This is a genomic window from Nocardia sp. NPDC058666 (genome assembly GCF_042714895.1).
In the GTDB taxonomy this organism is placed as follows: Bacteria; Actinomycetota; Actinomycetes; order Mycobacteriales; family Mycobacteriaceae; genus Nocardia.
On the sequence record NZ_JBHXRY010000001.1, the window covers coordinates 196976 to 254646 of the forward strand.

Below are 57671 nucleotides of genomic sequence, written 5' to 3' on the forward strand. Positions count from 1 at the left end.
CGCGCCGGTCCGGTGACGACAAGATCCTCGATCCACCTCCCGGCAGGGCGTCTACGTCCTGTTGCCAGCGGTGCCATGTCCCTTGCGACACACCCCAGCTGGGTCCGGGCGCAACACAGATATCGACCTCGATGGTCGAGGTCGGATTTGCGTATACCTCGAGGGGAACAATGAGCTTGAACCGCACCAACCGCGTGCGTCGCGGCGCCTACAGCGCCGGCGCAGTGGCCGTGACGATCGGCCTGCTGTCGGCCGGTGCTGCCAACGCGGACACCTTCGTACCGCTGCCGGACGGCCAGAAGATGGGCCCCGGAGTCACTGTGAGCCGCACCGGCGAGCACGCCATCATCTCCCCGTCGCTGGCCGCCAACGGCGCCGGCCGTGTCGTGTGGGTGTCGGGCAATGCCCGTGCCGACGTGACGGCTACGCCGAAGGGCGAGGTCGGGCCGAACAATGGGGCGTCGAACCGTCCCGGCTCCAACAATTCGTCGACGCACGGTGCGTCGCAGCTGAATACGGGTTACCTCGTCGGATGCCAGGTGAGCATTGGCGATGACGCTGTCAGCGCTGGGCTGTCGGGTGGGGTGTCGACGGGTGGTGTGAGCGCGGGCGGATCGATCGGTCTGAACCTCGGACCGGGTCAGGTCGCCTTCGTGCAGATCGACGCCAAAGACATTCTGAAGCCGGGCGTCTACTCGGTCGAGTACCAGGATGCCGAGATCCAGATCCAGGGGTGCGCGGGCTACGCACAGGCGCGCTCGTACACGGTGGTCGAGATCATCGGTGACCACTACTCCAAGACCACGCTGTACGGTGCACCGTTCAGCATCGGCTGATCGTGCGTCCGGAATCGAAACTCTTTCTCTTTCACACGAATTAACCCTCGAGGGGTCACTGTGATGATCAACCGTAAGAGCATGGCGCGCGCAGCCGGTTTCACGGCAGCGGCGACCGTGGCGTTGGGTTTGCTTTCCACGGGTGCGGCAAACGCCGACACCTTCGTTCCGCTGCCGGGCGGCCACATCAGCAAGACGCTGTCCGACGGCTCCGTGGTCGATATCAGCCTGGTCGGTGAGTCGGCCAACATCAATCCGTCGATGGGTGCCACTCCCGCTCACCGCAATGCGTGGGTTTCGGGCAGCGCACAAGTGTCGGTCTCGGGCGGTGGGAGCGGAAAGATCTTCCCGGGCTACACCGTGGGCTGCCAGGTCAATATCGCCGGCGGCGGCGTCACCGGCAAGGCCGAGGGCTCCCAGGCACCGCCGAAGGAAGGGGTCACTCCTCCGGCAGAAGGTGGCGTCAGCACCGGCGGTGAACTGTCGTTGGGCCCCGGCCAGTCGAAGTCCTTCTACGTCCTCGACCTGGAAATGGCCGACGACTTCGGCAACGAAACCCACAAGACCCGTAACGCTTTCAAGGGCGGTTCGGGCTCGGTGACCTGGGCCGACGAAACCATCGGCCTGTCCGGCTGCGGCGGCTACGCCCAGGCCCGCGCCTTCGTCAGCGTCGAGGTCGAAACCGACAACGTCATGAGCTGGGTGACCCTGTGGGGCGCCCCGTTCAGTCTCGGCTGACCCGATAGCACTACAGGACAACACGATCGGGGTTCGCTCTCGGAGCGGGCCCCGATTTGTCACGGCGCACAACCCGCCGATAACCCAGCGCGACAGTCGTTTCAACGAGTTCATCAATGGAACACCACCGTCAACGCGGTACGCAGCGACGCACCGGCCACGGCGGTCGCGTACTCGGTATCCAACGCGAGCAACACCACCCGCTCGGCCCCACGCCGATCACCCGTCGCGGTGACGAGCACGACCGCCGCATCGGTGGCCAACGTCCGCGCCGGCTTCGTCGCCCCCGGCCCGCCCGCGTCCTCGACCCCGACCACATCCACCCGATCGCCCGCCCGCAGAACATCGGCCACCGCCGCGTCAGCCAGTCGAATCGGCACGATCCGCGCATCGGCACTGCCCGCGGCAGCCGCGGCCAGACGTGGCCCGACGATACGCAGATCGGTGAAAGTCTCCCCGGCGTGCATGGCCCCGGTCAGCGTCGCCCCGAGCAGGGGAGCGGTCTCGCGCATGGATCCTGTTGGCAGCGAACGAGATTCGTGTTGATCCACCCGTAGGTCGTCGGCGGTGAGCAGCCGCCCCGGCGCGAGATCGCGAGCCGCGACGACCACCGCGACCCTGGCACCGCCGGGATCACCACGCACGAACAACACCACCGCGGCAACGGCCAGCACGGCGGCGGCGATGCGTCGCGCGAGCAGCGCATCGGCCCAGGCCGGACGATTACCGAGGACGAAGCGCCAGGAACTGCCACGTCCCAGATCGGCAAGACTGCGAGTCATGCCGAAAGCGTAGAACTGTCGGCGCGCGGAAAAGCCGCGAAAAACCCCGCCTGTGGATAACTACAGGCCTGTGGATAACTGTGAAAAAGTCAGCTGGCGGCGGCCGGAGCAGAGCTGCTCGGCGTGCTCGACGACGAATTCCCGCTTCCGGCAGATCCGTTGGAACCACTGGAACCGTTGGTGCTGCTGCTGCCGCCATCGGTCGAAGTCTTCGCCGGTTCACTCGCGGTGGACGCGCCACCACGGCTGTCGGTGCGGTAGAAGCCGCTGCCCTTGAACACGATGCCGACCGAGTTGAACAGCTTGCGCAGCTTCCCGGAGCACTGCGGGCATTCCGTCAGGGTGTCGTCGGAGAAGGACTGAACGATGTCGAAGCGGTTGTCACACTCGGTGCACGCGTACGAATAAGTTGGCACAGGATCCTCCGCAAGTCTCTCGTCGATCTAGCACTCTACCGCCGACACTGCCAACGTCGCGAATCGCCGTTTCATTCCGGCGAAACGGGCAGGTCGCGTCCCAGCTGTTCCAGGCCGCCACTGGGCGTGAGCACCCAACCCATTCGCCGATCGTGCGGTTCTTCGGGAAGCCGGTCGACCAGTTCATTATCGCGCACAACCGCGATCAGTCGAACGTCCGCACGTGCGGCGCCCAGGGTCCGGTCGTAATACCCCGCGCCGCGCCCGAGCCGCACCCCGCGCCGATCCACCGCCAGCGCCGGAACCAAGATCGTCACCGCCTCGGCGACCACCGCGGGCGGTAAGGTCTCGGTCGCCGGCTCGAGCAGTCCGTACCGGGCCTTGCGCAACGAATCCGCACCCTCGTACCGCGCCCAGCTCAGCGGCCCCGGCTCGCCGGTGACCGGCAGCAACACCGTGGCGCCGCGTTCGCGCAGCGCGTCCAGCATCCGCAGATCGCCGGGTTCCCCGCGAACCGGGACATAGGCGCACACGACCTCGTCGGCAGTGGCCAGACCGCTCGCCGCGCGGGCGAGCGCGGCCGCGTCGACGGCGTGTTCAGCGGGGTCGACTTGTGCCCGAGTGGCCAGGATCTCGCCGCGCCACGCATATTTGGTGCGCTCACCGGGCATCTCCACAGCGACCACCATAGTCTGCACTAGGCACGCAGCGGTCCGACGTCGCGAACGCACGGCCGCAGCATCGGCGCGACGTCGCCTCTAAGCTCTTGCCGACGCCGGATCGTCGCGAGGCACGATCGGACGGCACCGAATGGATAGGGTATGCGCATGACAGACAAGACTTCCGGTTTCCGCACTGCGGTGGTACCCGCGGCCGGACTCGGGACGAGGTTTCTGCCTGCCACCAAAACGGTGCCCAAGGAATTGCTGCCCGTGGTCGACACCCCCGGTATCGAACTGGTCGCCGCGGAGGCCGCCGATTGCGGCGCCGACCGCCTGGTGATCGTGACCTCGCCGGGCAAGGACGGCGTCGTCGCGCACTTCGTCGAGGACCTGGTGTTGGAGAGCACGCTCGAGGAGCGCGGCAAGTTCGCGCTGCTGGAGAAGGTGCGCAAGGCGCCGGGCCTGCTCAACGTGACGTCGGTCGTGCAGGAGGAGCCGCTGGGTCTGGGCCACGCGGTCGCCCAGGCCGAAGCCGTCCTCGACGACGACGAGCTGGCCATCGCGGTGCTGCTGCCCGACGATCTGGTGCTTCCGTGCGGCGTGCTCGACACGATGAGCCGGGTGCGTCGCGAGCGCGGCGGTTCGGTGCTGTGTGCCATCGACGTGCCGAAGTCGCAGGTCAGCGCCTATGGCGTGTTCGATGTCGAGGAATGTGCCGAGGGCGCGGAAGCCGATGTGCTGCGGGTGAAGGGCATGGTCGAGAAGCCCGACCTCGCCGACGCGCCGTCGACCCTGGCCGCGGCCGGGCGCTACCTGCTGGACCGGGTCATCTTCGACGCGCTGCGCCGGATCACCCCGGGCGCGGGCGGCGAACTGCAGCTCACCGACGCGATCGCGCTGCTGATCGAGGAAGGTCACCCGGTGCACGTGGTGGTCCACCGTGGGTCGCGCCACGACTTGGGCAACCCGGGCGGTTATCTTCGAGCTGCTGTGGATTTCGCCCTCGAGCGGGAGGAATACGGCCCGCAATTGCGCGAGTGGCTGAACTTCCGGCTCAGTCCCGCGTGGGATCCGCAGTCGCCCGTCGCCTAAATGCGGTAGGTACGCCGCCGCCATAGATTCAGGAGCTCGATGCGCTCGGTTGAGGATCAGCTGATCAAGGTCACCGCCGCCGCGGTCGCACCCCGGCCGGTCCGGGTGGCGATTTCGGAAGCCCAGGGCTTGCTGTGTGCGGAGGACGTGGTCACCGAACGCCCGCTGCCCGGTTTCGACCAGGCCGCCATCGACGGGTACGCGGTGCGCAGCGTCGACGTGACCGCCGCGGGCACCGATGTGCGCGACGAGGAGGGCGAGCTGATCGACCTCACCCTGCCGGTGGTCGGCGAGGTGGTGGCCGGTTCGCGCCAGCCCATTCGCCTGCAGCCGCGGCAGACCGTGCGAGTCGATACCGGTGCGCCCATGCCGACCCTGGCCGACGCGGTGTTGCCGGTGGAGTTCACCGACGGCGGCCGGGCCAGGATCAAGGTTTTCGAGCCGGTGCGCTCCGGCGATTACGTGCGCCGGGTCGGTGACGACGTGCAGCCCGGTGACGTGGCCGTGCGCGCGGGCACCATCATCGGCGCGGCTCAGGTGGGTTTGCTGGCCGCGGTCGGTCAGGACAAGGTTTTGGTCCATCCGCGCCCGCGCCTGTCGGTGATCTCGATCGGCGGCGAACTCATCGACATCGACCGCACGCCGGGCCCCGGCCAGGTCTACGACGTGAATTCCTACGCACTGGCCGCCGCGGCACGCGACGCGGGCGCCGACGTGAACCGGGTCGGCATCGTCAGCGCCGATCCGCGTCGGCTGCGCGATGTGGTCGAAGGGCAACTGGTGCGCTCGGAGGTCGTGGTGATCGCGGGCGCGGTCGGCGGCTGGGCGTCGGATCAGATCCGGGAGGCGCTGGACGGACTCGGTGAGCTGGAAGTGGACCGGGTCGCGATGCACCCGGGTTCGGTGCAGGGTTTCGGTCGACTGGGCCGCGACGAGGTGCCCACGTTCCTGCTGCCCTCCAACCCCGTGAGCGCGCTGGTGGTGTTCGAGGTGATGGTGCGTCCGCTGATCCGGATCGCACTGGGTCGTCGGCAGCCGATGCGTCGAATTGTCACCGCCCGCACCATTACCGGCATCACCTCGATGCCCGGCCGCAAGGGCTACCTGCGCGCGCAACTGCTGCGCGACGAGGCGACCGGCGAGTACCTGGTGCAGCCGCTGGGCAACGGCAACGGCGGCTCCTCGCACCTGCTGGTGACGTTGGCCGAGGCGAACAGCCTGATCGTGGTGGAGCCCGACGACACCGACTTCCGCACCGGTGACGAAGTGCAAGTCGCGTTCCTGGCGCAGCGCGGCTGAACAATGGAGTCCATGAACGTTTTCCGGGCCGGACAGCATCCCGGCTGGCCGGCTCGTCTGGGCCCGGTCCAGGTGGCGGGTGGTCGAGTTACCTTGCGGCCGGTGCGTTTTCGCGATGCCGCCGCGTGGAGCCGGATCCGGCTGCGCGACCGCGACCACCTCGAGCCGTGGGAGCCGACCGGGCGCGGCAGCTGGGAGGCGCGCAATCACGCGTCGAACTGGCCGTCGCTGTGGACCAGTTTGAAGGCCGAAGCCCGCCGCGGGGCGATGATCCCGCTGGTCATCGAGGTCGACGGGCAGTTCAGCGGGCAGCTGACCATCGGCAATATCGTGCGCGGCGCGCTGCGTTCGGGCTGGATCGGGTACTGGGTGGCCAAGGATCTGGGCGGTCAGGGTGTGGCCACGGCCGCGCTCGCGCTGGGTCTTGACCACTGCTTCGGGCCGGTCGGCCTGCATCGCGTGGAGGCGACCGTGCGGCCGGAAAACCTTGCCAGCCAAGCGGTTCTGCGCAATGTCGGCTTCCGTGAGGAAGGTCTGATGCAGCGTTATCTCGATGTCGACGGTGCGTGGCGCGATCATATGCTGGTCGGACTCACCGTCGAAGAAGTGCTGGGCACCGTGGTTGATCGCCTCGTCAGGGAAGGTCGAGCGGCGCTGCCGTGAAAATTCTGTTACTCATGTGGCAGGTGTGTTCGGCGCGCCTGCCACATGAGCGCGCGTGCCCGAATTAACCTACGGACGTCAGTGGTGCGTCCACAGATAGCCAACACGTAGGTGGGGACGGGAGGTGATGACCGCGATGCCGAACTCGATCCTGTGGATCGGACTGGTAGTGCTGTGGGTTTTCGTCCTGTTCCCGATCATGGCGGACCGTCATCCCCGCATCCGCCGCACCACCGATGCCGCGCTCGCCACCCGCGTGCTGCACCGTGGCGGGGCCGAAGGACGGATCCGCATCGGCGCGGCGGGCGGTCACGACAGTGACCCCAACTATCGACCCCGTGTGCTGCGCAAGCGCTCCCACCGTACTGATTCGGAGGATCGGATGACATCCGAAGAACCTGTTACCGAAGACGACGACGAAAAGATCACCCCCGCAGTCGAACTCGAAGCTGCCGAGACCGTAGGCATCGAGAATCCCGCCGAGCCGGTGGATCTCGACGACGACGCGACCGAAGATGATGTGGTGGAACCGGTTTCGGCTCAGGTCGAGGACGAACCGCCTGTCGCCGCGCGCATCCCGGCCGCGCCGCCGGCACGCCTGGACGACCTGGTGGTCGACGACGCCGAATACGACGACGACGGCGAGGACTTCATTCCCTCGCGTCGCGGTCGCGGCGGCTACGACCCCGAGGCCGACGCGATCGCCCGCGCCGCCCGCTACAGCTTCCGTCAGCGCGCGGTCATGGGCTTGATCGTGGCGATGATCCTGTTCGCCACGTTCGGCCTGCTGCTCAACGCGATGTTCTGGTGGGCCTGTGGCCTGTCGGCCGCCGTCCTGGTGGGCTACCTGGCCTACCTGCGCAAGCAGGTCCACGTGGAGGAGGAGATCCGTCGCAGGCGCGCGGCCCGCCTGCACCGCGGTAAGCGTCCCGAAGCCACGGAAGCGGCCCCCGAGGCCGCCACCACCCAGCGCACCATGGACCGCGACACCGCACGCGCCCTGCGTCGCCGCTCCACCCTGCTGGACACCGACGACGAGGACCCGAGGTTCGAGTACCTCGTAATCTTCGACCCCGCCACTTCTCGCGCCCTGCGCAACCGGGTCGAAGACCTCGGCCACGCCGTCGGCGAGTAACTGGTGAAACCACGCAAATCCGCAGGTCACAGTACCGATTCGGTATCCGGGCGCAACCCCTGATACAGTGTCACAGCGCGGTTCACCAGAGCCGCACGGGGCTATAGCGCAGTTGGTAGCGCGTCTCGTTCGCATCGAGAAGGTCAGGGGTTCGATTCCCCTTAGCTCCACATCACGACGCCGCTCGACCACCCCGGTCGGGCGGCGTTCGTCGTATCGCTCCGAGGCCATGGGCCCGAGACGATCCGGGGCCTGTGCCCTGTCCTAACGGCAGGTGAATAAGCGCTTGCGCGCAAGGGGTATTTACGTTGCGACGTGATATGTGTCGGATTACAGAGTGAAATATTCATTCTTCACATATGCATGTGCGGCTGCCCATTGTTTCGGGGGCACGCGCGGTGACGAACTCGGGTTTAGTGGCGGCGTTACCGATTCCGGCAGAGTTGTTCATCACATTTCGTGCCCTTGCAATTCTTAGCGCAGGTCAAAGTGGTGATGACCACTGCGTCACGTTGATTTACAGCCATCAGCTATTGGTGTGAAGTTTATTTGCGGACCCGCTGGGTAGGCACTAACGTTTTGATAAAGATGAATTATCCGAGCAGGACCACGAGCGCTCGCGCTCGACAAGTTCGCTGCCGGGGAGGAATCGGTTCACCAGCGAACAGATGACGACGCACCTTCGGGAGGGGGTCGTCGCTCGGGTCTGTCGGAAAGCATCAGGGGCAGTTCATGACAGCGGTCGTAGAGGTTCGTACCGAGCCCGAAAGCATTCCGAATACCCACCCGACGTTCGCCTTTCGCGCAGTCGCGTTGATCGCCGCGATCGCCGGGATCATGTTCACGGCGACGGCGGCGCGTTACGACTACTTCGGCGACGAGCTCTACTTCCTTTCCGCCGGCAGGCGCCTGGACTTCACCTATGCCGACCAGGGCGTGATCGTGCCCATGTTCGCCTGGATCGCCGACCAGCTCGCGCCCGGATCGGTGACCGCGCTGCGGTTCCCGTCGGTGTTGATGTGCGTGGGCGCGATCGTGGTGGCGGCGCTGATCGCCTACGAACTGCGCGGCAACCACCGGGTGCAGATGCTGGCCGCGGCCGCGTACGCGCTGTCGGGGCTGGCAGCCAATCAAGTTGTGCTGAGCACGTTCTCGTTCGACGCCACCCTCACCGCCGTGATCACCTGGCTGTTCATCCGCTGGGTGCGCACCCGCCAGGACTGGCTGATCATCGCGGCGGGTCTGGTCGCCGCTCTGGACATGCAGGTGAAGTGGATGATCCCGATCGTGTGGGCGTGCCTGGGCCTCGCGGTCATCGTGTGCGGTCCGCGCGAAGTGCTGCGCCGCCCCGCGCTGTGGGCGGCCACCGGCATCCTCGCCTCGTCGCTGATCCCGATTCTGTACTGGCAGTCCCAGCACAACTGGCCGCAGCTGGCCATGGGCTCGGTCATCGGCGCGGAGCAGGACGCCACCGGTTACGGCCCCATCGGCTTCCTGCCGCAGTTCCCGATTCTGGCCGGCATCATGGGCACCCTGCTGCTGGCGATCGGCATGTGGGCGGCGTTCAAACAGGAATCGCTGCGCCCCTACCGATTCCTGCCGGTGGCGCTGCTGATCATGACCGCGGTCGTCATGATCACCCACGGCCGGCCCTATTACCCCGGCGGCCTGTTCCCGGCCATCTTCGCGTTCGGTGCCGTCGGCCTGTGGCAGTACGACCGCAAACGGTGGATGAACCTCGCGCTGGTGCCGATCGCCGCGGCCTCGGTGCTGACGACCGTGGTCACGCTCACCGTGATTCCGCTGTCGCCCAGCTGGCGTACCCAGTCGGAGAACGCGCTCGATCTCGGACTCAAGACGGCGTTCTTCGGAAACACCAACTGGGCGTTGATGGTCGACGCGGTCAACGACGGCTACGCCACGCTGACGCCGGCCGAGAAGGCGAACGCCGTCATCCTCGCGCAGGGCTACCCGCAGGCAGGCGCGGTCGAGCAGTTCGGCCGTCAGTACGGCCTGCCCGCCACCTTCAGCCCCAGCCGCGGCTTCGGCTTCTTCGGCCCGCCGCCGGACTCCGCGACCACGGTGGTCTACGTCGGCCTCGACACCGCCGAACCCGACCTGCGCTCCCGTTTCACCGAGGTGCAGCGCGTGGTGCACCTCGACGACCCCATGGGCACGCCCGGCATCGACCGCATGACCGCGGTCTGGGTCTGCAAGGGTCCCAAGCAGCCGTGGTCGACCGCGTGGGACACCATGACCACCCTGTACTTCGACCTGGGCCTGTGGCGAGACCCCAACACCACCACCCGCCCCACCCGCTGAGCGACAACAGAACGGCCCGGTCATCGACCGGGCCGTTCTGTTATGCGCGGAGAACTACGGTCAGTGCTTGACCAGCTCTGGTGCATCCGATTCGTCCACCGGCGCGGCGTGCGGATCGACCGCCGCGCGGTTGGGCAGCAACACGGCCATGGCGATCACGATCAGCGCCAGGCCTGCGATGATCATGAAGGACAGGCGCATGCCGTCGAGGGTGGCGACCGCGACCGGGGTGCCCTCGTCGATGAGCGAGGTGCTGCGCGCGGACATCACGGTGACCACCAGGGCGGTGCCGAACGCGGCGGCCACCTGCTGGATGGTGCCCAGCATCGAGCTGCCGTGCGAGTACAGGTGCATCGGCAGCGCGCCGAGACCCAGGGTGAACACCGGGGTGAAGGCCGCGGCCAGCGACACCATCAGCACGATGTGCAGGCCGAGCAGTTGCCAGTACGGCATGGTCATCGAGATCTGGGTGAACCCGGCCAGCGAGGCGGCGATACCGATCGAGCCGGAGATCACCAGTATGCGGCCACCGAACTTGTCGAACAGCTTGCCCACGGTGGGTCCGAGCAGACCCATCGCCAGGCCACCGGGCATCACCAGCAGGCCGGTCTGGAACGCGGACAGCCCGCGCAGATTCTGCAGGTACAGCGGCAGCAGGATCATCGAACCCATCATCGCCAGGAACGCCAGCGACATCAGCACCAGTGCCTTGGTGTAGGTGCCCTGCAACAGCACCCGCAGGTCCAGCAGCGGAGTTCCGTTGCGCTGCAACCACACCTGACGCAGTGCGAACGCCGCGATCAGCGCGATGCCGCCCGCGGTGATCAGCGCCGCGACGGTGTAGCTGTCACCGTGGAACTTGCTCAGGCCGAACACCAGTCCGCCGAAGCCAAGGCCCGCCAGTGCCACGCTGGGCAGGTCGAGCTCGCTGGGCTGCGGTTCGCCGACGTTGTCCAGCTGGCGCAGACCCAGCCAGGTCACCAGGCCGGTGATCGGCAGCATCATCACGAACAGCAGGCGCCACGCGTGCGGGCCTTCGATCTGCAGGATCAGGCCGGACACGACCGGGCCCATGGCGGGCGCGACCGAGATGGCCAGGGTGACGTTGCCCATCACGCGACCGCGGTCCCGTTCGGCCACCACGGTCATCAGGGTGGTCATCAGCAGCGGCATCATCACCGCGGTGCCACCGGCCTGGATGATCCGGCCGATCAGCAACACCGCGAAGGTCGGTGCGAGGGCGCAGATGACGGTGCCCGCGATGAACACGCCCATGGCGGTGGCATAGGCCTGGCGGGTGGTGACCCGTTGCAGGAACCAGCCGGTGGTGGGGATGATCGCGGCCATCGTCAGCATGAACGCGGTGGAGACCCACTGCGCGGCGACCTCGGTGACCTGGAAGTAGTCCATCAGCGCCGGGATGGCGTTGATCATGATGGTCTCGTTGAGGATGACCACGAAGGTCGCCAGGACCAGCACGCGGATGACGATCGGTGTCTTGCCCTTCGTCATCGGTGGGGATATATCGGCTGGCATCGGTGGTACCTCCGGGAAGCGTGGTGGATTCGGCAGGGCGTTGCGTGGCCCGATGCCGAGTCGACTGCGTCGGCGGCATCACACGAGAAAAGACGGTTTCCGTCGGTCCAACTCATCGGGCGCGGTCGAGTATTCCGGGTGGGTACGACACAAATCACCTGGTTTTCCCGGTTCGCACCGGTAGATGCAGGGTGAAAGAACCAGGTCACAGCGCTATCGAAACGAATCACACACCCGATGGTGAGCCTGGTCACTGCCCGATCCCGACTGATGACTGGTCGCGTGTTTCGGGATACATCGCCTCGTTCGAGGGGTACAACGGGAGGGTGACTGCATCGAGAACGTGGCTTGCTGTGGTGTGCGCGATCGTGGCTGTGCTCGGCGGTTCCGTCCAGGCAACGGCTGATCCGGGGGCGTATGTGGCGGGGGAGGCGCCGCTGGGCGGCCGGGCCGCGCAGATAGACGTGTACTCGCCCGCGATGGGACGGGTGATCCAGAACAAGGTCATCAAGGCCGCCGGAGCCGGTGCGCCCACGCTGTATCTGCTCACCGGGGCGGGCGGCGGGGCCGACGGGATCTCCTGGTGGGACAACACCGACGTGCGCAATTTCTTCGCCGACAAGTTCGTCAATGTCGTGATGCCGGTCGGCGGCGCGTTCACGCTGTACACCGACTGGATCTCCGATGATCCCGCGATCGGTCGGGTGCGGTGGGAAACGTATCTGACCCAGGAATTGCCGCAGGTGATCGATGGCGCGCTCGACGCCAGCGGCCGCAATGCGATCGCGGGTGTGTCGATGAGCGCGTCGTCGGCGCTGGACCTGGCGATCCAGAGCGGGTCGCGGTTTTCCGCGGTCGCCGCGCTGAGCGGTTGCCCGTGGGCGTCGGATCCGTTGGGGATCGCGATGGCCAGCGCCCAGGCGGTGCGTGGTGGCGGAAACCCGGGGAACATGTGGGGCATTCCGGGCGGCCCCGGCTGGCAGGAACACGACGTGTTCGCCAACGCGGGCCGCCTGGCGGGCAAGACCGTGTTCCTGTCCGCGGCGACCGGTTTCCCCGGCCCCGCCGACCGCGGCCTGCCAATGCCCCCGATCGAAACCCTGGCGGGGGCGTGCACGGCCGCGTTCGCCGGGCGCCTCGGCCAACTGGGCATCCCCGCCATCCACGTGCACCGGCCGACCGGCTCGCACACCTGGGGCCAGTTCGAGGCCGACCTGCACGAGGCCTGGCCGCACCTGGCCGCCGCGATCGGCTGACCCGCCGCTACGCCCGCGCCGGCACGACCGTGGGCGTAGCGCCGATCTCGTTGTCGCGCTTGCGCGTTCGATACCACCACTGCAACCCGCCGACGCCGATCAGCGCCAGCAGCGCCGCGGTGAGGCTGATGGACAGGCCCGGTGGACGCCAGGTCACCGTGAGCTGCGCGTTCTTGGTGCCGGGCGGAATGTCGACCGCGACGAAGGTCCCCGCGACGGCCCTGATCGGGATCTCGTCGTCGCCCAGCGTGGCGGTGTAACCCGGCCAGGCCAAGCGCGACAACACGATTCGACCGCCGGTGCCCGAGGACACGGTGGCGCGATTGGTCAGTCCCGCTTCGGGCATGACGGTGGCGTGCACGCCGGATTCGTGGGCGATCAGGTCGCCGGGGGAGGGCAGCGGGTTCACCCGTTCCAGCACCGAGATCTGATGTTCGTGCCCGGGGTAGCGGACGAAGCGCCACCCGGCGGGAGCCGGATCTTTGTCCGCGTGCGGATACTGACTGCGTTGCAGCACAACACGATCCAGCCGCATCAGATCGACAATCGGTGTGTCGGTGGAAGGTTCGACCGCGAAGGCCCGCCGGTACGCGTCCGGACACGTCCCGCCATCCCACGCCATGCACAGCATTCCCGCGAAAGCCGCATGTCCGACGGGCGTGTATCCGTTCACATACTGCAGCCCGAGGTTCTTGGCGTAGCTTCCCAGGGCGATGGAACCGTAAGTTCCTGCGAGGGTGCGTTCTTCGTTGCGGACCATGATCCGATCCGCCAATTGCAGTGTGCGCCCGTCGAAGTCGGGGAACGCCGCGGTCATCTCCGACCGCCGTTCGGGAAATCCGTAGGACAGCGGCGTCATCGGCGCCGCCGCCACCTGGGCGAACGCGATCGGGAACGTCGCGCAGATCGTCAACGCGGCCGCGGCGGCGGTCCCGCGCGTGCGCGCCAGCCACACCACCGCGGCACCGAGTCCGACCACCACGAACACCGCGAGCGCGTGCCGCTCGACGAGTTCGGGTGCGGCGGAGAACGATCGGAGGAACAGCAACCCGATCAACGCCCCCGCCGCCGCGTACCGCCGACGCGACCAGGCGAAGTCCCCGTAGCGACTGATCAGCACACACACCAGCACGAGCGCCGCGATCGCCACCATCGGCAACACCCGCGCGGGCCACCGCAGCGGTCCGATCGCGCCCGGCCCCGCCGTCCACATCAGCGTCGCCACCGCGAACAGCGCGATCCCACTCCACTGCGCGGCGTGACGCGCCGCGGCCTTCCAGTCGATGAACGCCAGCGCCGGAATCACGAACCACGCGATGTAGACCATCGGCAGCGGCTGCACATGCCCCCACCAGCCCGTGAACGCCGGCACCGTGCTGGGCAGGCTCGCGTTCAGCGATTCCGACCACGGCACGGTCAGGAAGGGATCGTTGTGGATGGTGGACACGTCACCGCGCCAGGTGGCCTGCGAGGACAGCAGGATCGGCAGATTCGCGATCATCGACGCCGACACGGCAAGTCCCGCCGCCGCCAGCATCCGCAACACCGACGCCCACGTGCGCTGATACAGATACTCGCCCGCGGCCACGGCGGCGATCATCAACCCGGATTCGACTGCGGGAAAGGCATATTGGATGGTCAGTGCCAGGTACAGGAACACGAACATCGGAATCGGCCCGGTGCGTCCGCGCGCGTAGAGCACCGCGCTGGCCCAAGCGTTCACCAGCCACGCGGTGCCGGTCTGCGAGGTGAACCAGCTGGCGGTGTCGAAGAACAGGAACCAGCCGCTGAACGGAAACGCCACGCCCGCCACCGCCGCCCACGGCGCCCGCGCACCGTAGGCCAGGCAGATGCGGAACACGCCGATCGCGGCGATCGCGGAGAACACGAATTTCACCGCGGTCGCGTACAGCGCGAGATTGTCGAACGAGGGCGCGAGCAGGTACACCAGCAGCTGCGCGGGGTTGTAGAGCCCGGCTTCCTCGAGGCTGTAGTTGCCCGCCATCCATTCCCACGGCACCATCGCCGGGAACCGCCCCGCGCGCAGTTCGTTGCCTAGCAGCTGCCACATCGGCACGTATTGCGCCTCGGTGTCATCGGTATAGAAATGTCGCGAATCCCCGAGCAATACCGCCAGATAGCCGACCGCCACGGCGGCAACGACAATGCCTGCCCACTGCATCACTTGTTTTCGCGGTCCGAGCTCCGCGCGTACCCACACGATCGCGGGAGCATACGGGTTCGAGGTGAATCGGGCAGTAACAATGGCTATCCCGCACACAAAGGTGGACGTTTGTCCAGCTCAGATGTGGTTAGGGTGGGGTTTGATAGCATGGCGCAACCGAGCAGGACCCTTCGAGAGAGTCATCAATTGCAGTTCGAAATCGTCGAGCGGGACCAGACCTGGGTGGCCGGTCTCCCGGTCCGCAGTCCCAAACGCGCGCTCGGTGAGCTGCGCGACCGAGACCTCGAAGCGGCCTGGTCGGCGGTCCTGCATCAGGACCTGGGCGGGCCGCTGGCCAGCGCGTACACCGACTACACCGGTGAGCTGAGCACCTACAACACCCAGATCGTGGGCTACCAGTGCGATTCGCTGGACCAGGTCACGCGCGGACACCTGGCGGTGCGCCTGCCGCGCGGCACCTACGCGCGCTTCTCCTCGGTGGGTAACTTCCCCCAGGTGATGACCGACCTGTGGACCCAGATCGCCTACGCCGAGGAGCACAACCAGATCAAGCGCACCTTCACCGGCGATTTCGAGTGCTACCCGCACGCCTACAAGATCGACCTGTACCTGGCGGTCGACGCGCGATGACCTATTCGATCGTGGTGCGTGGCGCCGCGCTGTACGGCGGCCTGGTGGTGCCCCGCGTGCACCCCAGTTTCAAGGTGAGCAACAGCGACCTGATCGAGTTCCTCAAAGGCAGGCTGCGCGAGCGCCCGGTCGGCGGCGAACCGCTGCAGACCGTGTACGTCCCCGACCCCGCGGGCAACTGGAACGCACTGGTCGCCCGCGAATTCACCGACCCCGAGCAGGTGCCGGTCGGCGATCTCATGCTGCGCGTACCCAAGGGCATCTACGCTCGGTTCGCACCCAACGGCGACTATCACGACCCGGTCGAAGATGTGTGGGCGCAGGTCGACGATGCGACGGCGTCGGCGGAGATCTCGCGCGCTTACCGCGAGGAGATCGAGGTCTGGCACGGGCCGGACGCGGTGGAGTTGTTCGTGTCGATCACTGTCGATAACTGAGAGTTAGCCGAATTCGAACCGATCGGTTTGGACTCCATCAAATCGCTCTCTATGGCACGCTCTGACCTGCGGTTATTTCAACTGGCTCAGAAGGTTATCGAGAAATTAGCCACTCATATGGTGCAATCCTTCCGAATGACGGATACTGCGTAGGAAATCTTTGGCTGGTCGATGACGCAGACGCGCGTGTGTAGGTAACGGAGTTCTATGAGGCTGTCGGCTCACACCGACTCGGATCACCGGGTGTCAGGTGCGAATGCGGGCGGGTTGCGGTACTTCGACAGCAGTTCGGGATGTCGAGTGCAGCTCTGTTCCCCCGATGACGATCAAGGGCTGTGGCAGCAGTACCTGGCGGGTGCGCTGGATGGTTACCGGCACTACGGCGTGCAGGACGCGCTCGATGTCGAAACGCTCGCCGACGGGTGCTCCACGACCGCGTTCCTGGTCGCGATCGACCCGGACGGTGCGGTGGTGGCCGGTGTGCGCGCACATGGACCACACACGGACGCCGACGAGATCGCCGGTTTCCAGCCGTGGCTGGGCACGCCCGGCGAGGCCGCGTTGCGCTCGTCGATCGAATCCCGGCTGCCCGGCGGGGTGATCGAAGCCAAGGGCGGCTGGTCCACGCGCTCGGCGCCGCGCAGGCCCGAACTCGGCGCCCTGGTCGCCCGTGGCGTGGTGCACCTGGCCTGGGCTTTGGACGTGCGCTTCAGCATGGGCGTGAGCCCCCTGCATCACCTGCAGTCCTATCAATCCACCGGCGCCCGACAGGATCGCGGCATCCCCGCGGTGTCTTACCCGGACGAGCGGTACACCACCGTGCCCGTGTGGTGGGACCTGTCCGATCTGCGCACGGCCACGCGAACGCAGGCAGACCTCATCGCCGCCGACCGAGCGCAACTACTCGGCGCGCGGCCATGAGCGCGAATATGGCCGACGCCAACGCCTTTCGACCGACGATGCTCGACGAACGGATCCCCGCCGACGCGGCACAACTGACCCGACTGCGCGCGAGCCCCGATATCTCGGTCATCGACTTACGTCCAGCCCTGCGTGCGGAACTGGGACGACTGGAAGCCGCGCCCGACGCCGATCCCGCCGACGACCGATGGGTGCACTACCCGTGGCGGTCATCGCTGGTCGCCATCGTCGGGGCGCGCGCGTTCCACGCGATCCGCCACGACCGCAACCGCAACAAGCTCACCATCGACGAGCAATACCAGCTGCGCGGCCAGTCGATCGGCGTCATCGGACAGAGCGCCGGCCACGAAATCGCTTATATGGCAGCGTTGGAAGGCGCATGCGGGCTGCTGCGGATTGCCGACTTCGACACCGTCGAGTTGTCGAATCTGAATCGCATTCCCGGCGGGCTGTTCGACATCGGGCTGAACAAATGCGTCGTCACCGCCCGACGGATCGCCGAACTCGACCCGTACCTACCCGTGGAGATCTTCCCCGCGGGCGTCGACGAGTCGTGTGTCGACGAGTTCCTGCGCGGGCTGTCGGTGGTGGTGGAGGTGTGCGACTCCCTCGACGTGAAACTCGCCGTGCGCGAGGCCGCGCGGCGGCACCGCATCCCGGTGCTGATGGAGACCAACGATCGCGGCCTGTTCGACGTCGAGCGTTTCGATCTCGAACCCGACCGACCGCCTTTCCACGGCCTGCTCGGCGCGGCCACCGGGTCGGACCTGCGCGGATTGTCGAACGCGGACAAGGTCCCGCACGTGATGCGGATCCTGGACCCCACGCAGCTGTCGGCACGGCTGGCCGCCAGCCTCACCGAGATCGGCGAGACGGTGACCACCTGGCCCCAACTCGGCAGCGATATCGGGCTGGGCGCGGCGATCGTGGCTACCGCGGTGCGCCGCATCGGCCTGGGGCAACGGCTGCCGTCCGGGCGGGTGCGCGTGGATCTGGAGCAGCACCTGGCACAGTTGCGCGAACCCGAGCTCGATGCGCGGGTACCCGCGAGTCCGGTGATGGAGCTCGACCCGCCGCGCACGCCGATCGCGCGCATCGTGCACGCCATCGAACGCGCACCGTCGGGCGGCAACGCGCAGCCGTGGGTGGTGCGGGTCGACGACGCCGCCGTGCATCTGGCCGTGGATCCAGCCCGCACGTCCGGGATGGACACCGGCTGGCGTGGCAGCGCGGTCGCGTTGGGCGCCGCGCTCTACAACGCCCGCGTAGCCGCCGCGGCGCAGGGTTTGCTGGGCCGACACGAGATCGTGTCCGGTGGCCCCGCGCCCGTTTCAGCGGTGCTGCATCTGGGCACGGCCACCGACCCAGACCTGGCAGCGGACTACCCGGCCATGCTCGCGCGCGCCACCAACAGGCATCTGGGCGACGGCCGCTCGATATCGCCGAACGTGCTGGGCACACTCGCCGCGTGCGCCGAATCCGAGGGGGCGGTCCTGCGCGGTGTCGTCGACCGTGCCGACATCGACGAAGCGGCACAACTGCTCGCCGAATCCGACCGCGTGCGCTACCTGACACCACGCCTGCACACCGAGATGTTCGCCGAGTTACGTTGGCCCACAGACGATCTGCGCACCGGACTCGACATCCGAAGCCTGGAACTGGCCCCCGACGAACAAGCCAAAATGCGCATCGGTGCGCGCGCGGACGCGATGGCGTACCTGCGCGAATGGTCGGGTGGTACGGCGCTGGGCGACTACACCTACCAGCGGGTTCGCTCCAGTTCCGCGGTGATCGCGGTGTCCTGCGCGACCGGCGTCGACGCGGATCTACGCGACTACGTGCGCGGCGGCTCGGCCGTGGAACGGGTGTGGATTGCCGCGCAGAAGCTGGGCCTGGCCGTGCAACCCGTTTCGCCGGTTTTCCTCTACCTGTGTGACGACAACGATTTGCGCAACGTATCCGTGGGATTCACGGATACACTTGCCTCGATCCACAAACGGTTCTGCGCGCTGATGGGAATCCCCGGGCACGAGACGGTCGCGGCAGTATTGCGACTGGCCTACGCTCCCGCTCCCACCGTACGCAGTGCCAGGCTCCCGATACTCGGATCAGGGAACTGACACCACAGTTAGCACGATCGGAGAAACGGTGCCTGCGCGAAACCTCGACTCATTGGTGACGCAGGTCGCCTCGGAGTTGATGGGCGTCGACGCCACGACCATGGTCGCCGCCAGCGAGCGCGTCCTGGCCAGACTGGTCGACTACTTCGACGTGGATTTCGCCTACCTTCGGCACACCGTGCGTGAGCGGCGCCAGTCGGTGCTGATCGCGGAATGGCCGCGACGACCGTACGTGCCAGAGCCCGACCCGTTGCGGGTCATCGACTTCGCCACCGCCGATTCGCTGTTTCTCGCCAGCGAGAACGCTGTCGAACCGATCATCGTCACCCGCGGCGACCAATACCCCGACTACCAGGAGATGATCCGGCAGACCACCGGCATGCCGTCGATGGTCACCGCGTGTGTTCCGCTGGTCTCGCGCGGTGTGTCCACCGGCGCCTTGGGTTTCGTGCGGCGCGGTGACCGGGACTGGGCCGACCGCGAGGTCAACGTGCTCAAAGCTATCGCCGCCCTGTTCGCCCAGCTGCAGGCCAGAGTCGAAGCGGAAGACCAGCTGCGCTACATCGCCTCGCACGATGACCTCACGGGGCTTGCGAACCGGCGCGCACTGCTCGAGCACATGGACGAACGGCTCGCACCGGGCAACAAGGGGCCGGTCGCGACCTTCTTCCTCGACCTGGACCGCCTCAAAGCACTCAACGACTTCCTCGGCCACAACGCCGGCGACAACTTCATCCGCACCCTCGCGCAGCGGTTGCGCGAGAACTTCGAACCCGAGGACATGCTCGCGCGCCTGGGCGGCGACGAGTTCGTCATCGTCCCGGCCAAGACCATGGACGCGGTGGCCGCGGAACTGGAAGCGGCCAGGATCCAGGAGTTGGTCGGGCGCCGGGTCTCGGTCGGGCAGGAATCGGTCAGTCGCGGGGTCAGTGTCGGTGTCGCGCTGGGCATTCCGGGCGAGACCACGGTGTCGGACGTGCTGCGCCGCGCCGACCACGCGTTGCTGTCGGCGAAATCCGGTGGCGGCAACGGGATCGCGGTGTTCACCGACGCCATGCGCGTGCAGTTCGAACTGCAGGACGACGTCGAAGTGAACCTGCGCGGCGCGGTGTCCGACGGTTCGATGGTGTTGCACTATCAGCCCGAAGTCGACCTGCGCACCGGGCGCATCGTGGCACTGGAAGCGCTGGTGCGCTGGCAACATCCCACGCGCGGACTGCTGCCGCCGGGCGCGTTCGTCGCCGTGGCCGAGGCCACCAATCTCGCGGGCGAACTCGGAAGGTGGGTAATCCGTTCGGCCTGTTCACAATTCGCCGATTGGCGCAAGCGTGGGTTGGCGGCCAATGTGGTGATCCGGATCAATGTGTCGCCGGTGCAGTTGGTCAGCGCGGACTTCGTCGAGCGCATCGAAGACATCCTGCACCAATACGAGATCGACGGCAGCTCGGTGTGTTTGGAGATCACCGAACATGTCGTGGTCCAAGATCTGGTGCGAACCAGGCTCACCCTGCGCGGCCTCAAACGCATGGGCGTGCAGATCGCCATCGACGACTTCGGCACCGGCTACAGCTCGCTATCGCATCTCAAGGCCCTGCCCGTGGACGCGGTGAAGATCGACCGCGGCTTCGTGCAGCGGCTCGGCGACAGCGACGACGACCTGGCGATCGTGAAGTCGATCATCGGGCTGGCCGGGTCGTTCGGGCTCGGTGTGGTCGGCGAGGGTGTGGAGACGCCGATGGCAGCCAGAACCCTTGTGGGCCTTGGCTGTTACCGCGCGCAGGGATTCCTCATCGCCCGGCCGATGCCCAGCGAAGAAGTCGAAGTGCACCTGCGCGAAGGCCGAATCCCGCTCGACCTCGACCTGCCGCGGGCGGGCCGGGGCGTGGCGTCGAGCTGAACCGGCGATGCTGTCGCGCGATTGGTTACTGGTGGAAACCCTGGTCGAGGGGGATGTGTCGACCGTGGTCGCGGCGGGCGCGCACCCGCGGCACTGGTCAGGGCTCGGGTCACTGCGTCGCATTCTCGGTCCGGCGCTGGCGACGAGCGCGGTGCAAGCAGTGCAGCAGTGCCGCTCGGGTGAATCGCAGCGAGTGGTCTCCGGCGACACAGTTGTTGTGGCCGAACCGGTTTCGTGTGCGTTCGGCGGAGTCCACGGGGTGCAGCTGTGGGCGGGGCCGGCAGATGCTCCGATCCCGCCGCGACGGCGCGTTGCCGCATGGGATTGGGAAGCCGACACCGAACTCGCCCATCATGGACCAGGTTTGGAAGAACTCGTCTTCGCCCGCAGCCCAGACCAGGTGCAGGTGATCCGCACCCCGCCCGAAGCATTCGGCGCGATGACGCGCTTCGACGGCCGCCTTGACTATTTCGCGATGGTCGCCCGCCTGCACGAGGGCGGCCAGTGGCAGGGCGAGGTCGACATGGTCGGCGACGACGACCAGGTCCGGCACTTCCAGATGATCACCAGAGCCCGTCCCGCCCACCGCCGGATCAGCGCCTTGATGCACGCGATTCCCGAACTCGACACGGCCAAGCCCGCCACCGACCCCGACGTGGCCATGCTGCGCGCGGTCTCGCAACGCAGCGGCGTCGGCGTCGGCATCATCGAGTTGACCAGCGCTTTGATCTACGAATGGGCCGGTCCGCCGCCGCCCCCGCTGGACCGCTGGCTGGTGCAGCGCCCGGTCATCGACCCTGATGATCTGTCCGCCCTGCGCGCGGCCTGCCGCGAGCTGGACCCGGGCACGGTCGCCCGGCTGAAGCTGCGCGTCCAGTTCGCGGACGGCGAGCCGATAACGGCGCAGGCCGAACTGGTTGCCATGAGCACCGGCCACGGCTTGCTGCGAGTCTGGTCGGAGTAGTCGCCTCTTTCGCCGCTGTTCACCCCCCGTTCGGCGGGCATGACCCGTAGGTAACCCGCGCGGCGAGACGATCGGCAGTGTGCGCATCGTGCAGCTAGCCAATTTCTATGGCCCGCGATCGGGTGGGCTGCGCACTGCCCTGCACCACCTCGGTGAGGGATATGTGGCGGCAGGCCACGAAGTGGTGCTGATCGTGCCGGGGGCGCGTCGTTCGGAGGAAGTACTGCCGACGGGCGCGCTGCGAATCACCTTGCCCGCGTTGGGGATTCCGTGGACCGGCGGATACCGCGCCGCTGATCCGCGGCGGGTGGCCGATGTGCTGTCGGGCCTGTCCCCGGATGTGCTCGAGGTGTCGGACCGGCTCACCCTGCGCGGCTTCGGTCGATGGGCGGGGCGACGCGGGGTGGCCAGTGTGATGATCTCGCACGAACGTCTCGACCGACTCCTCGGCCAGTTCCTGCCCGGCCCCGCCGCCCGCCGCTGCGCCGACGTCGCCAACCGACGCACCGCCCACGACTACGACATGGTCGTGTGCACAACCGATTTCGCGCGCGAGGAGTTCCTCCGCATCGGCGCGCCGAACGTAGAACTGGTCCCGCTGGGTGTCGACCTCGACCTGTTCAGCCCCCGCCGCCGCGACCTAGGTCTACGCGCCGACCTGGGCGTCGAAGGACACCCCCTGCTGGTGCACTGCGGCCGATTATCGGTGGAAAAACGCGTCGACCGCAGCATCGAAGCAGTCGCGGCCCTACACCGCGCCGGCGTGCCCGCCCGCCTGGTCATCGCAGGCGACGGCCCCCGGCGAGAATCCCTGGAACGCCGAGCCCGCACCCTGTCACCGCTGCCCGGCGGCCAACCCGCCGTCCACTTCACCGGCTTCATCAACGAACGCGCCATGGTAGCCAAACTCCTTGCCACCGCAGACGTTTCACTGGCCCCCGGCCCCCACGAAACCTTCGGCCTAGCCGCCCTCGAAGCCCTGGCCGCAGGCACCCCCGTAGTAGCCAGCCGCTCCTCAGCCCTAGCTGACATAGTCACCACCGACTGCGGAGCCATCTCAGCCGACCGCCCCCGAGCCTTCGCCCAAGCCGTAACCAACGTCCTGGCCATGCCAACCCCCACCCGCCGCCGAGCCGCCCGAACCCGAGCCGAACAATTCGGCTGGCCCCGCGCAGTAGCAGGCATGCTCGCCGTCCTAGCCCGCTGACTGGACGTGTGATCACCACGCTCTCAGCGAGGGATTTCGGACAAATCGCCGCGCTGAGAGCGTGGTGATCGACTGTCCAGGTGGGGCAGGGTCTCTGCGGTAGCCTGCCAGCGGCGGATCATCGCGCGGCATTCGCGACGTTGTGTCGCTCACGAGGGGGATTTTATGACGGCAGACGGGAAGTCGCCGCAAGCTGCGGGGCGGATCGTGCCCATCGCGGCAGCGGTTTCAGCGCTCGCTGTGTCCATTGTCGCCGGACTATGTGTCGTCGGCATCGCTGTGGCCCTCGCAGGTCTAGAGCATCAGGTGAAACCGAGCGAGCGATCTACCGATTGGATTGTGGCCCTGGCCCTGGTCGCCGCGTCTCCCGCGATCGTCATGGCGCTCGGCGCAATCCTGATGCTCCGCCGACAGGTCGCCGGACGCGTCATCGTCTCAACGATCGCAGCACTCGCAACGGCACTCATTGCTTTGATCGCCATGGGTCACGTGGTCGACGGCAACCTGCAGTCCGCGCTGGAGGCCGCAGTCGTCGCAGCAGCCCCAGCGATAGTGCTGCTCCTCGCGACAACCACAGCATCGAAGGACTGGACCGGACGCCTACAAATCCGGCCGAGGTAGTACCCCGAAGCCCCCGTTGTCGATGCCAGCGGCCATCTCATCGCTGGACGGTTGATCACCACGCTCTCAGCGTGGGATTTCGGACAAATCACCGCGCTGAGAGCGTGGTGATCGACTGTCCAGCTCAGGTGGGGGTTACTTCCAGGCGGCCAGCAGGGTGGTCGCTTCGGCGCCCAGTGTCCGTTGGAGGAATGGGCCGAAGCTGATGCGGGCTATGCCGAGGTCGGCTAGGTGGGACTTGGTGGGGGTGGTGGGTTGGGCTATGGCGTTGATCGGGAGGGGGAGTTCGGTGGCGAGGCGGCGTAGGTCGGCGTCGGGGTGGCGGCCTACCGGGTAGAGGACGTCGGCGCCTGCTTCGGCGGCCAGGGTGAGGCGGGCGATGGCGCGGTCGACGCGGTCGGAGTCTTCGCCGTCTTGGCGCAGGAACAGGTCGGTGCGGGCGTTGATCACTACGTGCACGCCTGCCGCGTCGGCGGCTTCGCGCAGGCCGCGGACCAGGTCGGCGTGTTCCTGCGGGGAACGCAGGCGCTTGCCTTGGCTGTGGACGGTGTCTTCGATATTGAGACCGACCGCGCCCGCGGCGAGCAGGCCGTCGATGAGTTGCAGCGGTTCGAGACCGTAGCCGGATTCGATGTCGACCGAGACCGGAACCTGCACCGAAGCGGTGACCTGGGTGACGCGGGTGAGCAGTTCGTCGAAGGTCATGCCTTCACCGTCGGTGCGGCCGATCGAGTCGGCGACCGGATGGCTACCCAGCGTCAGACCCGAAAACCCAGCTGCCACAGCGATATCGGCCGACCATGCGTCCCACACGGTCGGCAACACCACCGGGTTTCCCGGAACGTGCAGTTCGAGCAGGGTTTTCGCCGAGGCGTCCAGAGAAGTCATACCGCGATGATGCCCGAGGTGTCCGACAACATCTAGACGCAGCCGGATTTGGGCGGGCAGTTCACTTGCACGTCGAGCACGCGCGCGCCGGGGCCTTCCGCGCCGAGCCGGTCGTGTTCGTTGACCAGTTTGCACGAGCCCAGCGACAGGCAACCGCAGCCGATGCAGCCGGTCAGGTTGTCTCGCAGGCGCACCAACTGGGTGATGCGGTCGTCGAGATCCTCGCGCCAGGTCGTGGACAGGTTCTCCCAGTCGCGACGGGTGGGGGTGCGGCCTTCGGGGAGGCGGTCCAGTGCCGAACGGATCTCACTGAGTGGGATGCCCACGCGCTGTGAGATGCGGATGAACGCGACCCGGCGCAACGTTTCGCGCGAATATCGACGTTGGTTGCCGCTGGTTCGACGGCTCGATATGAGACCTTCGCGTTCGTAGAAGTGCAACGCGGACACTGCAACTCCACTACGATCGGATAGCTGCCCGGGGGTCAGCTCCTTCGTTTGCCAATCGGCCGTCGTCATCATGTAACTCCTCCCACTTCCACCTCAACAATACTTCAGGTATTCGTGTCGTGTACGAAAAATGGGCGGACCGGGGCGCGCACTTCACGGGTCACTCATGCCGACGCCTGCGGGTCGAACATGCCGACGCGCTGTTCCCGGATTACATTTTGCAGATGGGAACCACCCCCGACTCACCTCTGGCCGTCACGTCCGAGGTCGGCGCACTGCGCACGGTGCTACTCCACCGTCCCGGCGCTGAGCTGCGCCGACTCACCCCGAGCAACAACGACCAGCTACTTTTCGACGGCATCCCCTGGGTCGAACGCGCACAGGAAGAACATGACGCCTTCGCCACCGTACTGCGTGAGCGCGGCGTGGAAGTGCTGTTACTGGCAGATCTGCTGACCGAAACCCTCAGTGCCAGTGGGGCAGCCAGGATCCAGGGCATCTCGGCGGCGGTCGACGCTCGCAGGCTCGGTCACGATCTGGCCGACCAGCTCGCCGCCGAACTGCGCAAGTTCGATGCCCCGGCGCTGGCCGAGATCCTCATGGCGGGAATGACTTTCGACGAACTGCCCGACGGCGTGAACACCACCTCGCTGGTGCGGCGGATGCATCACGGCGGCGATTTCGTCATCGATCCGCTGCCGAACCTGCTGTTCACGCGGGACTCCTCGTTCTGGGTCGGCCCGAAGGTCGCGATCACGTCGCTGGCGCTGCCTGCCCGCACTCGCGAAACCGCCCTCACCGACCTGATTTACGCGTTCCATCCCCGATTCCTCGGTGTCAAAAGGGCGTACCAGTCGCACACCGCGCCGATCGAGGGCGGTGACGTGCTGTTGCTGTCGAAAGGTGTTGTGGCCGTTGGGGTCGGCGAGCGCACGACACCCGCGGGCGCGGAAGCGTTGGCGCGCAGCCTGTTCGACGACGGTCTCGCTCACACCGTGCTGGTGGTGCCGATCGCCCAGAACCGCGCGACCATGCACCTGGATACCGTCTGCACGATGGTCGACACCGACGCGGTGGTGATGTACCCCGGAGTACGAGACACCTTGCAGGCGTTCACTATTCGCCGCGAAGAAGGTTTCACCGGCCGTGGCGATCTCGATCGCATCAGCATCAGCGGCCCCGAACCGTTCCTGCCCGCCGCGGCGAAGGCGATGGGCATCCCGAAACTGCGGGTAATCGACACCGGCCGCGACGGACCCGACGCCGAACGCGAACAGTGGGACGATGGCAACAACACCCTCGCGCTCGCGCCGGGTGTGGTGGTGGCCTACGAACGCAACGAGATGACCAATTCGCGACTGCGGGAGGCCGGTATCGAGGTGCTCACGATCAGCGGTTCCGAACTGGGCTCCGGCCGTGGCGGCCCCCGCTGCATGTCCTGCCCGCTGTCCCGAGACGAGGTGTGATGTTCCACGTCGAGCTGTCCACCGACACCACTCAGCCACCGTATGAGCAACTGCGGATGGCGGTGATCGAACAGGTCCGCGCGGGCACGCTCACCGCGGGCACCAAGATCCCCACCGTGCGCGCGTTGGCCGCCGATCTCGGCATCGCCCCCAACACCGTCGCCCGCGCCTACCGCGAACTCGAAGCCGACGGCGTCCTCGAAACCCGTGGTCGCCAAGGCTCTTTCATCGCTTCGTCAGGGGATCCCACCCGTGACATCGCCAGCCGCGCCGCCGTCGGCTACGTGGCGACGATCCGTCGACTCGGCCTCCACGACGAGGACGCGATCGAGTTCGTGAACCGTGCGCTGGATTCTTAACGCCAGCTGGGGAGCCACAAGTGGTCTTGCCAGTTCTGGGGCGTGATCGCCTGACCGGTCAGAATCGGCCACAACCACACGAAATTCGCGATCACCAAGCCCAGATAGATGCTCACGATCAGCAATCCGAGCGCGTACCGCTCGTTCACCGGCGCGGGTAAGTAGGTGCCCGTCGGACTGCGCGGTATCCCGGCAGGCCTGGCCGACCCGAGAATGTCACCCAGTGCCAACGCCATGCCCATCACCAGGAACGGCGCGAGCACCACGGCGTAGAAGAAGTACATCTGCCGGTCCAGGGTCAGGAACCACGGCAGCAGACCGGCGCCGTACCCGACCAGGATCGCCGCGTACCGCCAGTCCCGCCGCACGACCGCGCGCCACACCATCCAGCCGATCAACGGCAGTGCCAGCCACCACAGCGCGGGCGTGCCCACCGCCATCACGGCCTTCACACACTGCGCTTCGCCGCAGCCGGTGACCGTGCCGTCGGCGTAGTAGTACAGCATCGGGCGCAGGCCCATCGGCCAGGTCCACGGCTTGGATTCCCACGGGTGATGGTTGCCCGCGGAATTGGTGAGACTGGAATGGAAGTCCAGGGTTTCGCCCTGGTAGTACCACAGCGAACGCAACGCGTCCGGCACGAACGAGAACACCCCGCCGCTGCCGACCTGGTTGCCCACCGCGTACCGATACACCCCGCTCTCGCTGGCGAACCACGCCCAATACGACGACAGATACACCACCAGCGGAACCACCACCAGCGCGTACAGCGCGGGCCCGACGTCGCGCACCATCGTGCCCACCCACGGCCTGCGCACCCCGTACGCGCGCCGCGCGCTGACGTCGAAAGCCACGCTCATCAGGCCGAAGAACATGATGTAGTAGATGCCCGACCACTTCGTGCCGCACGCCAGACCCAGCAGCACGCCCGCGCCGAACCGCCACCAGCGCACGCCCAGCCGCGGTCCCCAGTCCGAGATGCCGACACGCCCGGCCAGATCGGCGCGGGCCATGCGTTGTCGGACGTCGTCTCGGTCCACGATCAGACACCCGAACGCGGCGGTGACCAGCAGCGACATGAAGATGTCGAGCATGCCGATCCGCGAGGAGACGAACGTCAGGCTCTCGGCGATGAGCAGCACGCCCGCGAACGCGCCGATCAGCGTGGACCGGGCCATGCGGCGCACGATCCGGATCACCAACAGCACCAGGATCGTGCCCGCCAGTGCCGCGGTGCCGCGCCAGCCCCACGCGTTGTAGCCGAACATCGCCTCGCTGATCGCGATGAACTGCTTGCCGACCGGCGGGTGCACGACCAGGCCGTACGCGGGGTTGTCCTCCACGCCGCCGTTGGTGACCATCTGCCAAGCCTGTGGGGCGTAATGCTTTTCGTCGAAGACGGGAGTGCGCGCGTCGGTGGGGTAGTTCAGGTTCACGAACCGCGTGAGCGCGGCGACGAACGTGAGCACGGCGGTGACCACCCAGCCGCGCGCGGTGTCCCACGGTCCGAAATCGGGGGCCGGGCGCAGCGGTGCGGGACTGACCAACGCAGGCACCGGTCGCGACGGGGGCATCGCGCGCTCATCGGTCACCGGGATCACGCCCCGATCGTAGGCGGTGCCACCGACGAAGTCCGACTCGACACCGCAACCCCTGGTCCCCAGCACATGCGGCCGATCGCCGCACCCCCGCGACCTGACAGAATGGTCGGGCGTCACCTGCTGGTGTCGCTCGCCGCTCGCCTGCGGCCCACAACACCGGAAAGGCGGGACAACACTGTGTTGGTCTTAGCGGCAACCCCGATGGGCGACATCGGCGACGCGTCCCAGCGACTGCGCGACGCGCTCGGTTCAGCCGACGTGGTCGCCGCCGAGGACACCCGCCGCACGAAGTCACTGGCGAAATCATTGGGCGTGGAGATCACCGGCCGCATCGTCAGCTTCTACGACCATGTCGAAACCGCCCGCATCCCCGCCCTGCTCGACGACATCGAAAGCGGGCTGACCGTTCTGCTGGTGACCGACGCGGGTATGCCGTCGGTGAGCGACCCCGGGTACCGTCTGGTCGCCGCGGCGGTGGAACGCAACCTCCCCGTCACGTGCCTGCCCGGCCCCTCCGCTGTCACCACAGCGCTGGCCCTATCCGGCCTGCCGGTGGAACGTTTCTGCTTCGACGGTTTCGCCCCCCGCAAGGGCGGCCAACGCCGAGAGTGGTTCCGCACCTTGGCATCCGAACAACGCGCCGTGGTCTTCTTCGAAGCCCCCCACCGCCTGGCCGACTGCATGGCCGACGCCGTCACAGTCCTCGGCCCCGACCGCCGCGCCGCCATCTGCCGCGAACTCACCAAAACCTACGAGGAAGTAGTCCGCGGCACCCTAGGCGAACTCGCCGCCTGGTCCGCCAACGGCGCCCGAGGCGAGATCACCGTGGTTCTCGAAGGCTCCCAACCGGTTTCGGCCGAACCACACGAATTAGTCGACGAGGTCGAAACTTTGGTGGCCAGCGGAATGCGCCTCAAAGACGCCTGCGCCGAAGTCTCCGCAGGCCGCGGCGCCTCCCGTCGCGACCTCTACGATGCAGTCCTGGCCGCCCGCTCCGAGGCCTGAGCCTCAGCTGGACAGTCGATCACCACGCTCTCAGTGCGGCGATTTGTCCGAAATCCCACGCTGAGAGCGTGGTGATCATTCGTCCAGCTATTCCTTGGGCTCGAGGTAGCGGGGGAAGATGGGTTCTGGGGTGGGGAGGTCTAGGCCGGGGGTCAGGGGAGTGGCGATGTCGGCGAAGGTGCGGGCTTCCTGGGCGAGGAGGTCCAGGATTTTGGCGGCGGAGCCTGGCATGACCGGTTGGACCAGGATGGCGACGATGCGGATTACTTCCAGGGTGACGTAGAGGACGGTGGCCATGCGGGCCAGGTCTTCCTCGGTGCCGGATTTGCGCAGTGCCCAGGGGGCGTTGGCGGAGAAGTAGCGGTTGGTTTCGCCGAGGGTGAGCCAGATGGCCTCCAGGGCGAGATGCATTTGCTGGACGTCGAATTCGGCGCGACACTTGTCCAACAGGGCGTTCGCGCGGTCGAGCAGGGCGCGGTCCTCGTCGGTGAACTCGCCGGGGGTGGGGGACTTGGCGTCGCAGTTCTTGTTGACCATGGTCAGGCTGCGCTGGACCAGGTTGCCGAACTCGTTGGCCAGGTCGGCGTTGATGCGGCCGGCGATGGCGTCGTTGCTGTAGCTGCCGTCCTGGCCGTAGGAGATCTCGCGCAGCAGGAAGAAACGCACCTGGTCCAGGCCGTAGGTGTTCACCAGCGAGAGCGGGTCGACGACGTTGCCGGTCGACTTCGACATCTTCTCGCCCTTGTTGTACAGGAACCCGTGCACGAACACCCGGTCCGGCAGTTCGATGCCCGCCGACATCAGGAACGCGGGCCAGTACACCGTGTGAAAACGGGTGATGTCCTTGCCGATGATGTGCAAGCTGGCGGGCCAGAACTTCTCGAACGACGCGGAGTCGGTGTTCGGAAAGCCCACGCCGGTCAGGTAATTGGTGAGCGCGTCGACCCACACGTACATCACGTGCTCGGGTTCGCCGGGCACCGGAATGCCCCAGTCGAAGGTGGTGCGCGAGATCGACAGATCGCGCAGGCCGGCCTTGACGTAGCTGACGATCTCGTTGCGCCGGGTGGACGGCGCGATGAACTCGGGGCGGTCCTCGTACAGGGCCAGCAGCTTGTCCTGGTACTTCGACAACTTGAAGAAGTAGTTCGATTCCTCGGTCCAGGTGACCGGGGTCTTGGTCTCGGTGGACTCACGGGTGCCGTCGGGCAGCAGCGTGGTTTCGTCTTCGTTGTAGAAGGCCTCGTCGCGCACGGAGTACCAGCCGGAGTAGTTGCCCAGGTAGATGTCGCCGTTGGCGAGCATTTTCTCCCAGATGGCGACGCTGGCCGCGCGGTGGTCCTCGTCGGTGGTGCGGATGAAGCGGTCGAACGAGATGTCCAGGGCCTTGTCCATCGCCTCGAACACGTCGGAGTTGCGCGCGGCGAGCTCCTGCACCGGGATGCCCTCGGTGGCGGCGGTCTGCTGCATCTTCTGACCGTGCTCGTCGGTGCCGGTCAGGAAGAACACGTCGTAACCGTCGAGTCGCTTGAAGCGGGCGATCGCGTCGGTGGAGATGTACTCGTACGCGTGGCCGATATGCGGCGCACCGTTCGGGTACGCGATGGCCGTGGTGACGTAGAAGGCGGGCGCCTCGGCGCCTTCGGCTGCACTCATGATGCCCATTACTGTAATGCGGGTGGCAAACACGAATCGTCCGGCTCCGCCCGTCCCTCCGCCGCTCGCGCCGCTGATCGACGCACACACCCACCTGGATGCCTGTGGCGCAACCGATGCCGAGTCGACAACGGCCATCGTGGATCGCGCCGCCTCCGCCGGTGTGGGCCATGTGGTGACCGTTGCCGACGATCTGGCCGCCGCGCAGTGGGCCGTGCAGGCCGCGCAGTGGGATCCGCGGGTGTACGCCGCCGTGGCGTTGCATCCCACCCGAGCCAACGCGCTCGACGACAAGGCCAAGGCCGAGCTCGAATACCTCGCCACCGACCCCCGCGTGGTCGCGATCGGCGAGACCGGTCTCGACTACTACTGGCCCGGCAAGCTCGACGGTTGCGCCGATATCGAAACCCAGATCGAGGGTTTCCGCTGGCACATCGACCTGGCCAAACGCGTGCGCAAGCCGCTGATGATCCACAACCGCGAAGCCGACCACGACCTGCTCACGGTGCTGCTGGACGAGGGCGCGCCCGACACGGTGATCTTCCACTGCTTCTCCTCCGACGCCACGATGGCGCAGGCGTGCGTGGCCGAGGGGTATGTGCTCAGCTTCTCGGGCACCGTGAGTTTCAAGAACGCGCACGAACTGCGCGAGGCGGCGAAGCTGGTGCCGAACGATCAGATCCTGGTCGAAACCGACGCTCCCTACCTGACCCCGCACCCGTATCGCGGGGCGCCGAACGAGTCGTACTGCCTGCCGTACACCGTGCGCGCGCTGGCGGAAGTGCGTGAGCAGGACCCGTCCGAGCTGGCCGAGATCACCACCGCCAACGCACGACGGCTCTATCGAATCCGGTAGTCCGTTTCGTCCGGTCGGAAGGGGGCTGGACACTAAACGTGTTTCGGCTCACAATTCGGCGCTGGGGTCGTTATCTACCAGCGGCGTCTATACCGAATCGTGATCTGCTGTCCCGCTGATCGGACCGGTTGGTGTTGTCTAGTGGGCAACCTGTCGTTATCGTTCTGTAACCATGTCAGCTTTCGCACGAATCAACTCGTCCCGTTCACCGCTGCTGTTCGCAGCGGTGGCGGCCATGCTGCTGATTCTGCTCGTCGGCGCGTCGCTTGCGATCGTGAACCACAAGACGGTCGCGATCGTCATCGACGGCGAGCGCACCGAGCTCACCACCATGTCCCGCGATGTGCGCGCCATCCTGGCCGACGCGGGCTATGAGGTCGCCGAGCACGACGAAGTGATCCCCGCCGCGAACGCCAAGGTCGGCGACGGCGCGACCATCACCTTCAACCGCGGTCGCGAGATCACGGTGATCATCGACGGTATCGAGCGCAAGGTGTGGACCACCGGCGCCACCGCCGGCGACGCCCTGGTGGCGATGCAGCTCCCCGCCGACACCCACGTGGTGCCCACCCGCACCGAGAAGCTGCCGCTGGATGGTGCCGCGCTGAGCGTGTACACCCCGCACAACATCTCGCTGGTCGACGGCGCCAACGACCCGATCGACGTGCGCCTCGCCGCCGCGACCATCGGCGAATTCCTCACCGCCGCAGGCGTTCCCCTGAAGGACGAGGACTTCACCAGCCCCGCGGCCGACACCCGGCTCGCCGAGGGCATGCAGGTCGTGGTCACCCGGCAGCGCACCGAACACCGCACCGAGACCCTGCCCCTCGACCCCGCCGAAACGGTGATCGAGGACGTGACCATGAACATGAGCCGCACCGTGGTCGAGCACCCGGGCGCGCCCGGTCTGCACGAGGCGACCTTCGCGGTGAAGATCGTCAACGGCGCGGAAGACTCTCGCGTGCAGGTCAATTCGAACGTGCTCACCCCCGCGCAACCCAAGACGATCCGCAAGGGCGCCAAGCCCGGCACCGAGGTCCCGCCGGTCCGCGACGGTGCGGTGTGGGACGCGCTGGCACAGTGCGAGTCCACCGGCAACTGGGCGATCAACACCGGCAACGGCTACTACGGCGGCATCCAGTTCGACGAGAGCACGTGGGCCCGCCAGGGCGGTCTGAAGTACGCCCCCCGCGCCGACCTGGCCACCCGCGAAGAGCAGATCGCGATCGCGGAGGTAACCCGCGCTCGCCAGGGTTGGGGCGCCTGGCCGGCTTGCACCGGCCGCCTCGGCCTGAGCTGATAACCGACTCTGCCGCGCAAAGTTGAACTGCCCGACGACACGCTGATCGCCTGGAGTCGCGGAACAGCGTCCCCGCGTTAGGTTGCTTGGGTTTCGCCGGGTTCGCTGTGCTCGTGCGGTGGGCTCGGCTCGTGGACGAGTCGACGGGTGGTTGCGATGCGGGCGTGGCGGGCGGCTATTGCTGGGGCGTTGACGGCGGGGATCGCACTCGGCGGCCAGACAACCGTCGCGCACGCCGACACCCCCGGATCCGTGATCGGCGTCGAGCAGGCCGACGGATTCCGCGGAATGGGCGAAACCCAGATCATCGACTACTGGACGCACGGCGTCGGCGGAGTTTCGCAGCCCGCCAGCGGCGCGTTGTTCCTTCCCTCAGGCCAGGCCCCGCCGGGCGGATGGCCGATCGTCGCGTGGGACCACGGCACCACCGGGCTCGCGTCGGGCTGCGGCGGGATGTCGAATGAAGGCGGCACGGCATGGCCGGTCACGCAGGACGAGTTCCTGCACCGCGCGGTGAACAAGGGCTTCGCCGTCGTCGCGCCGGATTATCTGGGCCTTGGACGTTTCGATACCGGCCCGCATCCTTATCTCGACATCGATACCGAGGCCACCGCCACCATCGACCTGCTGCGCGCGGCCCGCTCGGTGCGGTCGGATCTGTCGCCGGTGTGGGTGGCGGCGGGGATGTCGCAGGGTGGGCAGGCGGCGTTGGGGACCGGGCATCGGCAGGCGAGTTACGCCCCGGAGTTGGATTTCCGCGGGACCATCGCGATCGATCCGGAATCGGATGTGGAGAAGGTCGCGCAATTGCTGGTTCCCGGTAATCCGGACCAACTCGGTGGTGGGATTCTCGGGTTCTCGGCCAGCATTCTGGCCGGGATGCGGGCGTCGCGACCGGATGCGCAGGTGGACAGCTTTCTCAGTCCGCTCGGGCAGCAGGTGGTCGAGGAGATCGGCACGATGTGCCAGGACGACATCGACGCACGGGTGGCCGGTCTGACTTTGGGGCAGTTGTTGGCGAAGCCGTTGGGCGAGGAACCGATGCGGTCGGCGATGGCGGAGTACATGACGGTGCCGACCAGTGGTTACGACGCGCCGATCCTGTTGCTGGTCAACGTCACCGACCGCACGGTGCCCTCGCCGTTGCACGCGGCGCTCGCAGCCCAGTTCACCGCGGGCGGCGTCAACTACACGCCCGTGCTGGGAACGGGCAACCACTGCGATCTGAATCCAGCCATGTGGTCAGCGGTCGACGACTTCCTGAATCGGGTTCGAGGCTGAGGGTTGTCGAGAAGGGTTCTCGCCCGAGCTCACTAGACAGCGGTTTTGCGAGTCGGCTCACAATTTGCCAGCGTTACTAAGAATTTCGATCCTCCACGAAATACCGATATACCTACTGCGCAAGTGCCGTTTTCGAAGATTGCCAAAGTGTTGCGAGCGGTCGACTTTCTTAAAATTGCTCCTGTACGGTCGTCCAGGTTGTTGTGCCGATAGGCCCGAAAGGTCACCCAGATGCCGAAAACCATGAACCGCGCTGCCCTTGCGGCCACACTCACCGCTGCCGCGCTGGTGACCGCCACCTTTGCCCCCGCGTCGGCGGCGCCGGGCGCCCTGATCGCCACCGAACCGCAGGCCGCGGACTGGCATCACGGACTCGGCGGCTCGGTCATCGAGTACACGACCACCGATTCGTCGGGTGCCGAACGCCCGGTCAGCGGCGCGCTGTTCCTGCCCGAGGGTGACGCGCCCGCCACCGGCTGGCCGATCATCGCCTACGACCACGGCACCATGGGGTCGGGTCCCGGCTGCGGTGGCCAGGCCGATCCCGATATCGCCCCGCTGCCTGCCAACCGGGCCGCCGAGGACGAGCTGATCCAGCGCCTGGTCGACCAGGGTTTCGCCGTGGTCGCTCCCGATTACCTGGGCCTGGGCCGTTACGACACCGGCCCGCACCCGTACCTCGAGGTCGCCAGCGAGGCCACGGCCACGATCGACCTCGTGCGCGCCGCCCGCGCCGCCAACCCCGACCTGTCCCGCACCTGGAGTGCGGTGGGCGCCTCGCAGGGCGGGCACGCCGCGCTGAGCACCGCGTCGGTGCAGGCGAGCTACGCGCCCGAGCTGGACTTCCGTGGCACCGCCGCGGTCGACCCGGCCTCGGATGTGGAGAAGGTGCTGCCGCTGCTGGGCCCTGGCATTCCGGCGATGGAGGGCACCGCGGGTCTCACCGGTTTCACCGTGAGCATCCTGGCAGGTCTGCGCGCCACGCACCCTGAGGCACAGGTCGATTCGTATCTCACGCCCAAGGGCAGAGAGGTCCTCGACGCGGCAGGCGGCCAGTGCATCGACGAGATCGTCACCGATGTGAAGGGCCTCGGCCTGGGCGACCTGTTCTCCCGGTCGCTGTCGGACGGCCCGTTGCGCGGCGCGCTCGCGCAGTACATGACCCTGCCGACCTCGGGCTACGACCGCCCGATCCTGTTGCTGGTCAACGTGACCGACACCGTGGTGCCGTCGCCGCTGCACGCCGCGCTGATCGCGCAGTTCGCGGTCGGCGGTGTGGACTTCGAGACGGTGACCGGTTTCGGCCAGCACACCACCCTCACGCCGGAGATGTGGACCGCGCTCGACAGCTTCATCGAGCGAATCAACGCCACCCCGCCGCAGCGGTAATTATCAAAGCTCAGGATCCGCGGCATTCGGGTCCGGAACAGCGGCGGAACTGTACACTCGTCCAGGATCTTGATCGCCTGGTAGAGAGACTGTCGACTGTGCTGAAGAACCCGATCCGGGCGACCGTCGTCGCCACGCTGGCAGCGAGCACGATGGCGGCGGCGGGCTTCGCGCCCGCCACCGCCGAAGCGCCCGGCTCCCTGATCTCGGTGCAGGCCGAAGCCCCCGGCTTCCACGGCCTCGATCGGGGATCCTCGGTCGAATACTGGATGACCGACTCGGCGGGCACGCAGCGCAAAGCCAGCGGCGCGATGTTCCTGCCCGAAGGTGACGCCCCCGAAGGCGGCTGGCCCGTGGTGGCCTACGCCCACGGCACCTCGGGCTCGGGCCCCGGCTGCGGCGGCCAGGCCGACCCGGAACTGGGCGGCCTGCCGCAGTACCGCGCGTCCGAGGACCGGCTGCTGAAGCGCTTGGTCGACCAGGGTTACGCCGTGGTCAGCCCCGACTACCTGGGCCTCGGCCGTTTCGACACCGGCCCGCACCCGTACCTCGAGGTCCGCAGCGAGGCCACCGCGACCATCGATCTGGTCCGTGCGGCCCGCGCCGCCAACCCGGACCTGTCGAGCACCTGGAGCGCGATCGGCGTCTCGCAGGGTGGGCACGCGGCGATGAGCGCGGCGCACGTGCAGGCCGAATATGCCCCTGAGCTGGACTTCCGTGGTGTCTCCGCGATCGACCCGGCCTCGGACGTGGAGAAGATCCTGCCGCTGCTCGGCCCCACCACCCCGGCGATCCCCGGCATGTCCAGCGCCACCACCTCGTTCGTGGTCAGCATCCTGGCGGGTCTGCGCGCCACCCATCCCGAGCTCGACATCGACTCCTACCTGACCCCGCGCGGCAAGGAGATCGTCGACGCCGCGGGCAGCCAGTGCCTCGACGAAATCTTCGTCTCGACCAAGGGCGTGACCTCCTCGCAGCTGCTCGCGCGCTCGCTGGCTCCGCTGCGCGACCCGCTCGCGGCCTACATGATGCTGCCGACCAGCGGCTACGACGCCCCGATCCTGCTGTCGATGAACGTCACCGACATGGTCGTGCCGTCGCCGCTGCACGCCGCACTGGTCGCCCAGCTCGCGGCCAACGGCGTCGACCAGCAGGTGGTCACCGGAAACGGCCAGCACGGCTCGGCCTCGCCGAACCAACTCGCCGCCATCGACGCCTTCCTCGCCCGCGTGAACGCCACCCCGACACAGCGCTGAGCTGCCCGATCGACGAGGTTGGTAGGTTCTAGCAGTGTCCGAACCACAGAAGTCCGCGCGAGGTAGTGCCGCACTGCTCGGTCCCGTCGAGGTGCGGACACTGGCCGAACGCTTCGGCGTTCGACCTACCAAGCAGCTCGGACAGAACTTCGTGCACGACGGCAATACCGTGCGTCGCATCGTGTCCGCGGCGGGCGTCGGCGCGAAAGACACCGTGCTCGAGGTCGGACCGGGTCTGGGCTCGCTGACGCTGGCGTTGCTGGACGTGGTCGACCAGGTGATCGCGGTGGAAATCGACCCGGTGCTGGCCAACTACCTGCCCGAGACCGTCGCCGATCGCGCGCCGGATCTGGTGGGCAACCTGAAGGTCGTCGAGGCCGACGCGCTGCGGGTGCGCCCCGAGCAGTTGCCCGCGATGCCCACCGCGCTGGTGGCGAACCTGCCGTACAACGTGGCGGTGCCGGTGCTGTTGCACCTGCTGGCGACATTGCCCAGCGTGATGGTGTCGCTGGTGATGGTGCAGGCGGAGGTGGCCGATCGGCTGGCCGCCGAACCGGGCAACAAGGTGTACGGGGTGCCCAGCGTCAAGGCCGGTTTCTTCGGCAAGGTCAAGCGCGCGGGGCACGTGGGCACGCAGGTTTTCTGGCCGGTGCCGCGCGTGGAATCGGGTCTGGTGCGCATCGACCGGTATGTCGAACCGCCGTGGCCGATCGACGAGGCGCATCGTCGGCGGGTGTTCGAGGTGATCGACGCGGCGTTCGCGCAGCGTCGAAAGACATTGCGGGCAGCGCTTTCCGGCTGGGCGGGCACGCCCGCGGAGGCCGAGCGCCGACTCGTGGCGGCCGGTATCGACCCGACTGCTCGCGGCGAGACGTTGGATACCGCCGCATTCGTGCGGCTGGCGGCCACTACCTAGCTCAATGATGGGTTCCCGCACGGGAACCCGCAGTACACCGGCCGTTCATCGACGCTGCTGGTGTGCACTCTGTGAAAGCAATTGTGGATAACCGGTTTTCGCAGCGTTCCTACTTGATCATGTTCCGCGCGTAGTGCTCCCGGTCGCGCCAGGGAATTCGAGCCTTGACGTGCCTGTGTATGAATGTGGATGACGCTGTGGATGATTCGTTGCGCCTCGCGAACGGGGTGAACCCCCGGTGAACGTGGACGCGGCCACTGCGGCGCGTCGGCCGGGCTCGCTGCTGGGCGGGTCGCGCAGTCCCGCCCAGCAGCCCGAGATTCGTGCCTGGCGGTCAGGCGCTCAGCGCGTAACCGGCTTCGTCGACCGCGGCGGCCACCTCGGTGTCGGCCAGCTCATTCGCGCTGTCCACGCGCACGAGGCCGGTGGCGAGGTCGACGTCCACGCTGGTGACGCCGTCGATCTTGCCGATCTCCTCCTTGACCGAGCTCACGCAATGTCCGCAGGTCATCCCCGTGACGGTGTAGGTAGTGGTGGCCATGGCCGACTCCTTCGCTGTTCGAACATACGGTCCAGGGGTATGTCCCTGTCCTGCACGAACATACCCCCCACGGGTATTGCGCGCAACCCCTTCGCCCGACGGTCCGCGTTCGACGTGCGAACTAGTCGGTATAACCGATTACGCTTGGCAACTGTGTTGTCAGTTGTGCCCAGCCCGGTCGTCGTGCGAGCTCCGTCGAAGGTGAACCTGCATCTCGGAGTCGCTGATCTGCGTCCGGATGGGTATCACGATCTCACCACCGTTTTCCAGGCATTGTCGCTGGCCGACGACCTGCGCTTGGCCCCGGCGGCCTCGCTGACAGTGAAGGTCACCGGCGAAGGCGCCGCCGAGGTACCCACCGACCGCACCAACCTGGTCTGGAAGGCCGCGGTCCGCCTCGCCCACCTGGCCGGCCGTGCTCCGCTGGTCGAGATCGCCATCACCAAGGGCATCCCGGTGGCCGGTGGGATGGCGGGCGGCAGTGCCGACGCCGCCGCCGCGTTGGTCGGGCTGAACGAACTGTGGGACCTGGGGCTGTCGCGCGACGAACTGTCCAGCATCGCCGCCGAACTGGGCAGCGACGTCCCGTTCTCGCTGCACGGTGGCACCGCGCTCGGCACCGGTCGCGGTGAACGGTTGCTTCCGGTGTTGTCGCGCAACACTTTTCACTGGGTGCTCGCGCTGGCCAAGGAAGGGCTGTCGACACCGTCGGTCTTCCGCGAACTGGACCGACTGCGCGCCGAAGGTGACCCGCCGCGCCTCGGCGACCCCCAGAAACTCATGCAGGCCCTGGCCGCGGGCGACCCGCGCACGCTCGCCCCGCTGCTGGGCAACGACCTGCAGGCCGCGGCGTTATCGCTGAAACCGGAACTGCGCCGCACCCTGCGCGCGGGCGTCGGCGCGGGCGCGCTGGCCGGGCTGGTCTCGGGATCGGGCCCCACCTGCGCGTTCCTGTGCGAATCCGAGGAAGCCGCGATCGGCGTCGCCGCGGAACTGGCGGGCGCGGGCGTGTGCCGCAGTGTGCGCACCGCGAGCGGGCCGGTATCGGGCGCTCGGGTGCTCGATATCTCCTAACCAAACCCTCAGAAGGAACCAACCGGTTCTGAAAATCGGCTCCATACGTTGGTGTTCGTCGAAGCAATCAAGGCTTCCGGCGAAACCGAAGGAGCACAGGGATATGCGTAAGACCCTCACCACCAGCACCGTCCGTCGTCGTGTCGGCATGGCCGCCATCGGCGCCGCAGCGATCGCCGCCGTCGCCGTTCCCGGTGCGGCCTGGGCCAACGACGATGCCCCGCAGGAGCACAGCACGACCGTGGTTGCCGAAGGCGACGTGGACTTCCAGGAGATGAAGGCGCCCGATCGCAGCGTGACCGTCACCGCGAACGGTGACGTCGACTTCCAGGAGATGAAGGTCGGCACCATGGAGGCGAAGCCGGGCACCGCGCCCGAGGGCCACAGCGTCACCATCACCAAGGACGGTGAGGTCTCCTCCCAGGAGATGCAGCAGGGCGGCCCGCGGTCCGAGGTCAAGGTGCTGAACGTGTCGGCAGAGGAACTGCAGGCGATGATCGACAACGGCGAGGTCGTACCGGCCACGCCGATGCGCTGAACCACGGGCACACGGGTCGCGGCGTCGATGTGCGCTGATCACGCACATCGACCCCGGCCAGCGGCGCGGTCGGGGCGGTCGGGGCACGGTCCTCTATGATCGAGACCAATAGATCTTGTATGGACATGCTCCTGCGATCCATCGTCAGCCGCCGCCGCCCGCCTCCCCGCGCCCGAGTCCGGCCCACAGTCGCGGGGAGGCGGAACAGGCGAGCTTCCTATATGTCCAACCTGATCAACCTCGAGCAGGTCTCCAAGAGCTTTGGCGTGAAGCCTTTGCTGGATGACGTCTCCCTCGGTATTCACGCGGGGGAACGGATCGGGGTGGTGGGCCTCAACGGTGGCGGTAAGACCACGCTGCTCGAGGTCCTGACCGGACTGGAACCGCCGGACAAGGGCCGAGTCAGCCGGGTGGGCGGGCTGCGGATGGCCGTGGTCACCCAGCGCGGCGTGTTGCCCGAGGGCGCGAGCATCGGTTCGATCGTGTTCGCCGGCCTGTCCGATGATCTGTCGACCGCTGACATCGCCGATCACCAGTGGGCCGCCGATTCGCGCGTGCGCTCGATCCTGGAAGGCATCGGCATCGCCGATCTGGGTCTGGACACCCTGGTCACCAATCTTTCCGGTGGCGAACGCCGCCGCGTCGCCCTGGCCGCCGCGCTGGTGCGCGACCTGGACCTGCTGGTGCTGGACGAGCCGACCAACCACCTCGACATCGAGGGTGTGCAGTGGCTGGCCCAGCACCTGGTCGCCCGGCGCACCGCGCTGGTCGTGGTCACCCACGATCGCTGGTTCCTCGACACCGTGGCCAACCGCACCTGGGAGGTCGTGGGCGGCAAGGTCGAGGTCTACGAGGGTGGCTACGGCGACTGGATCTTCGCCCGCGCCGAGCGTGCCCGTCAGTCCGACGCCTCCGAAGCGCGCCGTCAGAACCTTGCCCGCAAGGAACTGGCCTGGTTGCGTCGCGGCGCCAAGGCCCGCACGTCCAAGCCGCGCTATCGCGTGGAGGCCGCCGAGGCCCTGATCGCCGATGTGCCCGCGCCGCGTGACTCGGTCTCGCTGGCCGCGTTCGCGCGCAAGCGGCTGGGCCGCGTGGTGATCGAACTCGAAGACGCCACGCTCACCACCCCCGACGGCCGGGTTCTGGTCGACGACCTCACCTGGAGCCTGGCGCCGGGCGAGCGGGTCGGTCTGGTCGGCGTCAACGGGTCGGGCAAGACCACCCTGCTGCGCGCGCTGGCCGGGGAGACCGAGCCCGCGTCGGGCAAGCGGATCCAGGGTCAGACCGTGCAGATCGGTTGGCTGCGGCAGGAACTGGACGACCTGCCCACCGACATGCGGGTGCTCGAGGCCGTGCAGCAGGTCGCGCAGCGAATCATGTTGGGCGACAAGGAGATCTCCGCCGGTCAGCTGGCCGAACGGCTCGGGTTCACCCCCGCCCGCCAGCGCACCCCGGTCGGCGACCTGTCCGGTGGTGAACGCCGCCGCCTGCAGCTGACCCGCATCCTGATGGCCGAACCCAACGTGTTGCTGCTCGACGAGCCGACCAACGACCTGGACATCGACACCCTGCAGCAGCTGGAAGACCTGCTCGACAACTGGGCGGGCACGCTGGTGGTCATCAGCCACGACCGCTACCTGGTCGAACGCATCTGCGACTCCACCTGGGCCCTGTTCGGCGACACCAAGCTCACCAACCTGCCCGGCGGCATCGACAGCTATCTCACCAAGCGCGCCGCCATGGCGGGCAACACCAAGCCGCTGACCGCGAAAACCGGTGGGGGATCGACGGATTCGTCGGACCGCCGCGCCGCCCGCAAGGAACTGTCGAAGGTCGAACGCAGCATCGCCAAGCTCGACGAGCGCGAACAGAAACTCCACAAGGCCCTGGCCGAAGCGGTCTCGGACTCGGACAAGCTGGTCAAGCTCGGCGCCGAGCTGAAGCAGGTCGTCGCGGAGAAGGAAGCCGCCGAAGAGCGCTGGATGGAACTGGCGGAGCTCGGCGAAAACTAGGTCGCGGTTTCGCGTCCCTCGTTGATGACCACGGGTAAACACGTCTGGACGAAATCGGCGCCGAATTCGGTGAGCAGGATGCTGCGGTAGCTCACCTTCGTGCCGAAACCGGGCCGCTTCAACGCTTCTCGCACCTGCTCCTGGGCCTCGATGACCTGGTAGCGGTGCGGGTTGCCGACGGGGTCGCGGGTGGACTCGATCAGGCCCAGTCTGCGCAGGTTGGGCAGGTATTGCGGCACCCGGTTCGGAAACCGCAGCCCCGCGTGTTCGCCCAGCATCGTCAGCCCGGTGATCAACCGCTCGCCGCCGAAGGCTCGCTGCCGGCCGGTGCGCACGTCGATGGACGGTTGCGCACCGTCGACGTGCAGGAATCGCAGGATCCGTGCCTCGTCGGGGGTGATCTCGGCGAGGATGCCCGCGTAGGCGGGATGGGTGTCGGGCTGTGCGGCATGCGTGCTGGCGGACAGGCGAAGCAGTTCCGCGCCCTGCTCGCGCAGGGTCGGCATACCGCCGTCGCCGTGCTGCTCGGTGCTGGTCGGAAGGCCCAATGCGTGCCGAAGTCGGTCGCGCACTTCGGTTTCCGCGTCGGCGAGCACTTCGTTGGGCGGTTGGCCCGCGAGGCTGCCGCGCAGCACCGTGACGGTGACCCCGAGCGCGGTGTCCAGTGTCCACAGCGTCATGCCCGAGGCCGCGGTCAGCGCGACTCGGGCTACGCCGGTGGCCGCGCGCACCGTCTTCGCCGGGGAGACGGGCCGTAGGCCGCGCTTTTCGCCGGAGACGTGCAGCGGCGGTACCGGTCGTCGCACCAGTTCGGTGGACGGGGTTCCGTCGTCTACATCCATGTAGTGGCTACTCCTGTTCCGAAGACCAGGATATGAGCGTATCCGGCGAGCAGCCCCAGCGCTCCGCCATGGACAAAAAGGAGCCATTCGTCCTGTTTGATCGCAGAACGCAACATGTCGACGAAGTCGTGCGGCGAGAGTGCGGACATTTGTCGGGCGATGTATTCGTTGACCTGCCTACCCTGTTGGGCGTTGAACTCCGGGTCGGCGAACGCCAGCGGCGCGATCGTCATGGCCTGGGCGGTGAGAGTTGTTTGCAGCGTGTCGTATTCGCGACTGCCGAGCATGAACTTCACTGCGGGCCGCGCGGGACCGAGTGCCCGGTCGGCGGCGGGGCGCAACGTGTCCTCGAGCATCTGCAGCGTGCGGTCCGAGCGCGGGCCGTTGAGCAGTTCGTCGCCGATATTGGCCACGGTGACAACCTGGGTAGACACCAAAGCCGCGTAGCCGGCGGTGATTTCGGGCTGACGCTTGATCAACAGACCCTGCCGCCACGGGCACCACCACTTCGGGGTGGCGGGCGCGAAGATCATGTTGATGCCGATCCAGTTCACCACCCAGCCGATGATGATCCCGCCGATCGGCAGTACCACCAGCGGCGACAGTGACGTGACGTGCAGCGCCAGCACCAACAGCAGGCCACAGGGGGCGCCGAAGTAGAAGCCGAAGTTCTGCATGAACCGCAGCTCCTTGGCGCCAAGCACCTGGAACAGCTGGTTGAGCAGTTGCGGTCGGGCCTGGAAGTAGCGGATCACCATCTGCTTCACGTCCAGCAGCTGGTCGATGTTGGCGCCGAGCTCGATGGTCAAGTCGCGCAAGATCTCCGGCAGTTGTGAGCGCACCCGCTCATGGATCATCTCGCGCACGCCGACGGGCAGGTTGTACCAGAGCTGCGGGTGTTCGCGGCGCAGGATCACCTCGACGATGTCGCGGATCTGCGCGTCGGCCACCTCGGCCAGATGTTCGGCCAGCTTCTCCGGGTCCAGTTCGCGATAGAAGTCGGAAACACTGCCCAGCTTGGACAGTCCCTTGTCGACCGCGATGCTGGCCATCTTGTCGGCGCGCGAGGGCACGATGCCCTGCCAGCCGATCCGGCCGTCGTAGCTGAGCAGCGGCAATACCTGGATCCGCTTGGGCAGGTAAGGGAAGATCGCGCGCAGGCCCGGCAGTCGGACGCCGTGGAATTGAATCGGCTGGAACAGCATCAAAATGCCGGACCAGTTGGTGATGTAACCGATAATTCCTGTGAAAAGAGGAATGGTCACAACTTCTAGCAGGAGTGTCGGGTGTAACCCGAACACACTCTCCAACACGACGCGCCCTCCTGCCGATACCCGGTGACCACCGCCTCACCGAGAACCAAAATTTATCACCCCCGCGGCGAGGTGACCCTACTGTGAGATAGGGAACCGGGTCCATTCGTCGTGTGCCAGCACACAGGGTAGTGTCTGAGACATCAGTCACAGAACCTGTCCGCAATGGCGTACTCGCGGTGGCGAGTCGGGAACAATGACCATCACCACATTTCGTGACAGGCCACAACTGACACGCACAGGGGGCGTGCGGGTGGCAGCAGCTTTGTTCACTGGCGAGATTTCGGAGTAGGACGTGACAGACGACAGGACCGGTCAGGACCTGGCCCGTGCCGGTACCCGCGCCGTCGAGCGCAGCTCAGATGTCGAGCAGCGACAGATCAGCAACGAAGCACGGTTGATCCGTGGCGTGTTCCGCGCCGCCGGATTGGCCGCAGGCACCGCGGTGCGCGGCAGCCAGTGGGCGGTGGGCACCACCTATGAAGTGACCAAGGAACTGGCCCAGGCGGCCTTGGACGGGGAATCCTCGGCCGATATCGCCGAGCGCACCGGCAACGCGTTGCGTTCCATCGCGCGCAGCGCACTCGGTGTCACCGAGGGGTCGGTGCGCGAGATCGTCAGCTATGTCCCCACGCCCAACGGGGCGTCCCAGCAGGCCATCACCGTGGGCCCGTACCTGCGTTCGGCCACCACCGACGAGCTGCGGCGGCGCGGCGACGCCCTGCTGGCCCGTTCGGCCGACGTGTACTTCACCGAAGACGTCCACCCGGCCTACGACCGCATCCTCGACGAGGTCGCCCCCGACGAGGCCCGCATCCTGCGGTTCATGGCCCTGAACGGCCCACAACCGTCGGTCGACGTGCGCACCAACCGCCCGCTGGGCATCGGCTCGGAGCTGGTGCAGGGCGACCTGACCTCGGTGCCCGAGCAGGCCGGCGTGCGGTACCCCGATCGCGCGCGGTCGTATCTGATCAACCTCAATCGACTGGGTCTGACGCTGACCTCCGACGATCCGGTGGTGTTGAGCCGGTACATGGTGCTGGAAGTACAGCCCGTGGTCGAGCAGGCGTTGAAGAAGGCGGGGCGCGCGCCGAAGATCGTGCGCAAGAGCCTGCGCCTGTCGGAATTCGGTGAGGATTTCTGCCGCACCTGCTTCACCATCGGGTAGCTCAGACACCTGTCACGGCCGACGCCGGAGGTCACACTCCGGTGTCGGCAGTGATAGCGATCTGATACAGATCCGGCGGCGCGCCGTTTTCGGTGGGATCGTGGAGGGATGGATCAGGGTCCCGAAACTCCGAACGTGCACGTCGACGAGGTTGTCGCGCCCGCGTGGATCGGCCCTGCTCCGTTGCTTCCCGGTGACGACGAGCCGTTGGTCGCCGGGCTGGACTCGGGGGAGGCATGGATGGAGTCGACGCCACCGGAAGACGAGCAGTTACCTCCGCCGCCGCCGCGACCGCCGGATCATCCCGACGATCTCATCGCGATCAGCAGGCTGAAGTTCCGCTATCTGCGCACCCTGGACACCAAGTCGTGGGACGAGTTCGCCGACACGTTGATCCCCGAGGCCACCGCCACCTACAGCGAATACCTGCAGTTCGAGTCGCGCGAGGCCTTCCTGGCCTTCCTGCGCAACACGCTCGGACCGCACGTGATCACCGAACACCGCTGCGACCACCCCGAGATCGATGTCGACGGCGATACCGCCACGGGCACCTGGTACCTGGCCGACACGGTGATCATCCCCGAACACAACATGTGCCTGCGCGGCGCGGCCTTCTACACCGACGCGTACGTCCGCTGCGACGACGGGCACTGGCGCATTTCGCACACAGGGTACGAGCGCACTTACGAAGTGGTGCTGTCGCTCAGCGATCTGCCCAGCCTGCGACTGACCGCCAGTCGCTGGGGAATGATCGCGCAGGAGAACCACATCTCGTCGGTAGAGCGCAACCCCGGCCCCGCAGCCTGAATTTTTTGGCGGCTGGCGCCGCGGGGTTTGCGCCCCCTTGTGTCCCGCTGTTGCGGGCACGATTTTTGTTCCTTCGTCGCAAAAATCGCACCCGCAACAGCGGGACGGGCGCAAACCCACCCAGGCTCGGCCGTCTGGGACAGTTAGTCGGCCGCGGCGACCAGCGGTTCCAGCGTGAGCTTCGGGTGTTCCTTCTCGATGTACTGCAGCCGCCACTTGTCGCTGAACAGTGCCAGAATCGCGCCGTCGGTGCGGGTGAACACCTCCACCCCACGCTGCCGATCCAGCTCGGGCGCGGACTCCGCGTCGGTGCGTCGGGCCAGCGTGAACGGCAGGAAGTCCAGCTGCGTTTCGACGTTGAACTCGCCCTGCATGCGGGCGGTGACCACTTCGAACTGCATCGGACCGACCGCGGCCAGCACCGGCGTCGCGTCGCCGCGGGCATCGTTGCGCAGCACCTGCACCACGCCCTCGGAGTCGAGCTGGTCGATGGCCTTGCGGAACTGCTTGTACTTGCCCGCACTCTGCGCGCGCAGGGTCGCGAAATGCTCGGGCGCGAAGCTGGGGATCGGCGGGTATTCGACCTTCTTCTCCACGAACAGCGTGTGCCCGGGAGCCAGCGCGGTCGCGTTGACCAGGCCGACGACGTCGCCGGGGTAGGCGGTGTCGACCGTGGTGCGTTCGCGGCCGAACACCGTGAGCGCGTACTTGGTGGCGAACGGGCGACCGGTCTGCGCGTGCGTGACCACCATGCCGCGTTCGAACTCACCGGACACGATCCGCATGAACGCCAGTCGGTCGCGGTGCGCGGTGTCCATACCGGCCTGCACCTTGAACACCACGGCGCTGAACGGATCACCGGTGGTGCGTTCCTTACCGGCGATATCGGCGCGCGCACCGGGCGCGGGCGCCAACTCGACCAGCGTCTCGAGCAGTTGCCGCACACCGAAATTCAGCATCGCCGAGCCGAAGATCACCGGCGAGGTCTGACCCGCCAGGAACATTTCCTGATCGTGGTCCTGACCCGCCGCCGACAGCAGTTCGCTCTCCTCGACCGCGGTCGTCCACGCCTCTTCCTCGCGCGCTTCCGCTTCGTCGGGGGTGAGGTATTCCTCGGGGGCGATCGTGGCACCACCGGCGGTACGGGTGAAGTGGATGTACTGCTGCGCCTCGCCCTCGGGCCCGCGACGCAACAGGCCACGGAAATCGCCCGCGATGCCGACCGGCAGGAACAGGGGAGTGGGCGTGAGGCCGATCCGCTCGCTGATCTCGTCGAGCAGGGCGAGGGGATCCTGGCCGGGGCGGTCCCACTTGTTGATCACGGTGATCACCGGAATGCCGCGATGGCGACACACCTGGAACAGTTTCAGCGTCTGCGGCTCGAGGCCTTTGGCCGCGTCGATCAGCATCACCGCGGCGTCGACAGCGGTGAGCACCCGGTAGGTGTCCTCGGAGAAATCGGAGTGACCGGGGGTGTCGACCAGGTTGATCACATTGTCGATATCGGACCCGGCGGCCCGGTAGTTGAACTGCAGCGCGGTCGAACTCACCGAGATACCGCGCTGCTTCTCCATCTCCATCCAGTCCGACACCGTCGACTTGCGACCGGCCTTACCGTGGATCGCGCCCGCCTCGGAGATCATCCTGGCGTGGAGCGCGAGCGCTTCGGTCAACGTCGACTTACCCGCGTCGGGGTGCGAGATCACGGCGAACGTACGCCGACGGGCCACCTCGGCGGGCAGCCCGCGTGGGGTGGTGGCGACGACTTCTCCGGACTCGGTCAACGGACGGGACCTTTCGCAGTGGACGGCAACCTATCCAGCGTAGTGGGCGGACCTATCGCCAGGTCGTCGGGGTGTGCGCCCTGATTTTTCCCGGCGATGCGGGTGCGGTATGGTTGGCGGGTTGTCTCGGCGAGGGTGAGTGCCCGTTTGGTGCGCACACCGTGATCGACGCGGCTCGGCTGAAGTATTTGGGCCGTCCTCGTTCGTTCCTTCGTCCGACGAGCAGACCTTGACCCCGCCAGTTGGGTCACCCATGACCAGCCGTAGGAGCGCATTCAGTATGTCCGACGCCAATCTGATCGAAGCCGCCGTCCGCACCGAATTCGGTAAGGGCGCCGCTCGCCGTACCCGTCGCGACGGCAACGTGCCCGCCGTGCTGTACGGCCACCACGCCGAGCCGCAGCACCTGTCGCTGGACGCCAAGGCGTTCGCCAAGATCCTGCGTCTGCACGGCACCAACGCCATCCTCAACCTGCAGATCAACGGCGAGCCGCAGCTGGCGATGACCAAGTCGGTCGTCGTCCACCCGATCCGTCGCTACATCGAGCACGCCGACCTGCTGATCGTCAAGCGTGGCGAGCGCGTCACCACCGACGTCAACGTCGTGGTCGTCGGCGAGGCCACCTCCGGCGCCCTGATCACCCAGGAACTGAACACCCTGTCGATCGAGGCCGACGCGATGAACCTGCCCGAGACCATCGAGGTCTCGGTCGACGGCATCGCGCCCGGCACCCAGATCCTGGCCGGCACCATCGCGCTGCCCGAGGGTGTCACCCTCGCCGGTGACCCGGAGGCGCTGATCGTCAACGTCATCGAGGCGCCGTCCGCGTCGCAGCTCGACGACGAGGGCGAAGGCACCGCCCCCGACGCCGTCACCGCGGAGACCGCTCCCGAGACCGCGTAACACCGCACACTACGATTCGGGCAATGACCGCCGAATCATCTGGGCCCGCGCTCGTAGTCGGACTGGGCAACCCCGGCCCCGAATACGAGCGCACCCGCCACAATGTGGGCTTCCTGGTCGCCGACGTGCTCGCGCAGCGCGTCGGCGGCCGTTTTGCTGTGCACAAGAAGTCCGGCGCCGACCTGCTGCAGGCGCGACTGGACGGCCGTCAGATCCTGATCGCGAAGCCGCGCACGTACATGAACCTGTCCGGGCGGCCGGTCGCGGCGCTGGCGAAGTTCTTCTCGGTGCCCGTGGATCAGGTGATCGTGGTGCACGACGAACTGGATCTGCCGTTCGGGACGTTGCGGCTCAAGCAGGGCGGTGGTGAGGGTGGGCACAACGGGCTGCGGTCGATTTCGCAGGCGTTGACCACCAAGGAGTACCTGCGGACCAGGATCGGGATCGGGCGTCCGCCTGGTCGGCAGGATCCTGCTGATTATGTGTTGAAGCCGTTTTCGGGGCCGGAGCGAAAAGAGGTTCCGGTGATCGTGGAGCAGGCTGCTGATGCGGTGGAGTTGTTGTTGAAGGTGGGGCTGGAAGCGGCGCAGAACAGCTTGCATTAAGCCTGGGGGCTGCGGATACCGCAGCCCCGTCAGCGTTACCGCAGGTGGACCGCGGTGGCGGCTCGGCGGAGTTTTCCCGAGGAGGTTTTCGGGAGTGCGCCGGGGCCGAGGACGGCGACGGTGCGGGGGCGCGCGCCTACTTCGGCGAAGACCTCGTGCACGATCTCCTTTTCGATTCGCTTGACCTCGTCGGGGAGTTGATAGTCGTTGGATTCGACTACCACGGCGAAGCTTTCGCGCTTTTCGCCCGCGTCCAAGCGTACCGCTACTGCGTTGCCGGGACGCACGCCCGCTACGCGCAGGGCCGCGCGTTCGATGTCGGTGGGGTAGATGTTGCGGCCGCCCATGATGATGACGTCCTTCATGCGCCCGCACACGACCATCAGGCCCTCTTCGGTGAAGTAGCCGATGTCGCCGGTGTCGAGCCAGCCGTCGGCGTCCTGGGCGGGGCGGAAGCCGTCGACGGTGACGTAGCCCGAAGTGACTGCGGGGCCGCGCAATTCGATCACGCCGACCGAGCGGACCGGCAGCGGTTGACGTTCGGCATCGACGACCCGGCCTTCCAGATCGTCGACCAGGTGACCCAGCGTCGGCAGCTTGCGGGGGGTGCCGTGGTGGCCGTCCTCGGCGATGGGCACGGCTTTGCCGACGGCTTCGAGCAGGTCCGCGTCGATGATGTCCAGAACCTGGCCGTGGCCGGGGTCGGGGATCGACACGGCCAAGGTGGTTTCGGCCATGCCGTAGACCGGCGTCAGGGCCATCGGGTTGAGGCCGAACTGTTGCCCGGCCGCGGCGAGCGCGGTCATGGTGTCGGGGTCCACGGGTTCGGCGCCGTTCCACATGTAGCGCACGCTGGACAGGTCCATGGTGCCCGGCTCGGCCTGTCGCAGGCGTCGGGCCAGCAGCGAGTACGCGAAATTCGGTGCGGCGGTGACGGTTCCGCGATATTTGTGGATCAGCTCGGCCCACAGCAGTGGCCTGGCCAGGAAGTCCAGCGGCGTCACGCACACCACTTCGGCGCCGAATTGCATTGGCACGCTGAGGAATCCGACCATGCCCATGTCGTGGAACAGCGGTAGCCAGCTGACCATCACGTCGTCGTCGGGCTGGAACTTCACCCGGTTGAACATCGCGTAGGCGTTGACGTAGAAGTTGCCGTGGGTTATTCGCACCGCCTTGGGCGATCCGGTGGACCCAGAGGTCAACTGCTGCAACGCGATATCGCCTTCGACGGTCGGCACGGGGTCGGTATCGGCGCCGTGGTGCAGGTCCTCGATCCGCACCACGGTGATCCCGCGTTCGCGCAGCACCGGTTCGGCGGCGGCGAACGGCGCACCGAGAACCACGGCCTTCGCCTCGATCATGCGCAGCACCGTTTCGGTGTCGCGCACCCAGACCTCGAGGTCGGTGCGTGGCGTGGGCTGATGCAACATCGTGATCGACGCGCCCCGCATCCAGATGGCCTGGCAGGACGGCGCGATATCGACCGGCAGACCGGCCAGCACGCCGACCGCGTCACCGTGCCCGATCCCGGCCGCGGCCAGACCACCCGCCATATGTCGCGCCTGACTATGGATCTCCCCCCAGGTCTGCCGTAATGGCGACTCCGGCTCTCCGGTGACCAGCCCCTTCGTGCTGGTCAACGCTGTGCCAAACATTTCGTCGGTGAACCTGCTCAACGTCGGTCTCCCTTTACGCCAACGATCGGTTACGGCCGTACCTTGAAGAAATCCCGCCCTGCCCCGCCGGTATCGATCCGGACCGACCCTCCAGCACCCCTGCTGAGTCAGTCCCTCGCAGCAAAGCTCGCTGCGTAGCGGTCTACATATGGTCTACCCGATAACGTGGCAATCTCCCGCATCAGCAGGTCCGTTGCCGCTCTGACCTGGGCGTGCTGCACAGCTGCGAGATCGCACTTCGCAGCTGCGGGATAGTGCCGAGCGGGATGGACGGTGACACGTACCTTGGTGAAACGCAACAGTTTCCGACCGCGAGGATTCATGCGATCGGTACCGTCCAAGACCACCGGCACCACCGGCGCCCCGGTAGCCATGGCAACGCGCAACACCCCGGTCCGTCCACGATAGACCTTCCCATCCCGCGACCGTGTCCCCTCCGGATGAATTGCCCACACCCCACCCCGCCCGACAATCCCGACAGCCGCCGCCAACGCACCAGCCGCCGCATCCCCACCGGCCCGATCCACCGGCACCTGACCTGCGGCGGTGAAGAACCACCGCTTGAACCGTCCGCGCAACCCCGTGCCCGCGAAATACTCCTGTTTCGCGAGGAAGGTGAGGCGCCGGGGGATCACCAGGGCGAGGTATAGCGAGTCCACGACGGCCAGGTGGTTGGCGGCGATGATCACCGGTCCTGTGCGTGGAATGTGTTCCAGCCCTTCGACCTGCGGGCGGCCGAGTAGGCGAAGTATCGGGCCGATGAGGACGTATTTGCACAGCAGGTACCACACGGGGTTGCCCTTCCGTAGACAGTGTCTACCGAACCCTAGTAGACACTGTCTACCGGTGCCATGGATCGAGCGATCGCGGCGGTGTGCAGAATTGCCGGTATGCCTGAACCCTTGCGCGAGCGCCTGATCGACGTCGGCGTCGATCTGCTCGAGACCGAGGGGTTCGGTGCGCTCGGGCTGCGGGCCATCGCGCGAGCGGCGGGGGTTTCGCACGGGGCGCCTCGGCGGTGGTTTCCCACGCATGCGGCGCTGTTGGCCGCGATCGCCGGGCGGGGGTTCGGGGAGTTGCGGGAGCGGTTCGTGGTGCTCGGCGCGATCGAGGATCCGCGGGAGCGGTTGCGGCGGATGGCGGTGGATTATGTGGATTTCGCGGTGACGCGGCCGCAGATGTTCACGCTGATGTTTCGGCACGATCTGCTGGCGGGGGCCGGGGAGAATCTGCGGGCGGTCACGAAGCCGCTGTATGGGCAGGTGGTCGAATTGGTGACGGAAGTGACGCCCGAGTCCGCGCCGCAGCGGGCACTGGCGCTGTGGACCAATGTGCATGGTTTGGCCACGATCGCTGTCAATCGGAGCTTGGAAATCGTTGCGCCCGAGCAGGATCCGCGGGTGCTCGCGGATCGGATCGTCCGCGAGCATCTCGCCAGGGTCTAGCGGGTGAGGTCGGCCAGGATGGTGACGAAGCGGTCCAGGTCCTCCTGGGTGACGAAGTAGTGCGGGGAGGCGCGCAGGATGGCGGGGAGGGCGCGTTCGGTCATGTCGAACAGGGTGGAGCCCGCGTGGCTGACGGTGACGGTGATGGCGTGCTCGGCCAGGCGGTCGCGCAACTGTTCGGGGTCGTGGCCGTCGACGGTGAACGAGACGATGCCGCTGTGCTCGGTGCCCAGGTCGCGCACGGTGACGCGGGGGATTTCGGGCAGGGTTTTGCGCAGGTAGTCCGCGCGGGTGGCGATGGCTTCGTAGACCTGCGTGGGTCCCAATTCCAGCAGGTAGTCCACGGCGGCGCCAAGGCCGAGGCGCGCGGCATACCCGGCTTCCCAGAATTCGAAGCGGGAGGCGTCGGGGGCGAGGCGGTACTCGTCGGGGCGCACCCATTCGGCGCTGTGCAGGTCCAGGCGCGCGGGTTCCATCGACTGCGCCAATTCCGCACGCACATACAGGATTCCGGTGCCGCGAGGGCCGCGCAGCCACTTGCGTCCGGTGGTCGACATGGCGTCGACGCCGAGCTCGGTGACGTCGATGGGCAGCTGACCGGTGGATTGACAGGCATCCAGCAGGACCAGTGCGCCCGCTTCGTGGGCGATTCTGGTGGCTTCCGCGACGGGGTTCACGAGGCCGCCGTTGGTGGGTGCGTGCTGCAGCGAAACCAGTTTCACGCGCTCGTCGAGCATGGTCGCCAAGGCGTCGGTGTCGAGGCGGCCGGTGTCGTCGCTGGGAATGCGCTCGACCGTGGCCCCGGTCTGCTTCGCGCGCTGCAGGGCGGCGATCGCGTTGCTGGCGTAGTCGGCACCGGAGAGCAGGATCCGGTCGCCGGGATTCAGGGGCACCGAGTAGGCGAAATCGGCCCATGACCGGGAAGCGCTGTCGCTGAGCGCGATGGTGTCCGCGGAGGTTCCGAGCAGCGTGCCGATCGAGGTCTTCACCTTGTTCAGGTCGTCCAGCCGCTCGTTAGCTGCCTGGTAGCCACCGATCGCGGCTTCGCGCCGCAGGTGCGCGATCATCGTGTCGAGCACGACCTCGGGCGGCAGCGACGATCCGGCACTGTCGAGGAAGACGTGACCGGGCGAAAGTCCTGGGATGGCGGCTCTGATCGCGGCGAGATCCAACATGGCCCCGACCTTAACGCCTTCGAACCGTTGTCCTCATCGCCATTTTCTGTCGGTGGGCGTCGCTACTCTGGAATGAGCGAAACGCAGGTTCCCCGGCAGCACGCAGCACGTGGAGGTTGGTATGGCGGTCACCCTGGAACGTTCTTCGTGGCCCGATTACGCGCCTGACCAGGGCGAACTATCGTCGCGGGTGGCCGCGGAGGCGTACGTCGGCGGCGTCTGTTTCAAGCTCGGACCACCTGCGCTGATCGGCGCCGAACTGGAGTGGCTCACCGCCGGACCCACCGGTTCCCGCCCCTCGTTGCAGCAACTGGCCGCGGCCCTCGGGTCGCACGCACCGACCTCCATCGCCCCCGATTCCGCGGCCGTTCCACTGCCCGGCGGGAGCATGGTCACCATCGAACCCGGTGGTCAGATAGAACTTTCCAGCGCACCGTTCGCCGATCCGGCCGCGCTGACACAGAATTTGCGCGCTGATGCGACCCGTTTGCGGGAGTTGCTCGCCGCCCGTCAGATCAGCATTTTCGCCGCCGCCGCCGACGCGGGCCGTCCCGCGCAACGCTTGCTGCGGATGCCCCGGTACACGGCGATGGAAGACCGTTTCGGCGGCGTCGGCCCGTTCGGCGCCCTGATGATGTGCAATACCGCTGCCACGCAGGTCAGCGTCGATGCCGGCGCCGATCCCGCCGAAGTGCGAGCCCGCTGGACCGCCCTGTACGTGCTCGGCCCCACGCTCATCGCCGCCTTCGCCTGCTCGCCGCGCCTGCACGGCGTCCCGCCCGGTGACTGGGCATCGCAACGAATGCGCACCTGGTTGCGCCTCGATCCCTCACGCACCCGACCCCCGGTCGCCGATTGGGCCGACCCGATCACTTCCTACGCGCATTGGGCCCTCGACGTTCCCCTGTTGTGCGTGCGCTGCACCGACCTCGACGCCGACTGGTCCCCGCCGCCCGGCGCCACCTTCGCCGACTGGTTGTCCGGCGCGCTCGATGACGAGGTGGGCCGTCGCCCGACCCGCGCCGACCTGGACTACCACCTGACGACCCTGTTCCCGCCGGTCAGAGCCTCCGGCCACCTCGAAGTCCGCTACCTCGACACGCAACCCGGCGAAGGGTGGACAACGCCGATCTCGCTGTTCGACGCGCTGCTGTCGACGCCCGCTGTCGTGGCTGAGGCGACTGGTCTCGCCGCGCCGACGGCAGGGGAGTGGTTGACTGCGGCCCGCCGCGGACTAGCGGACCCGCAATTGCGCCGCGCCGCTGTAGATGTGCTGGAGCTCGCGGCCGCTCATGCGCGAACTCCCTCTGCGGCAATGGAATTGGCGCGCGCTGCGAACCGGTGCAGGGCGGGCCGCAGTCCGCTGGCCGAGGTCGCCTCGTCAGGCAGCGGTGCAGGCGGACCGCGGTGAGTCCATCGTCGTCTGGGCGTGGTCCGTCGGCCACCGTCTGCCCGCACACCCACCGTGGACGCGTGCGGACGAGCTCCACGACCGCTGCACCGCCCGAAGTCATTGTCGAACAATCTGTTTCGGAGCCGCACTCGTGACACTTTTCGCCCCCGCCGACCACAGTCATCGCGACCGAATGCGCGCCAGGATCGCCGACGTCCTGTCGCGTGCGCGTCGACGCACCACCTTGCTCACCGACAGCGTGGACGAAGCCGATCTCGTCGCGCAGCATTCGCCGCTGATGTCGCCGCTGGTCTGGGATCTCGCGCATATCGGGAACCAGGAAGAGCTGTGGTTGGTGCGCGATGTGGGCGGGCGCGAGGCGGTGCGCGCCGATATCGACGAGCTGTACGACGCGTTCAAGCATGCGAGGTCGAACCGGCCTTCGCTGCCGTTGCTGAATCCCGAACAGGCGCGCGGCTATATCGGCTCGGTGCGCGACAAGGTTCTGGACGTGCTGGATTCCAGCGACCTGACCGGTAATGAGCTGGTGGACAACGGCTTTGCCTTCGGCATGGTGGCCCAGCACGAGCAGCAGCACGACGAGACCATGCTCGCCACGCACCAATTGCGAATCGGCGCGCCGGTGCTGTCGGCACCGCCCGCCCCCGTCGCGCAGGTACAGGTCGGCGGTGAAGTAGTCGTTCCCGCAGGCGAATTCGTGATGGGCACCTCCGCTGACCCGTGGGCGCTGGACAACGAACGCCCCGCGCATCCGGTGCACGTCGAGGGCTTCGCGATCGATGTCGCCCCGGTGACCAACGAGCAGTACCTCGCGTTCATCGACGACGGTGGTTACGACCGCCCCGAACTGTGGTCGGAACGGGGCTGGGCGCATCGGGAAGAGGCGGGGTTGGTCGCACCGCAGTTCTGGGAACGCGACGGCGACCGGTGGACCCGCATGTCCTTCGGCGCACGAATCCCGTTGCGGCCCAAACAACCTGTGGTGCACGTGTGTTGGTTCGAAGCGGAGGCCTACGCCCGCTGGGCAGGCAAGCGACTACCGACCGAGACCGAATGGGAGAAGGCGGCCCGCTTCGACCCGAAAACAGGTGCGTCCCGGCGGTATCCGTGGGGTGAGGACGAACCCGCCGCACACCTGGCCAACCTCGGCCAACGCCACCTGGAACCCGCCGAGGTCGGCGCCTACCCCGCCGGCGCGTCGGCGACCGGCGTGCACCAGCTCATCGGTGACGTCTGGGAGTGGTGCGCTTCCGGTTTCGAGCCGTACCCCGACTTCCGGGCGTTCCCGTACCCCGAGTACTCGAAGGTCTTCTTCGGCGGTGACTACCGCATCCTGCGCGGCGGCTCCTTCGGCACCGACGAGGTCGCCTGCCGCGCCACTTTCCGCAACTGGGACCACCCCATCCGCCGACAGATCTTCGCCGGCTTCCGCCTGGCCCGAGACCTGCGCGAGGACGAACGCTGATGTGCAGACACCTCGGATACGTCGGCCCGCCCGTGCGTGTCGGCGAACTGATGATGCGCGGCCCTCACTCGCTGTACGTCCAGTCCTGGGCGCCGAGCGAGATGCGCGCGGGCGGCACGATCAACGCCGACGGATTCGGTGCCGCGTGGTGGCGTCGCTCGGACGTCGAGGGCGCCCGCGACACCGTCGCCCGCTACCGAAACCAGGCCCCCATCTGGACCGACCCCGCCGTCGCCGAGGTCCTGGGCCACCTCGAATCCCGCTCGGTGATCGCCGCCGTCCGCTCGGCCACCATCGGTATGCCGATAGAACGCAACGCCTGCGCCCCCTTCACCGACGAACACTGGGCCTTCAGCCACAACGGTGTCGTCCCCGACTGGCGAACAATCCTCGTCGCAGTCCTGGCCGACCTCAACGAGGTGTTCGCAGCCGCGCTGCCTCCTGCGACCGAATCCTCCGATCGCCGCGCGCTATTCAGTTCGCCCGCCGTCCTCTTGGAGGCGGAGTCGCTCACCGATTCCGCCGCACTATGGGTGCTGTTGCGTGGCCTACTCGCGGCGATCACACCCGAAGGCCCGGTCACCTCCCCGGCCGACGCCCTACAGCTGCTCGTCGCGACCGTCCTCCGACACCAACCGACTGCCCGCTTGAACCTGTTGCTAGGCAACGGAGTTCACCTGTGGGCCACCACCTGCTGGCACTCCCTGTCGGTCCTGGTTGCCGACGACTACACCGTGCTGTCCTCCGAACCCTACGACGCCGAC

The 57671-nt window shown here is 67.2% G+C and carries 52 protein-coding genes and 1 tRNA gene (1 of these 53 cut by a window edge); 37 read left to right on the forward strand and 16 right to left on the reverse strand.

Going from position 1 to position 57671, the window contains the following annotated elements:
- The first annotated feature begins 170 nt into the window (after positions 1-170).
- Together ACFWVD_RS00710 and ACFWVD_RS00715 are read left to right on the forward strand one after the other, a co-directional pair.
- Entirely contained in the window at positions 171-836 is a 666-nt protein-coding gene (locus ACFWVD_RS00710; RefSeq protein WP_379239807.1) for an MspA family porin, read from the forward strand.
- Positions 837-899: 63 nt separating this feature from the next.
- Positions 900-1574: an MspA family porin gene (locus ACFWVD_RS00715; RefSeq protein WP_379239808.1), complete on the forward strand. Its 675-nt coding sequence runs from the start codon at positions 900-902 to the stop codon at positions 1572-1574.
- A gap of 113 nt (positions 1575-1687) precedes the next feature.
- Here ACFWVD_RS00715 and ACFWVD_RS00720 read toward each other — a convergent pair whose 3' ends face one another.
- From ACFWVD_RS00720 to ACFWVD_RS00730, 3 genes are all read right to left on the reverse strand, one after another.
- Complete coding sequence (locus ACFWVD_RS00720; protein ID WP_379239809.1) at positions 1688-2356, reverse strand: SAF domain-containing protein; 669 nt, start codon at positions 2354-2356, stop codon at positions 1688-1690.
- A gap of 89 nt (positions 2357-2445) precedes the next feature.
- Complete coding sequence (locus ACFWVD_RS00725) at positions 2446-2772, reverse strand: FmdB family zinc ribbon protein (protein WP_379239810.1); 327 nt, start codon at positions 2770-2772, stop codon at positions 2446-2448.
- 71 nt (positions 2773-2843) lie between these two features.
- Complete coding sequence (locus tag ACFWVD_RS00730) at positions 2844-3461, reverse strand: 5-formyltetrahydrofolate cyclo-ligase (RefSeq protein WP_379239811.1); 618 nt, start codon at positions 3459-3461, stop codon at positions 2844-2846.
- Positions 3462-3599: 138 nt separating this feature from the next.
- Between ACFWVD_RS00730 and ACFWVD_RS00735 the strand changes: the two genes are divergently transcribed.
- The 6 genes from ACFWVD_RS00735 to ACFWVD_RS00760 all read left to right on the forward strand — a co-directional run bounded on the left by ACFWVD_RS00735 (position 3600) and on the right by ACFWVD_RS00760 (position 9945).
- Positions 3600-4526 carry a UTP--glucose-1-phosphate uridylyltransferase gene (locus tag ACFWVD_RS00735; protein WP_379239812.1) on the forward strand — a complete coding sequence of 309 codons (927 nt, stop codon included), beginning with the start codon at positions 3600-3602 and terminating at the stop codon, positions 4524-4526.
- 39 nt (positions 4527-4565) lie between these two features.
- Positions 4566-5825 (forward strand): gephyrin-like molybdotransferase Glp, encoded by a 1260-nt coding sequence (gene glp / locus ACFWVD_RS00740; RefSeq protein WP_379239813.1) that lies wholly within the window; start codon positions 4566-4568, stop codon positions 5823-5825.
- A 12-nt stretch (positions 5826-5837) separates the two neighbouring features.
- Entirely contained in the window at positions 5838-6488 is a 651-nt protein-coding gene (locus ACFWVD_RS00745; protein ID WP_379239814.1) for a GNAT family N-acetyltransferase, read from the forward strand.
- A gap of 136 nt (positions 6489-6624) precedes the next feature.
- Positions 6625-7623: a gephyrin-like molybdotransferase receptor GlpR gene (gene glpR / locus ACFWVD_RS00750; protein WP_379239815.1), complete on the forward strand. Its 999-nt coding sequence runs from the start codon at positions 6625-6627 to the stop codon at positions 7621-7623.
- A gap of 97 nt (positions 7624-7720) precedes the next feature.
- Positions 7721-7793, forward strand: a tRNA-Ala gene (locus ACFWVD_RS00755).
- A gap of 562 nt (positions 7794-8355) precedes the next feature.
- Positions 8356-9945: a glycosyltransferase family 39 protein gene (locus ACFWVD_RS00760; RefSeq protein ID WP_379239816.1), complete on the forward strand. Its 1590-nt coding sequence runs from the start codon at positions 8356-8358 to the stop codon at positions 9943-9945.
- Positions 9946-10005: 60 nt separating this feature from the next.
- Here the strand turns inward: ACFWVD_RS00760 and ACFWVD_RS00765 are convergent, their stop codons facing one another.
- Complete coding sequence (locus ACFWVD_RS00765; protein WP_379239817.1) at positions 10006-11481, reverse strand: MDR family MFS transporter; 1476 nt, start codon at positions 11479-11481, stop codon at positions 10006-10008.
- A 326-nt stretch (positions 11482-11807) separates the two neighbouring features.
- On the opposite strand from ACFWVD_RS00765, the gene ACFWVD_RS00770 reads away from it, so the two are divergent.
- Positions 11808-12737 carry an alpha/beta hydrolase gene (locus ACFWVD_RS00770; protein WP_379239818.1) on the forward strand — a complete coding sequence of 310 codons (930 nt, stop codon included), beginning with the start codon at positions 11808-11810 and terminating at the stop codon, positions 12735-12737.
- Between the two features lie 7 nt (positions 12738-12744).
- Here the strand turns inward: ACFWVD_RS00770 and ACFWVD_RS00775 are convergent, their stop codons facing one another.
- A complete protein-coding gene (locus ACFWVD_RS00775; protein WP_379240925.1) occupies positions 12745-14919 on the reverse strand; it encodes a hypothetical protein in 2175 nt (724 codons plus the stop codon).
- Positions 14920-15108: 189 nt separating this feature from the next.
- Between ACFWVD_RS00775 and ACFWVD_RS00780 the strand changes: the two genes are divergently transcribed.
- The 8 genes from ACFWVD_RS00780 (at position 15109) to ACFWVD_RS00815 (ending at position 23719) form a co-directional block, all read left to right on the forward strand.
- Positions 15109-15552, forward strand: coding sequence for a GyrI-like domain-containing protein (locus ACFWVD_RS00780; RefSeq protein ID WP_379239819.1), 444 nt, complete (start codon positions 15109-15111; stop codon positions 15550-15552).
- Entirely contained in the window at positions 15549-15989 is a 441-nt protein-coding gene (locus ACFWVD_RS00785) for an AraC family transcriptional regulator (protein WP_379239820.1), read from the forward strand. The genes ACFWVD_RS00780 and ACFWVD_RS00785 overlap by 4 nt, the downstream gene beginning before the upstream one ends.
- Positions 15990-16232: 243 nt before the next feature.
- Positions 16233-16910, forward strand: coding sequence for a hypothetical protein (locus ACFWVD_RS00790; protein ID WP_379239821.1), 678 nt, complete (start codon positions 16233-16235; stop codon positions 16908-16910).
- The gene (locus tag ACFWVD_RS00795) at positions 16907-19030 is read left to right on the forward strand and encodes an Rv1355c family protein (protein ID WP_379239822.1); all 2124 of its coding nucleotides are present in this window, start codon (positions 16907-16909) and stop codon (positions 19028-19030) included. Before ACFWVD_RS00790 ends, ACFWVD_RS00795 begins: the two co-directional genes overlap by 4 nt.
- Before the next feature lie 79 nt (positions 19031-19109).
- Positions 19110-20927 carry a putative bifunctional diguanylate cyclase/phosphodiesterase gene (locus tag ACFWVD_RS00800; RefSeq protein WP_379240926.1) on the forward strand — a complete coding sequence of 606 codons (1818 nt, stop codon included), beginning with the start codon at positions 19110-19112 and terminating at the stop codon, positions 20925-20927.
- A 7-nt stretch (positions 20928-20934) separates the two neighbouring features.
- Positions 20935-21891: a GAF domain-containing protein gene (locus ACFWVD_RS00805; protein WP_379239823.1), complete on the forward strand. Its 957-nt coding sequence runs from the start codon at positions 20935-20937 to the stop codon at positions 21889-21891.
- A gap of 79 nt (positions 21892-21970) precedes the next feature.
- The gene (locus ACFWVD_RS00810; protein ID WP_379239824.1) at positions 21971-23098 is read left to right on the forward strand and encodes a glycosyltransferase; all 1128 of its coding nucleotides are present in this window, start codon (positions 21971-21973) and stop codon (positions 23096-23098) included.
- Between the two features lie 165 nt (positions 23099-23263).
- On the forward strand, positions 23264-23719 hold the full coding sequence (locus tag ACFWVD_RS00815) for a hypothetical protein (protein ID WP_379239825.1): 456 nt from the start codon (positions 23264-23266) through the stop codon (positions 23717-23719).
- Positions 23720-23854: 135 nt separating this feature from the next.
- Here ACFWVD_RS00815 and ACFWVD_RS00820 read toward each other — a convergent pair whose 3' ends face one another.
- Positions 23855-24607 (reverse strand): isocitrate lyase/phosphoenolpyruvate mutase family protein, encoded by a 753-nt coding sequence (locus ACFWVD_RS00820; RefSeq protein ID WP_379239826.1) that lies wholly within the window; start codon positions 24605-24607, stop codon positions 23855-23857.
- 32 nt (positions 24608-24639) lie between these two features.
- Positions 24640-25125 carry a redox-sensitive transcriptional activator SoxR gene (gene soxR, locus ACFWVD_RS00825; RefSeq protein WP_378913453.1) on the reverse strand — a complete coding sequence of 162 codons (486 nt, stop codon included), beginning with the start codon at positions 25123-25125 and terminating at the stop codon, positions 24640-24642.
- A 155-nt stretch (positions 25126-25280) separates the two neighbouring features.
- On the opposite strand from soxR, the gene arcA reads away from it, so the two are divergent.
- On the forward strand, positions 25281-26522 hold the full coding sequence (gene arcA, locus ACFWVD_RS00830; protein WP_379239827.1) for an arginine deiminase: 1242 nt from the start codon (positions 25281-25283) through the stop codon (positions 26520-26522).
- A complete protein-coding gene (locus ACFWVD_RS00835; RefSeq protein ID WP_379239828.1) occupies positions 26522-26881 on the forward strand; it encodes a GntR family transcriptional regulator in 360 nt (119 codons plus the stop codon). The genes arcA and ACFWVD_RS00835 overlap by 1 nt, the downstream gene beginning before the upstream one ends.
- Here ACFWVD_RS00835 and ACFWVD_RS00840 read toward each other — a convergent pair.
- Positions 26878-28482, reverse strand: coding sequence for a dolichyl-phosphate-mannose--protein mannosyltransferase (locus ACFWVD_RS00840; protein WP_379239829.1), 1605 nt, complete (start codon positions 28480-28482; stop codon positions 26878-26880). The two genes, ACFWVD_RS00835 and ACFWVD_RS00840, sit on opposite strands and share 4 nt — an antisense overlap.
- A gap of 177 nt (positions 28483-28659) precedes the next feature.
- On the opposite strand from ACFWVD_RS00840, the gene rsmI reads away from it, so the two are divergent.
- On the forward strand, positions 28660-29487 hold the full coding sequence (rsmI, locus tag ACFWVD_RS00845) for a 16S rRNA (cytidine(1402)-2'-O)-methyltransferase (RefSeq protein ID WP_379239830.1): 828 nt from the start codon (positions 28660-28662) through the stop codon (positions 29485-29487).
- Between the two features lie 87 nt (positions 29488-29574).
- Here rsmI and metG read toward each other — a convergent pair whose 3' ends face one another.
- The gene (gene metG / locus ACFWVD_RS00850) at positions 29575-31143 is read right to left on the reverse strand and encodes a methionine--tRNA ligase (RefSeq protein ID WP_379239831.1); all 1569 of its coding nucleotides are present in this window, start codon (positions 31141-31143) and stop codon (positions 29575-29577) included.
- A gap of 16 nt (positions 31144-31159) precedes the next feature.
- Here metG and ACFWVD_RS00855 point away from each other — a divergent pair, with 16 nt between their 5' ends.
- From ACFWVD_RS00855 to rsmA, 6 genes are all read left to right on the forward strand, one after another.
- Positions 31160-31999, forward strand: coding sequence for a TatD family hydrolase (locus ACFWVD_RS00855; RefSeq protein ID WP_379239832.1), 840 nt, complete (start codon positions 31160-31162; stop codon positions 31997-31999).
- Between the two features lie 172 nt (positions 32000-32171).
- Positions 32172-33299, forward strand: a complete 1128-nt coding sequence (locus tag ACFWVD_RS00860; protein WP_379239833.1) for a transglycosylase family protein — start codon at positions 32172-32174, stop codon at positions 33297-33299.
- Positions 33300-33455: 156 nt separating this feature from the next.
- Positions 33456-34580 carry an alpha/beta fold hydrolase gene (locus ACFWVD_RS00865; RefSeq protein WP_379240927.1) on the forward strand — a complete coding sequence of 375 codons (1125 nt, stop codon included), beginning with the start codon at positions 33456-33458 and terminating at the stop codon, positions 34578-34580.
- 231 nt (positions 34581-34811) lie between these two features.
- Positions 34812-35969, forward strand: a complete 1158-nt coding sequence (locus ACFWVD_RS00870) for a lipase family protein (RefSeq protein WP_379239834.1) — start codon at positions 34812-34814, stop codon at positions 35967-35969.
- A gap of 98 nt (positions 35970-36067) precedes the next feature.
- Complete coding sequence (locus ACFWVD_RS00875; RefSeq protein WP_379239835.1) at positions 36068-37225, forward strand: lipase family protein; 1158 nt, start codon at positions 36068-36070, stop codon at positions 37223-37225.
- 34 nt (positions 37226-37259) lie between these two features.
- On the forward strand, positions 37260-38141 hold the full coding sequence (rsmA, locus tag ACFWVD_RS00880; RefSeq protein WP_379239836.1) for a 16S rRNA (adenine(1518)-N(6)/adenine(1519)-N(6))-dimethyltransferase RsmA: 882 nt from the start codon (positions 37260-37262) through the stop codon (positions 38139-38141).
- Positions 38142-38475: 334 nt separating this feature from the next.
- Here the strand turns inward: rsmA and ACFWVD_RS00885 are convergent, their stop codons facing one another.
- Positions 38476-38682: a heavy-metal-associated domain-containing protein gene (locus ACFWVD_RS00885; RefSeq protein ID WP_379239837.1), complete on the reverse strand. Its 207-nt coding sequence runs from the start codon at positions 38680-38682 to the stop codon at positions 38476-38478.
- Positions 38683-38835: 153 nt separating this feature from the next.
- Here ACFWVD_RS00885 and ACFWVD_RS00890 point away from each other — a divergent pair, with 153 nt between their 5' ends.
- The 3 genes from ACFWVD_RS00890 (at position 38836) to ACFWVD_RS00900 (ending at position 42306) form a co-directional block, all read left to right on the forward strand.
- The gene (locus ACFWVD_RS00890) at positions 38836-39756 is read left to right on the forward strand and encodes a 4-(cytidine 5'-diphospho)-2-C-methyl-D-erythritol kinase (RefSeq protein ID WP_379239838.1); all 921 of its coding nucleotides are present in this window, start codon (positions 38836-38838) and stop codon (positions 39754-39756) included.
- A 103-nt stretch (positions 39757-39859) separates the two neighbouring features.
- Positions 39860-40294 carry a hypothetical protein gene (locus ACFWVD_RS00895; protein ID WP_379239839.1) on the forward strand — a complete coding sequence of 145 codons (435 nt, stop codon included), beginning with the start codon at positions 39860-39862 and terminating at the stop codon, positions 40292-40294.
- A gap of 221 nt (positions 40295-40515) precedes the next feature.
- Positions 40516-42306: an ABC-F family ATP-binding cassette domain-containing protein gene (locus tag ACFWVD_RS00900; protein ID WP_379239840.1), complete on the forward strand. Its 1791-nt coding sequence runs from the start codon at positions 40516-40518 to the stop codon at positions 42304-42306.
- On the opposite strand, the gene ACFWVD_RS00905 is transcribed toward ACFWVD_RS00900, so the two are convergent.
- Together ACFWVD_RS00905 and ACFWVD_RS00910 are read right to left on the reverse strand one after the other, a co-directional pair.
- Complete coding sequence (locus ACFWVD_RS00905) at positions 42303-43148, reverse strand: Abi-alpha family protein (protein ID WP_379239841.1); 846 nt, start codon at positions 43146-43148, stop codon at positions 42303-42305. The two genes, ACFWVD_RS00900 and ACFWVD_RS00905, sit on opposite strands and share 4 nt — an antisense overlap.
- Positions 43139-44413: a hypothetical protein gene (locus ACFWVD_RS00910; RefSeq protein ID WP_379239842.1), complete on the reverse strand. Its 1275-nt coding sequence runs from the start codon at positions 44411-44413 to the stop codon at positions 43139-43141. Before ACFWVD_RS00910 ends, ACFWVD_RS00905 begins: the two co-directional genes overlap by 10 nt.
- 343 nt (positions 44414-44756) lie before the next feature.
- Between ACFWVD_RS00910 and ACFWVD_RS00915 the strand changes: the two genes are divergently transcribed.
- Together ACFWVD_RS00915 and ACFWVD_RS00920 are read left to right on the forward strand one after the other, a co-directional pair.
- On the forward strand, positions 44757-45629 hold the full coding sequence (locus ACFWVD_RS00915; RefSeq protein WP_379239843.1) for an Abi-alpha family protein: 873 nt from the start codon (positions 44757-44759) through the stop codon (positions 45627-45629).
- A 315-nt stretch (positions 45630-45944) separates the two neighbouring features.
- A complete protein-coding gene (locus ACFWVD_RS00920) occupies positions 45945-46436 on the forward strand; it encodes a nuclear transport factor 2 family protein (RefSeq protein ID WP_379240928.1) in 492 nt (163 codons plus the stop codon).
- Positions 46437-46579: 143 nt separating this feature from the next.
- Here ACFWVD_RS00920 and ACFWVD_RS00925 read toward each other — a convergent pair whose 3' ends face one another.
- Positions 46580-48220, reverse strand: coding sequence for a peptide chain release factor 3 (locus ACFWVD_RS00925; RefSeq protein WP_379239844.1), 1641 nt, complete (start codon positions 48218-48220; stop codon positions 46580-46582).
- Between the two features lie 280 nt (positions 48221-48500).
- On the opposite strand from ACFWVD_RS00925, the gene ACFWVD_RS00930 reads away from it, so the two are divergent.
- Both ACFWVD_RS00930 and pth read left to right on the forward strand, forming a co-directional pair.
- On the forward strand, positions 48501-49124 hold the full coding sequence (locus tag ACFWVD_RS00930) for a 50S ribosomal protein L25/general stress protein Ctc (RefSeq protein ID WP_379239845.1): 624 nt from the start codon (positions 48501-48503) through the stop codon (positions 49122-49124).
- Between the two features lie 23 nt (positions 49125-49147).
- Positions 49148-49729: an aminoacyl-tRNA hydrolase gene (pth, locus tag ACFWVD_RS00935; RefSeq protein WP_379239846.1), complete on the forward strand. Its 582-nt coding sequence runs from the start codon at positions 49148-49150 to the stop codon at positions 49727-49729.
- Between the two features lie 35 nt (positions 49730-49764).
- Here the strand turns inward: pth and ACFWVD_RS00940 are convergent, their stop codons facing one another.
- Both ACFWVD_RS00940 and ACFWVD_RS00945 read right to left on the reverse strand, forming a co-directional pair.
- On the reverse strand, positions 49765-51408 hold the full coding sequence (locus ACFWVD_RS00940) for a fatty acyl-AMP ligase (RefSeq protein ID WP_379239847.1): 1644 nt from the start codon (positions 51406-51408) through the stop codon (positions 49765-49767).
- A gap of 107 nt (positions 51409-51515) precedes the next feature.
- Positions 51516-52199, reverse strand: a complete 684-nt coding sequence (locus tag ACFWVD_RS00945) for a lysophospholipid acyltransferase family protein (RefSeq protein WP_379239848.1) — start codon at positions 52197-52199, stop codon at positions 51516-51518.
- Between the two features lie 99 nt (positions 52200-52298).
- Here ACFWVD_RS00945 and ACFWVD_RS00950 point away from each other — a divergent pair, with 99 nt between their 5' ends.
- Complete coding sequence (locus ACFWVD_RS00950) at positions 52299-52853, forward strand: TetR/AcrR family transcriptional regulator (RefSeq protein ID WP_379239849.1); 555 nt, start codon at positions 52299-52301, stop codon at positions 52851-52853.
- Here the strand turns inward: ACFWVD_RS00950 and ACFWVD_RS00955 are convergent.
- Positions 52850-54028: an aminotransferase class V-fold PLP-dependent enzyme gene (locus ACFWVD_RS00955; protein WP_379239850.1), complete on the reverse strand. Its 1179-nt coding sequence runs from the start codon at positions 54026-54028 to the stop codon at positions 52850-52852. The genes ACFWVD_RS00950 and ACFWVD_RS00955 overlap by 4 nt on opposite strands.
- A gap of 121 nt (positions 54029-54149) precedes the next feature.
- Here ACFWVD_RS00955 and egtA point away from each other — a divergent pair, with 121 nt between their 5' ends.
- The 3 genes from egtA to ACFWVD_RS00970 form a co-directional block, all read left to right on the forward strand.
- The gene (gene egtA, locus ACFWVD_RS00960) at positions 54150-55439 is read left to right on the forward strand and encodes an ergothioneine biosynthesis glutamate--cysteine ligase EgtA (protein WP_379239851.1); all 1290 of its coding nucleotides are present in this window, start codon (positions 54150-54152) and stop codon (positions 55437-55439) included.
- Positions 55440-55614: 175 nt separating this feature from the next.
- Complete coding sequence (gene egtB, locus ACFWVD_RS00965) at positions 55615-56907, forward strand: ergothioneine biosynthesis protein EgtB (protein WP_379240929.1); 1293 nt, start codon at positions 55615-55617, stop codon at positions 56905-56907.
- Positions 56907-57671, forward strand: the 5' portion of a protein-coding gene (locus tag ACFWVD_RS00970) for a class II glutamine amidotransferase (RefSeq protein WP_379239852.1). 114 nt of this gene lie beyond the right edge of the window; only the first 765 of its 879 coding nucleotides appear in the window; it begins with the start codon at positions 56907-56909; its stop codon lies beyond the right edge, outside the window. Before egtB ends, ACFWVD_RS00970 begins: the two co-directional genes overlap by 1 nt.

Bases quoted from the DNA above. Each gene is read 5' to 3' on its own strand.
- ACFWVD_RS00865 (WP_379240927.1), top strand. From the start codon at position 33,456: ATGCGGGCGTGGCGGGCGGCTATTGCTGGGGCGTTGACGGCGGGGATC.
- ACFWVD_RS00800 (WP_379240926.1), top strand. From the start codon at position 19,110: ATGGGCGTCGACGCCACGACCATGGTCGCCGCCAGCGAGCGCGTCCTG.
- ACFWVD_RS00815 (WP_379239825.1), top strand. From the start codon at position 23,264: ATGACGGCAGACGGGAAGTCGCCGCAAGCTGCGGGGCGGATCGTGCCC.
- ACFWVD_RS00885 (WP_379239837.1), bottom strand. From the start codon at position 38,682: ATGGCCACCACTACCTACACCGTCACGGGGATGACCTGCGGACATTGC.
- ACFWVD_RS00730 (WP_379239811.1), bottom strand. From the start codon at position 3,461: ATGGTGGTCGCTGTGGAGATGCCCGGTGAGCGCACCAAATATGCGTGG.
- ACFWVD_RS00760 (WP_379239816.1), top strand. From the start codon at position 8,356: ATGACAGCGGTCGTAGAGGTTCGTACCGAGCCCGAAAGCATTCCGAAT.
- ACFWVD_RS00860 (WP_379239833.1), top strand. From the start codon at position 32,172: ATGTCAGCTTTCGCACGAATCAACTCGTCCCGTTCACCGCTGCTGTTC.
- ACFWVD_RS00805 (WP_379239823.1), top strand. From the start codon at position 20,935: ATGCTGTCGCGCGATTGGTTACTGGTGGAAACCCTGGTCGAGGGGGAT.
- metG (WP_379239831.1), bottom strand. From the start codon at position 31,143: ATGAGTGCAGCCGAAGGCGCCGAGGCGCCCGCCTTCTACGTCACCACG.
- ACFWVD_RS00895 (WP_379239839.1), top strand. From the start codon at position 39,860: ATGCGTAAGACCCTCACCACCAGCACCGTCCGTCGTCGTGTCGGCATG.
- pth (WP_379239846.1), top strand. From the start codon at position 49,148: ATGACCGCCGAATCATCTGGGCCCGCGCTCGTAGTCGGACTGGGCAAC.
- glpR (WP_379239815.1), top strand. From the start codon at position 6,625: ATGCCGAACTCGATCCTGTGGATCGGACTGGTAGTGCTGTGGGTTTTC.
- ACFWVD_RS00765 (WP_379239817.1), bottom strand. From the start codon at position 11,481: ATGCCAGCCGATATATCCCCACCGATGACGAAGGGCAAGACACCGATC.
- egtA (WP_379239851.1), top strand. From the start codon at position 54,150: ATGGCGGTCACCCTGGAACGTTCTTCGTGGCCCGATTACGCGCCTGAC.
- ACFWVD_RS00905 (WP_379239841.1), bottom strand. From the start codon at position 43,148: ATGGATGTAGACGACGGAACCCCGTCCACCGAACTGGTGCGACGACCG.
- ACFWVD_RS00735 (WP_379239812.1), top strand. From the start codon at position 3,600: ATGACAGACAAGACTTCCGGTTTCCGCACTGCGGTGGTACCCGCGGCC.
- ACFWVD_RS00795 (WP_379239822.1), top strand. From the start codon at position 16,907: ATGAGCGCGAATATGGCCGACGCCAACGCCTTTCGACCGACGATGCTC.
- ACFWVD_RS00820 (WP_379239826.1), bottom strand. From the start codon at position 24,607: ATGACTTCTCTGGACGCCTCGGCGAAAACCCTGCTCGAACTGCACGTT.
- arcA (WP_379239827.1), top strand. From the start codon at position 25,281: ATGGGAACCACCCCCGACTCACCTCTGGCCGTCACGTCCGAGGTCGGC.
- egtB (WP_379240929.1), top strand. From the start codon at position 55,615: ATGCGCGCCAGGATCGCCGACGTCCTGTCGCGTGCGCGTCGACGCACC.
- ACFWVD_RS00745 (WP_379239814.1), top strand. From the start codon at position 5,838: ATGAACGTTTTCCGGGCCGGACAGCATCCCGGCTGGCCGGCTCGTCTG.
- ACFWVD_RS00930 (WP_379239845.1), top strand. From the start codon at position 48,501: ATGTCCGACGCCAATCTGATCGAAGCCGCCGTCCGCACCGAATTCGGT.
- ACFWVD_RS00775 (WP_379240925.1), bottom strand. From the start codon at position 14,919: ATGCAGTGGGCAGGCATTGTCGTTGCCGCCGTGGCGGTCGGCTATCTG.
- ACFWVD_RS00950 (WP_379239849.1), top strand. From the start codon at position 52,299: ATGCCTGAACCCTTGCGCGAGCGCCTGATCGACGTCGGCGTCGATCTG.
- ACFWVD_RS00715 (WP_379239808.1), top strand. From the start codon at position 900: ATGATCAACCGTAAGAGCATGGCGCGCGCAGCCGGTTTCACGGCAGCG.
- ACFWVD_RS00835 (WP_379239828.1), top strand. From the start codon at position 26,522: ATGTTCCACGTCGAGCTGTCCACCGACACCACTCAGCCACCGTATGAG.
- ACFWVD_RS00710 (WP_379239807.1), top strand. From the start codon at position 171: ATGAGCTTGAACCGCACCAACCGCGTGCGTCGCGGCGCCTACAGCGCC.
- ACFWVD_RS00855 (WP_379239832.1), top strand. From the start codon at position 31,160: ATGCGGGTGGCAAACACGAATCGTCCGGCTCCGCCCGTCCCTCCGCCG.
- glp (WP_379239813.1), top strand. From the start codon at position 4,566: ATGCGCTCGGTTGAGGATCAGCTGATCAAGGTCACCGCCGCCGCGGTC.
- ACFWVD_RS00870 (WP_379239834.1), top strand. From the start codon at position 34,812: ATGCCGAAAACCATGAACCGCGCTGCCCTTGCGGCCACACTCACCGCT.
- soxR (WP_378913453.1), bottom strand. From the start codon at position 25,125: ATGACGACGGCCGATTGGCAAACGAAGGAGCTGACCCCCGGGCAGCTA.
- ACFWVD_RS00900 (WP_379239840.1), top strand. From the start codon at position 40,516: ATGTCCAACCTGATCAACCTCGAGCAGGTCTCCAAGAGCTTTGGCGTG.
- ACFWVD_RS00955 (WP_379239850.1), bottom strand. From the start codon at position 54,028: ATGTTGGATCTCGCCGCGATCAGAGCCGCCATCCCAGGACTTTCGCCC.
- ACFWVD_RS00785 (WP_379239820.1), top strand. From the start codon at position 15,549: ATGACCTATTCGATCGTGGTGCGTGGCGCCGCGCTGTACGGCGGCCTG.
- ACFWVD_RS00720 (WP_379239809.1), bottom strand. From the start codon at position 2,356: ATGACTCGCAGTCTTGCCGATCTGGGACGTGGCAGTTCCTGGCGCTTC.